We start from the raw sequence: 57,671 nt of genomic DNA, 5'->3' as shown, positions 1-57,671 counted from the left end.
TCCCCTAGCTTTCGTTACCAAGTAACTTTAGTTATTCAATTTCCTATTAAAGAACAGTTCAATATATTTCTTATACAGTTTAGCATATTTTATTTTTTGATTAGATAGATAAGAGTCATCCCCTTTATTAAGAGGCTTGGGGAGCCAACCGACTTAAGTCGGACTACGTTGGATTTTCAAATAAAATAGAGTCCAACAGCAAATACAACATAAAATAGTCCAAAATATGATAACCGAAGACCAGTTAAAGCGCTTTTTCGTAACAGGAGGTATAAACCTAAAATAGATACCATGGTTATGACTGCTCCCCATATTGAAGCATTATCAAGAATCCATGGAGTGAAAAAAATTCCTAACGCACTAGGTACAGTAGCTTGAATCATCATTGCCCCACTGATATTGGCAAGAGCCAGTATTTGTTTTCCCTGGCTAACCCATATTACAGCATTCATAATTTCAGGGAGTTCTGTTGCTATAGGGCTTAAAAGTAAGGCCACCATCTGAGGAGGCAACCCAAGACTGGGGCCAATGATTCCGAGCTGATGAACAAATATATGTGAACTAATAAAAATGACAATTAAGGAAAGTATAGTTTGTAACAATGCCCAGGTTTGTGAGGGATTGTTATCATGGGGTCTTATTTTTAGAGGCTCAATAAAATCCAAATGTTCGGGATCGTCTGTACCTTTCATTTCCTGCCTAACATAAAGTGCATAAGCTACCAGAAATCCTATTCCAAGCCATGGTTTGAATCCAAAAGCAAATAGCCCAATCGCTATTTTACAGATGAATATTTTCATAAACCACATTTGATCATATCCAAGGCGCAGTTCAGTAGTTTTTGATAAAATTCGTTTTTCATTATTGCTTTTTGTAGTAATAAAGGTCCATCCTACAACAGCATAGGCAATAGTTGCCAAAACTAATGGGCCACCAATCGCCGCACCTACACCAATTTCTTTTTGTGCAGGAGTAGTGCCAAAAACCACCGCTACAAAAGTCACTACACTCTCAGGAAGAGCCGTACCAAATGCGGCTAAAATGGTGCCGGTCGCGTTTTTAGTCACGTTAAATTTATGGCCGACCCATTCAATCCCATTAACAAAAAACTCACAGGATAAATAAATAAAAACAGATGAAATGAGTAACAACAGAACTGTAATAATCATTTATATTATCCTAAAATGGTAATTTCCTTAATGAAACTGCTAAATGTAGTTATTGTGCGTCTTTAAACCCAATTGGTACGCATCTAAATTTAAGGTACTTATATAAGGTTGGTTTCGAAATGCCTAATTGCAGAGCTATTTTTTCAGAAGTTAATTCGCCTTGTCGATAAAGTGCTTCAGCTGCACATGCTTTTTCAGTAGCTTGTTTGGTAAGTCCTTGAGGCCGACCACCTGTCCTACCTCTCGCTCGAGCAGAAGACAATCCGGCCATGGTACGTTCTCTAATCAAATCTTTTTCAAATTCAGCTAAGGATGCAAAAAGGTTAAACATCAGTCTGCCTTGTGCTGTTGTTGTATCAATGGGTGTTATTACAGGAACGGGGCAAATGCGACCAAGACCACCTATTTCTGTCATTAATTTAACCATTTCAGACTAAATCTAAAATTTTATCTACTGAAAAATTTTACTAGCTAACACCCAAAAACAAACTAAAACCCTATGCTACATAAGGGATTAGCCACTATAGCCTTCATTGCAATCTAATCGCATAACTTGGTCATATGCGCCTGTCATAAAGAGCCTTAAATATGCCAATGACTATGCCGATTTAAAATTAATTACATCATCCAATGAATAATCAGGGTCGTTAGCACTTAACAAATTACTGAAATCGTAAGTCCCGTGCAAGTTGACATGTCGCCAGGTTAATATCGATGCGCTGAGAATATTTTCAAGCAATAAAGCTCGTTCATCGACATCTGATCTCATAATGATTTTGGTTAATTCAATGTAATTCCACAGAATAATGATATTTTGGATAATTGTTCTGCACATTACTGAAATCTCTTGATCCTCACTGTGCGCCTCCAGTATATTTTGATCTGCAAATGAGATTGCTCCGGAAAATTTATTGGCCAGCTCACCCTTGTTTAGTTGTTTTTCGATTGTCTGCCGTAATTCTACGTCATCAAAATATTTCAGCATAAAAATTGACTTGATGACCCGGCCAAATTCTTTTAATGCCTCTTGTAGTGGGTGTTGATTGGAATACTCACCTAATCGTTTCAGTATCGTCGACGCACGGTGCTCACGAAGTTTTATCGTGGCAATCAGACGCAATATATTGTCCCAATTACGTCTGATCCGGTGTTCGTTGACATAATAAGTTGGTTTAATTGGATAGCCTTTAGTGGTTAACTCGGATTTTATTTTGCTGAAACTAACTAAAATTTGCGCGGAGGGATCTTTTATTCGCGGAGCAAACGTCACACCAATTAAATGGGATACAGCAAAAACCATTTCGGTATAACCATGTGTATCCGTTGAATGTATATTGCTAGCAACCGCATCGTTGTGGAGCAGTCCGTCAATGACGTAAGCCGCATCCCGTTCTGAGCTACTGAATACAGTAGAATAGAATAAAATCCCGCGTTCATCGATAAATCGATAAACACTCGAACCTTTGCCATTACCAAAATATTTGAACGATTCGTTAGCATTTAATGACTCAGCCGACACACATTGTTTTTTCCCATCGCTGGAGGTGTGCAGTAGATGTTTTTCGCGTTTAAATTTTTCAGGCAACCACAGCTTACCCATCAGATCAGTCAGGGACTGGTTTACAGCATGTAAATTTTCTAATGAAAAATACCAATTCACCGTGTTTGACAACGTGTTGTAGTTAATTCCAACTGCGGTGTTAGCCAATTTATGCAAGCCTATATTGCTCGCCAAACCAAACAGACCAGCATAAAAAATTTCGTTATTTGGCGCACCCGCCGCACCCTTAATTTTATGGTGCTTGAAATTAGATGTAAATGTTGTCAACGTATTCATTTCAGCCATCATTTGTAAAATTGGAATATATCTGTCGTTACCAATAATCAGTGAAATGGAATCATAGTCTGGCTTTTCAACTGCGGGTGTATGGACAGAAAAGCTACCGTCCTTCTGAATGGTAATGTATTTGTTCGCGCCATTGAGAATACCCTGATTTACATCTATAAATTGCTTGTCTAAAATACCACGAAATGCGGGCAACATTGCCTCAATGTCGCTAAATTGTTCCAATCCAAGCTTCTCTAACAAGTGCGCTTTATGCTCTTTCCAGTATCTCTCTGAGATCAAATAAGAATCAATTGAAAGGTATCGATAAGAATAAACCAGACTGATTTGGCCGCATTTAATTGCAGCAGCAATTTTGCAAAAAAGTACAGCTTTATAAAGTGACACATTGAATTTTTCATCTCGATGAATCGCGGTGTACTCAAGATCACTTAAAAATGAGTCGGGTGCCGTTGATGTGATTTTTTTCGCTGATTGGTAGTGCTCGATAGCAGAGTAAAGGTCTTCTGCGCCTTTGCACGCTTCAAATTTCAAGTGTTTCACAATATCAGACACGCGATTTTGCAGTTTTCTGGACAAACTACTCAACACATCAAATTCGTCGTTCTGCGTTTTTTCTGCTTCGAGTTGGCGTTTTAGCTTCTCTGAATCTTCGTCTGTTTTGCTCAAGGGCGCATCTTTTTCCTGACTGGGAACGATCTGGTATAGTTTTAAAATTTTGTCATCATTACTCAATGCAGGATCGTGCACAACGACTCGAACGGCATTAACGGTGCCTTGTGAGTCATCAAGCCCAGATAGAATAGAGGCGGTCAGTCGATTTTTTTCTGGCATGCGATCGATTAACATCTTACCGACAATGCGTTCAGCTTTATTTAATTGTTGCTGAACGCTTTTTAACAGCATATCAACCAACGTGTCTTGCCAAATTTTATAGCTGTGGTCAATGAAAGACATTAAGTATAAATGTCGCTTATGGGACTCGGTCATCTCTGCAATCTGTGTGGTTTTAGCCTTGATTACCCACTGTGCGTAATATTTGGTTGCCTCTGTTGATAAAGTCAATTTTTCAATAATAGGGATTATTTCTTCGTGAAGCTTTTTGATGATAAGAAAACTACGTATACCGCTTTTTATTTTGGCAGGCCTCAAGGATTGAGTGATAACTTTTAACCGAGTCAGCAACGATCTATCATAATGATTGTCAGTGGTCATCGTCAGTTGCTCTAATGCTTCTACTTGTGCCGGCGAGATCAGATCTGCCATCGTTTGTATGATATTTTTTTCAAAGTCATGAAATTTATCTGTGATTGTCCTGGTAATCCGGTCATAGCTTGGCAGTTCAATTTTTTTCTGACGCAGTTGCTCAACAAGCACATAAAACATTTTACGTGGGTGCATTTGCTTATCAACCATATCGGCTACTGATTCCTCAAAAAATTGAATAGCACTTCCAAAGTCAACATGTCCGGAAATATCAAGAATTAATAATCGATGCTTTTGGTGCATACGATCAGTGTATTTTTCTAGAAAATCCGTTGGAGGCGCTACACCGAGTATTTTTGATACAAATTTGATATCACTCGATTTAAATGACTTACTTGTGAAAAATTTTCCGCTGGCTTTAAAATAGCCGTACTGAAGCAATAGGCCAATTTGGCTATCGGTTTGCTTGGCATTATCAATGGATTCGCGAAGAGGCTCGTCTACCTTGAAATGATTTTTTCGGTCATCACCATTAAACGTTGGCGGTTGGCTAAAACGCTTGGCCTCTTTGCTGGGCAGTACATCCATCAAACGCATTAATCAAGTTCTCCGATTTTTTCAACAGCGTCGCTTAGATCAGCAAATGACGGTTGACAGTATAATTTTGTTGTATCTAATCGTTCATGCCCAGCCAACATAGCCACTTTTTCCAAACTGATCCCTGCATCAACCAAATTTTTACAAAACGTGTGTCTAAAGTGATGGGGCGAGATAACACCAAGCTCATCAGGAATACGTAGCCGATTTAGCATCAACTGCACACCTCGTGGACTAAGCGCGCCACGTTGACCTTTAAAAACAAAGGCGTCACTGCCAGCATGTATTGTATAATCCAAATTATATAAAGCAAGGCGTACATCCTTATTTAATGGGATCTCACGATACTTGCATCCTTTGCCAGCATTAACCTGCAACCTGCCTTTACGCTCACTCATGGTGATATGCGCCCATTGCATGTCGCACAATTCACTGACACGTAAGCCTGTATTCAACAATATTTTCACAATGGCAGCATCTCTTTTGTTGCCATACTGCTCTACGTGACGAAGTAATTGATTTTGCTGGGAACGGGTTAGCCACTTAGGCATCGACTGTGATTGTTTCACTGTCTTTGGCAGTGGGAATCGATATTTTATTTTCTTTGTTTCCCATCCCCACCCCAAAAAATATTTCAGTGATAACAACCGTCGATTAATAGTTGGCGGCCTGAGATTTGAATCAATCAAATGTTGCTTGTATTGGCGTGCATCAGTTGGCGTAATGTTAATCAATTTCATTTCGACACCATTGATTGATTCAAACCAAATAGCAAATTGGATTAGGTCGCTACGATAACTCGCCAACGTTGCTGGTGATTTATCAGTCGATTTTTGATAAGCGATGTAATTTTCAATATACGTGTTTTTGCTCATTAATAATTATGCGATTAGATTTTAATACGATAATCTACCACAATAAAACCAATTATGCGATGAGTCGAAGGGTAACTAATCGCATAATGATTATTATACGATTAGTTTCATAGGATTATTTATTCGAATCCCATCCTGCTATTAGTTTCTGATTATAAAAAGATCACAATTGTGGTATTATTACACCTCTTTAAAGGATTATTATGGACTAGCCTTTGGCTAGGTGGAACGGATGAATTATTAATAATGTTAGAGAGGTGTTATTATGAAGATTACTGGAGAGCAGCGTAATGCAGCGTCATTATATTGGAATCAGATTCTAACGGGTGAACTAAACCCTAAAGCGCTAATAGCTAGTAAATCGGGTTTACCTTCTTTTATGGCTTCAATGGAAGCGATGGATAGACGAGGCTATCTTGAGAAACTGGAAACAGAAAATCCTACCTGGTCATTAAAATTTATGAATATCCTAGACTCTTTACTCATTGATGCAGAGGATACTCTTTGTTTAAGATTAGAAGATCATCCTGAAGGTTTATTAAAACAAGCAGCAAACGAAGCTGGTATTCCTGAAGGATTATTTCCATCTGGAAAATTGAGCATGACTTTTGATAATGAGAATCATATTATAGCTGGAAATGAAAAAATCGACGCAGATGACTTTATTAAAGATGCCGCTCAGAAAATGACAGCATTTTTATAAATCAATTCTTAGGTCTGACATTCTAACATGATATTGAATTGTCCGACTATCATCCTCTTAAGTACCCAATCAAAATTACTTCCAAAACTCATTAAATTTTGTGCCTTCAAAAATATTATGATCTTCATTACCGAATATTCAAATGGAATGATCTGGCTGTTTTACTCACCCGGACCCCCAACTTACACGGGACTTACGATCTCAGCAATTTGTTAAGTGCTATTGACCCAGATTATTCATTAGAAGATGTAATTAATTTTAAATCGGCATAGTCATTAGTATATTTAAGGCTCTTTATGATAGGCGTGAACCAGTGAAGTTGTTCAGTAGATAAATTTTTAGATTTAGTTTGAAATGGTTAAATTGATGACAGAAACAGGTGGTCTTGGTCGCATTTGCCCCGTTCCTGTAAAAACACCCATAATTATCTAAAAAGTTGTGAGAAACAATTGAAAGAGCCTGAGTTACCTTTATCAGGCCGATTGGCACTCACTGTTTCGCCCGAACTTCATCGGGATGTATTCATGGCTGCAAAAAACTCAGGAGTGAGTTTGAATGTTTGGATTTGTAGTGCTTTAAGGCATGCCGTGTGTAGACATTAAAAATAAGAATCAAGAAAGTGTTAACAAAAGAGGCTATGTATTGAGAGGTGGTAGATGAATGGCATATTGCATTTCTTAGTAACCGAACCCTCTCTTGGCGCACGGATTATTATACGCGCTCATATAACTCAATTGGGGCATTGTGTCGATATGGCCTTAGATGTTGAATCCACCTTGGTTTTGGTGGAATTAAAAACCTATCATGTCATTTTGATTGATGCTGAGCTTAATAAAGAATGCGATTGTTTTGAACTGATTCATCTTATCCGGGAACAATCAATCTTAAATAAACTGACCCCCATTATATTACTGAGTACATCACCTCATAAAATTTTAAAACACAGTCTGTACCCTTGCTTTGCAAAGCCTATGAACATTAATGATGTCACTAAGATAATTAATTATTTGGAGGAATATAATAAAAATAAATGATGTAGTGTTGGAGTTGGAGTTGGGACATATTATCCTCAAATAGAAGAGGAATACATACTAATATTCAGTATGTTATGCTTAATAGGTATCGATTCAAAAGGAAATAAAAAATGACTATGGGATTTAAAAAAATTATTGTTTTGATAGGGGCATTCTTATTAGGTTGCAGTTTAATGTCCTGTGCAAAAAATAATCCTGATACAGCTCATCCTGAGGAAGGATATCAAGGAGGGTTTGGTGGTGATGGTGGACATCTGCATGAACCTAAAGAATAGCTCAGGTCTTTAATCAGTCAAGGAAAGATGATGGAACTTACTCCATGGTTTTTAGTCGCTCTGTGTGCGATAGTCATTGTGTTCTGCGGGCTTTTTCTTTTCATTTTTAAAAAAAGGAAAAGCTGGCAGTTCATTATTGTTCTCTTTATTGTTCTAATGTTTGCAGCTATTTTTTTACATGGGGTTTCCTTTAGAATGTTATAAAGGGTGCCAAGTGCCTTTAAGAGCTAATTGTTAGATGCATCGAGAGTGATGTGACACATCATTGTTAGGAAGACATTATGGACAAGAAGATTAAGCCCAATGTTCAAGGAGTTTCGAGAGAACAATCACTTTGGTGGGCTCTTTCATTAACAGGTGGTTTTTTGATTGCTGAGGTAATCGGCGGTATTCTAACCGGCAGCCTTGCATTAATCTCCGATGCTGCGCATATGTTAACCGATGTTACTGCGTTAATTATTGCACTAATTGCTATCCGTGTAAGTAAACGACCGGCTGATGCACGCCGTACCTTTGGTTATTATCGATTTGAAATTCTAGCTGCTGCATTTAATGCAGCTCTTCTTTTTGTAGTAGCGCTTTATATTATATATGAGGCATATCAACGGTTAAAACAACCTCCTGAAATTTATTCCACGGGTATGTTAATTATTGCCAGTCTCGGTCTGCTTATTAATTTAGCATCTATGTATTTATTATCCCGTGACCAAGATAAAAATTTAAATTTAAAAAGTGCTTATCTTGAGGTCTGGAGTGATATGTTAGGCTCTATAGGGGTGATTATTGCAGCGCTTTTGATTCGCTTCACAGATTGGAGCTGGGTGGACTCTGCTATCGCAGTTTTAATTGGATTGTGGGTATTGCCCCGCACGTGGATACTTTTAAAAGAGACTATCAACATCCTCTTAGAAGGCGTACCCGCAGGAATTGATTTTAACCAAATTAAGTCTCGAATAATGTCTATAAAAGGTATTTTAGACGTACATGATTTACATATTTGGGCTATTACTTCCGATAAGAGTAGCTTAACAGCTCACCTTGTCATTGATTCTCGTTTTAAGGAAGAAGTGGTCAGGGATGAAGTTCAGTTATTATTATTAAACCAATTTAAAATTTCCCATACGACCTTGCAAATAGAATGCGAAAAGACACTTTATCTATGCCGTAGGGTTAATAATATTGACTATTAAATGGCTATTAGAAGTGTAACGGAATCATAAACACAATATAGGGAGACTATTTAATTAATCTAATAAAGATTTAATTAGCTAGCGATTTTTGATATTTTCTTAGCCGCTTTATAGCCCATAATAACAAGAAACTAAATGTTTATGGATTTAGTGGTTATGAAAGAATTTATGGTGTTAGAATCAATAATTACTATTGAGATGACTCATAATTTATTCATCCATTAGAGTACATGGAATGGACTATATCATATGAAACAACATTGCCCCATTCGATGGGTTATTCTAATAATCTTTGTGACCATAAGTTTTCCTTCATTGGCCATAAACAAGGAAAAAAAGCTTACTTTATCTGAAGCAGAATCGTTAGCTCTTGCTACTTCGCCTGAATTACACCGCTTTCAAGCAGCGAGTGCGGCATTACAACAACAAGCTATTGCTGAGGGTCAATTAACTGATCCGCAATTGGTCGTTGGAGTTACTAATGTACCGACTAATTCTTTTAGTTTTACCCAAGATGAGATGACGATGGAGCAAGTAGGATTGCAACAAACTTTTGCTCGTGGTCGTTCCTTATCCATGAAATCAAAACAAAGCCGGGCGCTAGCACTTGCGGAGCATAGAAAAGCGCATGAAAAAGCCTTAACGTTAATTCGCAATGTACGAGAAACTTGGTTAGAACTTTATTACTGGACCGAAGCGCTGCGTATTTTACAAGCCAATCGTTTAGTGTATAAAAATTTATTTAAAGTGACCGCTTCACAATATCAAACGGGTAAAACAAATCAATCCGATGTTTTGCAAGTGCAGTTGGAAGTTTCAAAGTTTAATGATCAAGAGATTCAAATTCAGCAACAAATCCGTGTCTTGCGCGCTCAATTAGAACGATGGGTTGGAAGAGAGGCCTATCGTCCCTTAGCACTTTCCATCCCCTCATGGCCTTTACCTTCTCTTAAGCGAATACAAGGATGTCTACCACAACATCCTCTATTAAATATCGATGCTGCTGCAATCGCTGCGGCTCACAGTGAGGTGGCATTTGCAGCAGAGCAATATAAACCGGGATGGATGTTAAATATTGGCTATGCTAAGCGTCAAGGACGCATGCCGGATGGAATGCCGCGTTCTGATTTTGTTGGCGCACAGGTCACGGTTGATTTACCCTTTTTTCCAGCCAATCGACAAGACAGGCAAATGCGAGCAGCTTACAGCCGATTGGCTGCTGCAACCTTTGATCAGCAAATCCATTATCGTGATTTATTACAAGTACTCAACACGCAATATGCCGTTTGGAATCGTTTAGGGGCTCGAGAAACAGTGTACAAAAGACAGCTGATTCCAGAATCTCGGCAAAATGCGAAAGCCTCTTTAATCGCTTATCAAAATATCAGTGCTGACTTAAACAATGTATTAAGAGCCTATAGTAATGAACTGACAATTGAGTTGGAATCAATACAACTACACGTGGAGCGTGCTAAATCCCGCGCAATGCTCTTGTATTTAGAAGGGAAGGTTCAATGAAGAAATATTCCTTATTCACGGTGGGTTTTGCCTTGCTTCTTGGTGTGATAATAGGCTATTACTTAAGCCCTTTAGCGATAACAAATAAAGGCGCCAGCCCAACCACTACGGAAAAAAAACCGCTTTATTGGATTGATTCTATGGAGCCGACCATCCATTATTCAAAACCTGGAAAATCACGCATGGGAATGGAGTTGACACCGGTTTATGCAGAAGACACCCAAGAGCAAGGGTCCTTAACGATTCAGATTTCACCATCTCTAATCAATAACTTGGGTGTTCGAACAGCACCGGTGATTAAAGGCTCTTTAGCACGACAAATTGAAACAGTAGGCTATGTGAAGCCTAACGAAAATAACATCAGCCATATTCATGCTTATGCAAATGGTTGGGTGAAAAAGCTGTTGGTGAAAGCGGTGGGGGATGTGGTTAAAAAAGGTCAAATCGTGTTGCAATTGTATTCGCCAACATTAGTGAATGCTCAGGAAGAATATTTAATTGCTCTTGACAGCAAGAATCAAACATTAATTAATGCGTCTTACCAAAAACTACAAACATTTCATATTCCAGAACAGCAAATTGCACAATTAAAAAAAACACGTCATTCAAGTCATTTGATTGATATTTACCCACATCAAGGTGGTGTGGTGATCATGCTTAATGTGCGAGAAGGAATGTATGTGACTCCAGAGACAGAAATGATGAGTATTGTTGATTTATCCAACGTTTGGATGATTGCCGAGGTGTTTGAGGAAGAGGCCAATTGGGTTAAAACAGGAGAAAAAGCTCAAGCCCAATTAACGGCATTTCCGGGTAAGTTTTGGAAAGGAGAGGTCGATTACATTTATCCTGAAGTCGATCTTAAAACGCGAACTTTGAAGGTGCGGTTTTTGTTTGACAATCCCGAGGGTCTTTTAAAGCCTAATATGTATGCTAGCATCAGTTTAGTAGCAGAATTAAAACAAGATGTTCTTAGTATTCCACTCGAAGCACTCATTCGAAGTAGTGAAGGCGCGCGAGTTGTTGTCTCTTTAGGGAACAGTGGTTTTCAGGTGCGGTCAGTAACCACAGGAATCGAGTCAGGCGAGCGCATCGAAATTCTTTCAGGACTCAAAGTAGGTGAGAACGTGGTGACCTCAGGGCAGTTTCTGATTGATTCAGAAAGTAATTTGAAAGTCGGATTGGAACATCTTGAATCTTCTCAAAAATCTACTAATCAGCAATCACCTTCGCAAACCCCAGCGATCGTGGGTCGAGGCATCATCAAATCTATCAATGCAAAGACCTACGTGATAACCCTACAACATGATGCCATCCCAAAGTTAAATTGGCCTGCTATGACCATGGATTTTTTAGTGGTTAAAACCATTCCGATGAGTGAGTTTAAAGTGGGCGATGCGATTGAATTCTTTTTAAAAAAAGAAAATGACCAGTTTGTCATTATCGAGATGAAAAAGGACAAAGACAAATGATTCCTGCAATCATTCGCTGGTCATTACAAAATCGTTTTTTAATTTTATTAGCTACAGCACTTATTTTGTTGTCAGCGCCCTATTTTCTAAGCAATACCGCAGTGGATGCGATTCCTGATTTATCCGATGTGCAGGTTATTATTAAAGTAGATTACCCAGGACAGGCACCTCAAGTCGTGGAAGATCAGGTGACTTACCCGCTTACAACTGCCATGTTAGCGGTTCCAGGAGCCGTAACGGTTCGAGGCGAATCGGGTTTTGGGGTGGCTTATGTGTACATCATTTTCAAAGACGGTACCGATCTCTATTGGGCTCGTTCGCGCGTGTTGGAATATTTAAGTCAAATTACCAATCGTCTTCCAAGTGGTGCACAAGTGGCATTGGGTCCTGATGCTACTGGGGTGGGCTGGGTGTATGAATATGCTTTAGTGGATAAGACTGGACTTCATGATTTGGCGCAATTAACCAGTTTACAAAATTGGTTTCTTAAATACGAGCTGCAAAAAGTACCTGGGGTTGCCGAAGTGGCAACAGCTGGAGGAATGGTCAAACAATATCAAATTATTTTAGATCCCAATCGGCTGCGTGCTTATGGCTTGACTTTGGAGCAAGTTAAATCAGCCATTCAGAACGGCAATAGGGAAGCCGGGGGTTCTTCCATTGAAATGGGAGAAGCAGAATACATGGTGCGTGCTAAAGGATATATGAAGTCCATTCAAGATATGGAGCAGACACCCGTTGAATTGGGGAAAAATGGAGTTCCTATTTTATTAAAAGACATTGCTTATGTGCAATTAGGCCCACAAATGCGTCGCGGACTCACGGAATTAAATGGGGAAGGTGAAGTAGTTGGTGGCATTATTGTGATGCGTCATGGACAAAATGCCATGGAAACGATTGCTAATGTCAAAAACAAATTAGCTCAATTGAAATCGAGTTTGCCAAAAGGCGTGGAACTTATTACCACCTATGATCGTTCAAGCTTAATCCTGCGAGCAATCCATACACTTCGCGATAAATTAATTGAAGAGTTTATTGTGGTTTCCTTAATTTGTATTGTGTTTTTATTTCATTTTCGCTCAGCCCTCATTATTATCATTAGTTTGCCTTTGGGGATTCTTATTGCCCTCATGGTCATGTATGAGCAAGGTATTAATGCCAACATCATGTCATTAGGAGGCATTGCCATTGCCATAGGTGCTATGGTAGATGCGGCGATTGTCATGATTGAGAATGCGCATAAGCATCTTGAAAAAGAACCGGACTCTTCTAAAAACCGTTGGCCTATTATCCAGCAAGCAGCTCTTGAAGTGGGACCGCCTTTATTTTTCTCGCTATTGATTATCACCTTTAGTTTTTTACCGATTTTTACGCTGCAAGCTCAAGAGGGGCGATTATTTTCTCCCTTAGCCTACACCAAAACCTATGCGATGGCGGCCTCAGCTGTGCTTGCCATCACCTTGGTACCCGTGCTCATGGGCTATTTGATTCGCGGTAAAATAAGGCCTGAAGAAGAAAATCCCCTTAATCGCGCATTGAGAGCGATATACCGTCCAGCGATTGATGTGTTATTAAAAAGACCAAAAACTATCTTGCTCTTGGCATGTGTCATCTTGCTCATAGGGTTTTGGCCAATAACTCGGCTGGGTGGTGAATTTATGCCTGATTTAGATGAAGGAGATTTACTCTATATGCCCACCACTTTTCCAGGGGTATCTATTGGGGAAGCGCAGCGCATTTTACAACAGACAGATAAATTGATTCGCACGGTCCCTGAAGTCGATACAGTCTTTGGCAAAATAGGCAGAGCCGAAACAGCAACCGATCCCGCGCCATTGTCTATGGTGGAAACCACGATTCAATTTAAGCCACAGAGTGAATGGCGTCCTGGCATGACCCTGGAGAAAATTCGTGAAGAGCTCGCTTTACGGGTCAAATTACCCGGTTTATCCAATGCCTGGGTGATGCCCATTCGTACACGCATTGACATGTTAGCTACCGGCATTAAAACACCGGTTGGTATTAAGGTCGCTGGCCCCGATTTAAAAACCATTCAATCAATTGGTCAAGAAATTGAAACGATATTAAAACAAATCCCAGGTACGGCCTCAGTTTATGCAGAGCGTGTGGCTTCCAGTCGTTACGTGACCATTGATATTAATCGACTTAAAGCCGCTCGCTATGGTTTGTCGATTGGGACTATCCAGGAGCTGATTGAAACGGCAATCGGTGGGCAAAATGTGACTCAAACGGTAGAGGGGCGTGAGCGTTATCCTGTTAATTTGCGCTATCCACGCGAGATTCGCGACTCACTGCAGCGATTGAGGATGCTTCCCATTGTGACTGCAACAGGGGCTACGATTCCTTTGAGTGAAATTGCCCGTATTGATATTACCGAAGGTCCTGACATGATTCGCAGTGAGAATGCTCGGCTTAACGGTTGGATTTATGTGGATATCACCGGGCGTGATTTAGCGTCTTATGTTAATGAAGCACAAGAAGTACTTAGTAAAAAACTCAAATTACCCGCAGGTTATTCATTATCCTGGTCAGGGCAATATGAATATTTAGAACGTGCCAAAGAGCGCTTAAAAGTCGTTGCTCCTATTACTCTTTTTATCATTGCTTTTTTACTTTATTTAAACTTTAGGCGCATGGCAGAAGTAGTTATTATTTTAGCCACCTTGCCGTTTGCTCTAATCGGAGGTATCTGGCTCTTGTATGTATTAGGCTATCACTTATCGGTTGCTGTAGGGGTAGGGTTTATTGCGCTCGCAGGTGTGGCTGCCGAAACTGGAGTAGTCATGTTGGTGTTTCTTAATCATGCACTTGAACGTCGAGAGGCATTGGCGCAACAAGAAAAGCGACAACTGACTCAAGAAGACTTACACTTGGCAGTGATAGAAGGGGCATTGCTTCGTTTGCGACCAAAGCTTATGACCGTTGCTGCTATTATTGGTGGTTTGCTGCCAATTATGATGTTTGGAGGAACAGGCTCAGAGGTCATGCGACGCATTGCTACACCAATGGTTGGAGGAATGGTTAGTGCTACGGTGCTGACCTTAATTGTGATTCCCGCAGTTTATTTGTTGTGGCAAGAACGTCGAATTTCCAAGAAAAATAATTTAATGAATGACAGCGAAAATGGGTTAATTTCTTGAGTTTTATTGGATTAGGAAAGATAAAACGAATGATTGTCATAAACTCCAACTGACAGCAATAAAATAATGACTGCGCCTAACAAACCAAATAGAAAGTGATCCTCTACATCAATTCAAGCACAAAATTTACATTGAAATATACTTATTTATGATCATGTCGATGATGAACATCCGGATAATGAGGATGTGAATGCTTTATCGTTTTATGATAGTGATGATGAGTATGTGGCTCCTTGCCATCCCATGGAAAATCATGGGTATGTTGGTGGTGTTCATCATGAATATGCCCATGGCTGTGCTCAAGTAATTCATGAGCATGTTCATGCTCATGATGCTCTGTGAGATGCAGCCAGACACCCATCCCCATTAATAAAGATGCAATCCAAAATGATATAGAAGTTGTTTCATGAAAAAATAAAATTGCAATTGAGGCACCTATAAAAGGTGCTGTCGAAAAATACGCGCCTGTTCTTGCTGTTCCTAAGCCCCGTAAAGCGAGAACAAATAAAACAAGGCTTGCCCCATAACCAATAAATCCAACCAATAGTGCATATCCTGTTGTCAACCACGGAGGAAATGCTAATCCAAAGCAAAGAGCAAGACTTATACTAACCATGCCTGAAACAAGACCCTTGCTTCCTGCAATGAAAAAAGGGTCACCAGTGGACACTTTGCGAGTTAAATTATTGTCAATAGCCCAACATAGGCAAGCACCCGCGATGGCAACTGGACCCAGTAGATTTTGATCACGTGTTTGACCTTGGGGCCAGGACAATAAGATGCCTCCTGCAACAATCAATAACATACCAAACACAATTCGATGCGCCGTATTTTCTTTAAAAACAATCCATGCTAATACGGCAGTGAGTACTGCTTCTAGATTTAACAATAAGGACGTTGTTGCAGCACTTGTTTGTTGTAAGCCGAACATTAATAATATAGGTCCTAAAATTCCGCCAAAACCAATAGCACCAAAGAGCCAAGTCCAATCGCTTTGTACTAATCCCGAATGCTGCCAACCGCGGTCTTTAATTAAGCGAATTAAAATTAATCCTATCCCACTACCAGCATACAACAATCCAGCAAGTAGCAAAGGAGATATTTGCCCAACAAGTTGTTTGGCAAAAGGCGTGCTGCCACCAAAAAATACTGCGGCACCAAAAGCGGCAAATGTTGGAGAAATGATTCGTAAGTGCAACATTTAGATTCCCTTTGAAGATAAATAAATTATAGTATTCACATACTACCTTTTTGCATATTGATGGACGCTTTAAGAGATAAATTTTTTTGTAGCCTAAATTTATTGTACTAATTTTTTGGAGAGGAACTTATCTTATATAGCACTGATAGGTAAGAGTTAGCATAATATAGCTGGTCAACCGATGTTGGCCTTAAAAAAGCTTGAGCGGAGTACCAAGAAAGTCACACGAGCCGTCCTTTAGAGGAACTAAACAAGGTCAGCCTACTTGACAGAAACTCAATTTAATAAATGGGTATTACCCTTGCTGCTGTAGTTTCTAACAGTCAATGATTTTGAGTATTTTATCGGACGGTTTCTTGAGACACCACAGCTCAAAATAAAAACGCTCGATTTTGACCTGACTATATAATTTATGGGGTAGGATATTTTCTAATTAATCTTTTACTGCTGAGTAAAACATGTCCTCATTATCAAAAAAAGATATATCAAAATCTATAGCATTAAAATTCGTTATTCTTCTGGGCGTTGTCAGTCTATTTGCTGATATGACCTATGAGGGAGCTCGCAGTATCACAGGCCCTTATTTAGCATTATTAGGTGCCAACGCTGCTATAGTAGGATTCGTTGCAGGTTTTGGTGAGTTTGTTGGCTATGCGCTGCGCATTGTTTCAGGTTATCTTGCCGATAGAACCGGTAGGTATTGGGCAATTACAATTTTTGGTTACGCTTGCAATTTATTGGCTGTTCCTCTGTTAGCTTTAGCAGGGCATTGGTGGGTTGCAGCCTCCCTAATCATTGCTGAGCGCGCAGGAAGAGCAATTCGCATCCCTGCTCGTGATGCCATGCTATCTCATGCTGGACAAAAAATGGGGATGGGATGGGTATTTGGTTTGCATGAAGCTATTGATCAAATCGGAGCGATGTTAGGGCCTTTGATTGTTGCTGCCGTATTGTATTTTAAAGGGGGTTATCAAGAAAGTTTTGCAATCCTTTTGATTCCCGCATTGCTCGCATTAACGATACTAGTGTTTGCACGATGGCTTTATCCACGTCCACATGAATTAGAAGTACAGCAAGACAGCATAGAAACACGAGGGATGAATTCATCTTTTTGGATTTATCTTCTAGGAGCATCATTAATCGCTGCTGGTTTTGCCGATTTTCCTTTAATTGCTTATCATTTCCAGAAAACAGCCATTTTATCTCCCATTTGGATTCCTGTCTCCTATGCAATAGCGGTGGGTCTTAACTCATTGACAGCGCCGCTTTTTGGCCATTTTTATGATCGACGAGGTTTTTTAATTTTAATCATTGTTTCTATTTTTTCCTGTCTTTTTGCACCTCTAGTATTTTTAGGAAATTTTTATCAAGCTCTTATCGGTGTTGCGTTATGGAGTACTGGTGTTGGCGCTCATGAATCGTTAATGCGAGCTATTGTGGCGAATATGGTCCCCAAAGAAAAACGGGGTTCTGCTTATGGCGTTTTTAATACAGGGTTTGGATTGTTTTGGTTTTTAGGAAGTTTTTTAATGGGCATCCTTTACGATATTTCCATTCCAATTTTAGTCGCTTTTTCAGTTCTTATTCAATTATTAGCATTACCACTGTTGTGGTTAGTTATGAAAAAAGTTAAAACCATCGGCTCATGATGAAAGATGAAACATGAATTAATTATAGGAAATAAGACTATAAATACGCTTAAATGAGTTTTATTTCTTTTTTAAGATTAGGATCTCTAGCCAATAGATACAAATAAAGTTGTTATAAGTTAATATAGAGCCAGAGAATAATAAAAAGGACTTTATAATGTTCGAAATACTCCCTAATTGGCATCCGATTTTGGTACATTTTACCGTAGCTTTATTTACCGCATCGTTTGGTTTTTATTTACTTACGTATTTATCTAAAGCGACGCATCTTGTCTCGGATAAAATAACGGTGGAGTTTGAAATTGTTGGTCGTTGGTGTTTATGGTGCGCGGCTTTAGTTACAATATTGACTGTCATAGCAGGCCTTTATGCTTACAATACAGTCACACATGATGAACCGGCACACATCGCAATGAAGAATCATCGAAATTGGGCATTGTCCACTGCTGTTGCCATGTGGCTTGTTGCGATTTGGTCTTTATGGTGTTATTACAAACAAAAAACAATAACCCTCACTTTTCTAATAGGACTGCTTGTTGTCCAGGGATTATTGCTCTCTACCGCATGGCGTGGTGGCGAGCTGGTATATCGTCATGGATTGGGTGTTTTGTCTTTACCTAGTACAGGAGGTGAAACCCAGCATCACCATGAGGAAAGCCAATAAAAAACACTTAGATGTACTTCTAAAGTTTTCTTAGTAAATGTAATTGCTTCAATAATGAGGGAGAATGGATTTTCGTGAAAAAAATAATAGTATTTCTCACCTGTTTGTTGGTGATGACTAATGTATTTTCTGCAAAGCGTGTCGTCGATTTAGTTGTTGGGTACAAGACGGTTTACTTTGCTGGAAAACCTCGAGTAGCGATTGCGGTAAATAATCAAATTCCTGCTCCTACATTACATTTTAAAGAAGGCGATGAGGTCACCATCAATGTATCCAATCATTTGGATAAAGCGACATCAATCCATTGGCATGGTGTTTTAGTACCTTGGCAAATGGACGGGGTTGAACACGTAAGTCAGAAAGCAATTCCACCCGGCGGAGTTTTTCATTATCAATTTGTACTCAAACAATCAGGTACTTATTGGTATCATGCTCATGCTGAATTACAAGAACAACAAGGTCTATATGGTGCCTTCCTCATAGATCCCTCTAAAGCGCCTAAATATAAATACACTAAAGATTTTGTTGTGGTGCTTTCTGACTGGAGCAATACCAAACCAGAACAAATTTTATCCAATCTAAAAAAAGAAGGGGATTATTACTCACCTCGATTTCCGCTACAGCCTTCTTTAGTGAAATTTATTCATGATTATAACAAGGGCTCTGCGAATGAGCGTAAAAAATTGTTTGATGATTACAAAATGATGCAGCAAATGCGCATGAGTATTTATGATATTAGTGATGTGGCATATGATGCATTTTTACTCAATGGCCAACCCAAATTCAAGCCTTGGACTGCTTTGGTAAACCAAGGGGATGTTGTACGGTTACGCTTTATTGGGGCTGGCGGGAGTACCATTTTTCATGTGAAAATTCCAGACTCGGTGATGCAGATGGTACACGCCGAAGGTAATGATGTGATTCCCTATACCATTAAAGATTTTACCATTGCTCCCGGTGAAACCTATGACGTGCTCGTTAAAATTCAAAAAAATACACCCTATATTATTTACGCAGAATCCCTAGACACTGTAGGAGCTGCATACGGCGCCTTAATTACTTCTCGGCAACACGTTGTAGATTATCAAAAAGTCAAACCCTTTCCTGAACCATTGCCTGTTACACGAGACATGATGGCCATGATGATGGGTAAGATGAATCAAGGCACCTTACCCCAAACAATCAAGTCATCAACTAAGAAAAAAATGGCAGATCATTCTCATAAGATGAAAATGAACACAATGACCTATCAACCAAATCAAAAGAAATCGCAAGCTAAAGAGCAAAATACTGTATCTTCTATGTCCAACATGAAGATGGACTCCAACATGAAGATGGACTCCAACATGAAGATGGACTCTAATATGAAGATGGACTCTAATATGAAGATGGACTCTAATATGAAGATGGATTCCAGCATGAAGACGGACTCCAATATGAAGACGGACTCCAATATGAAGACGGACTCCAATATGAAGACGGACTCCAACATGAAGATGGACTCCAACATGAAGATGGACTCCAACATGAAGATGGACTCTAATATGAAGATGGATTCCAGCATGAAGACGGACTCCAACATGAAGATGGACTCCAACATGAAGATGGACTCCAACATGAAGATGGACTCCAACATGAAGATGGACTCCAACATGAAGACGGATTCCAATATGAAGATGGATTCCAATATGAAGATGGATTCCAACATGAAGATGGATTCCAATATGAAAATGGACTCCAGCATGAAGATGCCCACGGAGCCTACCATTATTGGAGATAAAATGGACCCACCCAGCTCTTCTTATAAAACCTCATTAGGTACAAAATACCAACCCATGATTGGAGCGGTGAGAACGAATGATCCGAATGTCCCGGTAGCTCATGTAATCAATATGGAATTGTTCGGATATATGGATCGATTTATTTGGTTTATCAATGGAGTTCCTGCCTATAAGGCTGCTCCCATACGTTTAGATCCTGGTAAGCGATATCGATTTGTTTTTACCAACACGTCAATGATGCATCATCCTATGCACATTCATGGCCATTGGTTTATTTTACGCAAGGGAAATGACGCCTACGATCCTTTATTGCATACTATTGATGTGCCGCCAGGAGCTACAATAACAGCGGATGTGGACACCGATGCAAGTGGCCAATGGTTTTTTCACTGTCATTTTCTTTATCACATGATGACCGGTATGTCGCGAGTGTTTCAGTATTCCACTTTAATAGAAATTACAAAAGGAGAAAGGAGACCGCAAGATATCATAAAACAAACTCCTTATTACAATCGTCCCATTGTGCGAGTGGATGAAAGCATGCCTATTGATTCTTCTTTGGTGAAACATCCTATGGTGCATCCCGCAGGCTTGTGGCGTGCGTCATTTATAGATGGTGGTGCCGATCCATTTCATAATGCACAACGCCTTAATTACAAGGGCTTATATGGTCCTGATTATAATAAGTTGGAATTGTTCGTAAATGATGCTGAACTGTTGAAAGGAAGGGTCGAAAGTGCCGACATTGATATTTTTTATTGGCATTTAATCAGCCAATTTTGGGCGATTAAAGCAGGTGCTAATTACACCAATCAACCTGCAAACACACCCTATTGGCAACCAGGTATTGGTATTGAAGGATTAATGCCCTATTTTATCGATACCAATCTTCGAGGTTATTACTATAACGGTAGTGCTAAATTAGATTTGGAATTATCTCGAGATACGCAAATTACTAATAATTTTTTTATTAGGGCAGGGGTACGTACCATTCTTGCTTCAAAGACAGTTATTCAAGCCAATATTGGTAATGGACTCAATCAAATGCGCTACATTGCCAGACCTTATTATCGCTTGATGCCTGGCCTAAATGTTTATGTTGAATATGAGCGTGAGCAAGATTACGGTGCTTTCAAAAACATACAACTAATTAAGGGGGAATCAGCCAATCAAGATACAGTCACATTTGGTCTTACAGTGTTACTGTAAGAAGAGGTGCTTCAACTTATTATCGAAGGTTAAGGAGTGTTTTTATTTAACTTCGTATATAAAATTCTGGGGAGGAAACTGGTATAGTGATGCATCATTTGGGGTGTATTAATAGCAAATTTCTAAAATAGAAATGAAATACTTATTTAAATAGGATTATAAAGGGCTTTAAATTTGATGACTTCACTATTAAGAATGGTTATTTTGACTGGTTTCCTGTCAGGGATTTGTATCAACTCATCCTTTTCTCACTCCAGTAATAAAATAAGTCCAGTAGGAATCTCAGTACAGGCAAAAAAAGCAAATAAAGTAATTAAAGTTATTGCTTTGGATACTATGCGATTTAGTTTTTCAGAAAAACCAAAGCCACATGATGGGGAAATCATAACCTTTGAAATCACCAATGCAGGAAAAGTAACTCATGAATTTTCGATTAGGGGTTCTTTGCAGGAAGGTACGAAATTTCCCAGAATACCCCTGCAACCCTTTGCCAGTCTAGGTTGTATCCATTAAATCAATTTTTTCTTTGGCTATCAAACTTTGTATAACTTCATGTAAATTATAGTATTTTTTGTTGTGATAAAATTCATATTTCCCTGCCGGGATAATTTGATTTAATATGACGCACAATGTACAATTAAATCCATTTTTTATTTAATATTTATAAGGCTATTAGGTTATGCAAGGTCGAAATGAGTTAATAAAAGACAGAAAATGGTCATATGTTCATAACACTCAATTTACAGAGAATTTAGAAGAATATGTTCAGAGAAAAGTTAAAAATGATTTTCTTGCACCTAATAATCGTGACCAAATTTTAAAGCCCGTTCTTCATCTTGGTTTTGTCACATCCAACATGGAAACAAGAACCTCAATTAATCTGAGGGTGAGTTGTTACCTGAATGATAATGGTGAGAAATCTTTTAAAATTTTTACATCTTATTCTACAAATAATAATAGTGCTTTTGAATATTTTAAAAGCAATCTTAACGAATCTTGGATCGAAATTTCAAATAATAATTATTTTACGTATGTTGAAACCAACGAATTATTTGAGCAAGAGGAAATTGGATATTTTATTGAGGAAGTTAACAAATATTACCATTTACCATCTGATTTATATCATGAATTACAAACTGCAGCTGGAATTTCAGATAGCTTACATTCATCTTCATCATTTGCTTCGCAACTAGCAAATAAGAAAAAAATTCAACAGGAAAAATATGAAGACATGGCTGATGCAAGATCAAATCATAATCAAAATGGATCATGTAATCTAATATTTACCGATTCACATTTTGATGCAACTGTTTGGAAAGTGATTAAAAAAATATCTCCAAAGCTAAAGTCTCTTGGCTACAATTGTTTTTTTATGGAAGCCCCAGAAGGCACAACTATGCATGATGATATTGATAACCATAGGATGTATATAGAGCAACGAATTGATAAAAATATTATCATTCTCAAATTAAAAGCTGACCTTGGTCAATTACCTAAAGAGTATTTTTATTCTAATGAAGAAAATATCTTAGCAACCAGAGCCTATTTTTCTAAAATATCAGCCATTGAATGTCTTCAAAATTTCACTAAAGAGAATCTGGAATATGCTGGTATTGATTGTAAAGAACTAATTAACCCTTCTACACATGACTATATGGCCTCAGAAGAAGGTATGGCAAAGAGAAATCATAAAATGGCTAGTGCTTATTTAGCTTCGTCTAATCCTGTCTTTGGATTGATAGGTTGGAAGCATGCTCTTGGTATGCAAAATGAAATCTTGTTGCAGTTATCATTACCTGAAGCACAAAAAAAGTTTTGCTTTATACATGTGTATTCTGAATCACCTCTTGATGAAGATGAAGCTAATTTTCTGGCCAGAAAGTTTGAATTTCCCTTGGGCGTAACACTTATTAACGCAAAAGAAATGAGTGAGGATAAGATTATTGAATTAATCCTTGAAAGCGCTTGTCCTAAAAATCCATCATGTGATTCAGCATTATCAGATTTTTCCATTTTCCGTAATCAAATATGCATCACTCCTTCAGCAACAGCTGATTGGCAAGTGAATACGGATACAACTACATGTAAGGAATTTCAGCCGGCTGGACCCGGGTAGGGATTTTAAGATATTTTAAATTAGAGGTCGGAGTGAATGGATAGCTATAGCACTCTGATCCATTCTACTTAAAAGCAGATTGTCGTAATTCTCGTTTTTTGATGTAAGTATTAAGACCGATATGATTTGTATACCCTAAAAAAATTGCAATTTTTCTAACGGATAAACCCAAAGTTAATAATTCGTTTATTTTATCGATATCCTTATCAAATTTGCTTTTTTGCACAGTGCCTTTAGGTTTACCTAACTGAATTCCTTGAGCTTTCTTATTCGCCAAAGCCTCTCTAGTTCGTAGACTAATTAGATCTCGTTCAAGTTCGGCAAATAGTGAAAACAATGTAATCATAACTTTTGATGTCATGTCATGTTGTTTCATATCCAAGTTCTGCTTAATGACAATCACACGCACTTGTTTTTTGATTAACTCATTAACTAAGCCTATGACCTCCCCTGTGCTTCGACCCAATCGACTTAGTTCGGTGACAATTAGTGTGTCGGCATCATCCAATACTGATAGCATTTCATCAATACGGCGTTCTTTGCTGGTTTTCCTACTTGAGATGGTCATCTCAATAAAATCATCAACCTCAAGTTTATTTTTTTTGGCAAACTCAAAAATCTCAAGCTTTTGATTGTTCAAATCTTGTTTATCGGTTGATGTACGAATGTAAGCGATTGTTTTGGCCATAATTTACTCTAAAAATAGTCCGTTAATGTTTAACCTCAAATAATACATTTAATTATACAGTTAACTATAAACATATGAAGTGTAAGGCGATAACAAAAATGATGTATAATAACGTCCGTTTTATGCTATACAAAAGGTAGCTTGTGGCTCGACTAAAAATACTCTCAAGTGATGACTTTAATAAATTATATAAATTACCCTCGCTTGGCGACAATGACCGACCTTTTGTGTTTGAACTGGATGAAGAGGATAAAGCATACCTTGGCTCTTTCAACGACGTCCCCAAAAAGATTGACTACATTCTGCAAGTTAGTTTTTTTAGAATCACGCAATTTTTTTATAAGTTTACGTTCCAAGGAATTAGGCAGGACACCTGGTATGTTATCAAAACATTTTTTCCAACAGAGAAATTTCCAAAAAAGCAGCTCAGCAAGCGATACCAATATGATAATCGCAATGCCATTTTAAAAAAATATAACATGTCGATTTATTCGAGTCAGAACAAAGCTAAAGCGGCTCGTTATGCTAAGGAATTGAGTAAGCAACACGCTACGCCCAAATACGTATTTGATTCGCTATTGGAATATTTCCATCAACACAAAATTGTTAGACCATCGTACACCACATTGCAAGAGATGGTCTCGGATGCGCTAAAGGACGAAAAAACCAGATTAAGCAATAAGATATACACTTTAATGGACAAGCCACTCAGGGAGTCATTAGCCAATTTCCTAGAAAAGGATGAACTGTTTTATCAATTGACGACCGTAAAAAAAGATCAAAAAGATTTCTCTACGGGCGAAATTAATACCTCAATCAAAAATCATCTGTTTCTATCATCGTTATATCAGCGATCCATAGAAATAATCAACGAGCTGGATATTTCAGAACAAAATATAATGCACTATGCAGATCTTGCTGTGTACCACACCGTTTACGGTCTGCGCGCTATGAAACAAAAGAACTTATCTAGACTATATCTTATGTGCTATGCACATTATCGTTATTTGAAAATTAGTGATCACGTGGTTAATAGTTTTTCTCACAAAGTGAACTACTACAAAGGCGAAGCTGAAACTTACCAAGCAAAAGCCATTTGTGATGTTAAGGACGAAGACAAGGATCATCGAAATGCTGCCGCTGCTATTTTATCGTTGGTAAACAATAAAAAGGTGGCTGACAACGAAATACGGAAAAAATCCTATGAAATTGTTCCACAGGAAAAATTCCAACAGTTCATTCAAAAAATTAAAAAGCCGAACTTTACGCCAGAGTTTTATCGGTGGCAATACTATGGCGAGAATGCGTCAACAATCAAGTTGAATACTCGCGCAGCATTCAAGGTATTGGATTTCCAAAGCAAAAATAAGGCGTTACAGACCGCAATCACCTTCATGAAAGATCACTATGCCCGCAATAAAGCATTTGGAACTTATCAATTCAAGGACGTTCCAATCGAGTTTATACCCAAGGGGCTACGACGCCATGTGATTAAAAAAACCAAGAACGAGAAAAACAAAAAAAAAATTAAAATCATTAATGCTGACAGGTATGAGTTCATGCTTTACCTTCACATCGAAGATGGTATAAAAAACGGTTCAGTCACCATTTATAATAGTCTGTCTTACCGATCGCTAAACGATGAACTGCATCCCAAACAAGACTGGGATAAAAACAAAAATTCAATCATTAAGCGCTTGGAAAACAAGCTACTTGCAACAAATATAAATGACTTCCTTAAAGATCTTGCTAGACTATTATCCCCACGCTACAAAGAAGTAAATGGTAAAATAACATCCGGGGAAAATAACAAAATAAAACTTAAGCAGAACAAAAAAGGCGAAGTCGTTCGCTGGCATTTGCCTTACAAAAAATCAGACGACGGGGTCAATAATCCATTTTATGAGAATATACCCCTAACCAGCGTTGGTGAAATTCTGCAATTTGCTAATACGCACACTGGATTGATGAAAAAATTTACTCATATACTGCCGATGAACAGTAAAAAACAAGCAGACGAGGCTGTCATTTCAGCCTGCCTTGTAGCGAAGGCAACCGGCATTGATATTGATAAAATGAAAGATATCAGCGATGTTAAAGAGCATGACCTAAAGTCAACTTATGCTGATTTTATTCGACACATGACTTTAACACAAGCAAGTGACGTGGTGATGAATCACTTGAAGAAACTGCCAATATTTGAAAAATATACTCTTGCTGACTACGGGATTCATGCAAGCATTGATGGCCAGAAATTAGAAACAAAATTCAATTCAATTATGGCAAGATTTTCAACAAAATACTTCGGATTTGGTCAGGGGGTATCGGCTTACACATTATGCGCGAACTGGTTGCCTCTGTGCACAAAAATCATTGGTACAAACGAACATGAAAGCCATTACCTGTTTGATATGCTAAACAGCAACACGAGTGATATTGAAATAGCCGCTGTATCTGGGGATATGCATAGCATAAATCGAGTGAATTTCATCATATTGCACCTTTTTGGTTACCGCTTCATGCCACGATTTACTCAGTTGGATAAAAAGGCGCAAGCGAACCTTGTCTGTTTTGATGATCCTAAACTGTATGACAAATTTTTGGTAAAGCCGAGTAAGCAGGTAAATGTAAAGTTGATTGTTAAAGAATGGGATAATATTTTAAGAATCATGGCGACGCTGGGACTTAAAAAGAGCAGTCAAAGCACTATTGTAAAAAAATTATCGTCCTACCAATCAAATGATACACTGCGGGCGTTGATTGAGCTTGATAAAATCATCATGAGCTTGTATATGCTTGACTATATTGATGACGAGGGAATGCGCAAGACTGTTCATCGCTCCTTGAACCGTGGTGAATCGTACCACCAGCTAAGATCGGCCATTGCCAGGATAAGTAGTAGAAAATTAGCTGGAAAAACTGAGATTGAACTCACCATCAACAATGAATGCGCACGCTTACTGGCCAACTGCATGATTTTCTATAATGCCTCGCTGCTATCGGGGCTCTATGAACACTATAAACTGAATAAAATGGAGGATGAATGGTTGAAAGTTATTCGACTATCGCCGGTTGCATGGCAGCACATTAATTTGATTGGAATATATGAATTTTATAACAAGAAGGAATGCCTTAATTTACATGATGTTATAGAAAAATTAGTGACTAACAAAAAAATCGATTTATTGGCTACAGCCTAGACTAGCAAAGGGTTGTAGGGGTGTTCTGGGAAATTCCGTACCTTCCTGCAAAGAACCCCGATTAGTGATGAAGAGGAGCAAAAGGCACACCAAGAGATGATGCGCGCCATGCCAAATATGGTCCATGAAGATGGTAATACAATCACCCTAAAACCTGGTGAAACTAAAACACTGACTTGGAAATTTAAATCCACTCCTGGTCATGAAATTGTCTTTTCTTGTAATATCCCAGGGCATTTTGAGGCAGGCATGTATCAAAAAGGTAAGGTGACTGCATCCTCAATCTGACCATTATTAAAACCTTTTTTAGGTATTTAAACATCTTATCAATTGCCTTTGATTAGGACTGGATTTTCATAAATAGAGTAATTTATGGCATTGAAGTGTTTAATTGATGGCATCATTTGAGAAGGACATCGATATGCGCTTCCTTCAATGGAGTCGATGCTGATGTCTGTATGTCGATTTGGGGCAAATGTCTGGTATCTTTTAATCAAAGTTTGATGTTTTTCAAACACGACGACATTGGCATTTAATTTTTTCCCCTCATTTTTAAGAAAATTCACATCATCTATTTTTAGATTTTTTTCTAATCCCCAGGTGAATTGAAGCTTCTTCCCATGTATATCTTTGCCAGATATTTTTCCAAGAAACTTACAACCTGTTAAAATCCGAGTATTTTGATCATAAATAATAGTGATATTTTTAGCACCTGGTGCTAATGATCTTGGCATACAGCCTACAATGCTACTCATTATAAAGAACATAATCATTGAAAGAATCATTTTATTCATAAGTAATCCTTTAAGCTCCAACTCCAGAACATGCGATTGCTGTACATCAATTTTTTATCACATAATATCAATTATTAGTAAAAATTAAGAATCTCTATTTATAATTCTATCTTTAATTATTCATTTTTAAATTCTCGAGGAACTGAATAATTTTTAATACGTCTTTTTTTGTAAAGGGTTTACGAAAGAAAAGTTCCTTCTTCTTTTCGGTTAAATCATAATCTTCGTGTGAAGACAAACAAATAATAGGCGCTCCCTTGCCAATAGGCGAATTTTTTTTAACGTGATCAATCAGATTTCTTTTTTGGTCAAACGCTTCGTCGATTAAAATAAGATCATATAGCTTAGATCCTGCTAGATCCACCGTTGATTCAAAATCCCAGGACAAATCTAAGTGGTGGCCAAGATCGGTAATCCCCCCATTTTTAACCGAAGTTAAAAGTAGAGGATTAGGCAACTAGTGCCAATTTTTGCCGTGGAGGAATTCCTCCGATAGCAGTATTTGGTCGTTCATTGTTGTACGTCCATAGCCATTGTGTCGCATGTAGTTGTACCTTGGCAATACTTTCAAATAAATATTGGCTTAACCAATCATACCGAACAGTGCGGTTATACCGTTCAATATAAGCATTTTGCTGTGGATTTCCTGGTTGAATAAAAACCAACTGTATCTGATTTTTATCAGCCCATTGTTCCAGCAGTTTACTAATATATTCCGGGCCATTGTCACAGCGTATCTGTCGGGGCTTGCCACGCCATTCGATGATTTGATTCAGAGCACGTATAACTCGCTCTGCCGGTAAAGATAAATCTACCTCAATAGCAAGGCCTTCACGGTTGAAATCATCGAGCACATTAAATAACCGATAACTACGACCATCCTCTAATTGATCGTGCATAAAGTCCATCGACCAGCATTCGTTGATTGCCGTTGGCACAGCCAATGCTTCCGGTTTTTCCCTTATTAACCGTTTTTTGGGCTTGATTCGCATGTTGAGTTCTAACTCCCGATAGATTCGATAAACTCGTTTGTGATTCCAGACAAATCCTTTCACATTGCGTAGGTATAAAAAACATAAACCAAAACCCCAATTACGCTGGTTCTGAGCCAATCGTAACAACCAATCAGCGATTGTTGCATTTTCATCATTTAATTTTGCTTGATATCGATAACAGGTTTCACTGATACCAAACAGCTCACACGACAATCGAATGGAAATTTCCTTATTAGTCACCGCCTTTTTCGCCAATTCTCTTCGGCGCGACGGTGTTACCACTTTTTTTCGATAGCCTCTTTGAGTATTTCAGCTTTAAGTCGCTCTTCTGCATACATCTTTTTAAGACGACTATTTTCAGCTTCCAGCTCTTTTAAACGGGACATCATCGATGCATCCATTCCACCAAATTTGGCGCGCCATTTGTAAAATGTTGCTGCACTAATGACGTGTTCACGGCAAAGCTCTGATACTGGGGTGCCACCCTCAGCTTGTTTCAGTATCGACAGTATTTGGCTGTCTGTAAATTTCGATTTTTTCATGAAGAATCTCCTCCGCTTAGGTTACGAGAAAATTCTACTTTTCGCATCAGTTATTTTTAGGGGGGATTACCTCTTAGAAACAAGAATTAATTTGTATTAAAAATATCCATACTTAATAAAGTATTTATTTGTTTTTTTTCTTGACTGAATATTTGAATTTTACAATAGCAAGATTAACTTCTATGCTTGCTTCCGTTTCAGATGTGTCGAGGTCATCAGGAACCACTAGATCTGAAATTAAATCACCTGTTTTTTGCATGAGCTCTTGGTACTTTGGTGAATTTTGTGGTGTTTGTGGTATTGCTTTAATAGTGCGTGATATTTCTCTTACCTTGGTGAAAGTTTCAATAATGGCTAAAGTGGTTTCCGTTGCCTTTGGGCTTTTTAATATAGTAGCCAGCATATAAAGGCCTTTTTCAGTGAACGCCTTAGGTAAATTGGGTGAAAACTTTAGAGAAGTTAGGTGGTCGCAATTTGCGACTACCTCCTGTTTTTCTTGTTCAGTAAGTTCAACCAAATAACCTTCAGGAAATTTTCCTGGATTTCTGCTTACGGCTTCGTTAATTCTTTTAGTTTCTACGCCATATAACTGAGCGATATCACTATCAATAATGACATGTTTGTTTCTGATTTCGATTATTTTATCTTCTACGTCTAATTGACTGATGTTCATTATTAAATCCGGGGTTATAGCCTGATGCGCTATTATAAAGTGAGCTGAGTTATTATCCCAGAACAATTTAAGAGGGCAGAGGGTATTTATGGTGTTGGGCAGATATGATAATGTTTGGGGTAGATAACGTACCTTATCTACCCCAAATGAAGTAAAATAAGAAAAACACTCATGGAGCGTACCTTGAATTTACTGGATGACCAAAATAGCAAAAATAGAAAGTTTGGGGTAGATAAGGTTTTTCATCCTTTAGATGTCCATTTTGATACCAATTCTTTATCTGCCTGGTTGTCATTTTATTTTCAGGTTCATGTCAAAGGCGCACCTGAAAAAACAGTCCAAGCTAAACAAAAAGATTTGGAAAAATTTTTAAAGTTTTTCCAGATAGAAGTAGGGCATGACCAGGTGGACAATTGGACTCCGGCAGTAAGCAAACAATTTCAACGCTCATTGTGTAATACCATTTCTGAGAAAACGGGGAAAGCATACAAGGCGACTTCTATTAATCGCACCATGGCGACTATTCGTCATGCAGGACGATGGCTATACCAACAAAGACTATTGATTGCAGGTGATCCCTTATCAGGAGTAAAAGATTTACAGACTGATGCTCCAGAATGGAATGGCTTAAATTCAAAACAACTCATGCGCTTAAAAGCAGCGTGTGAACAACGAGCAAAAATATGTACTCGAAAAAACCAAAATTCATTACTGGAAACAGCTGTCTTTTATATATTATTGGGAACGGGCTTGCGGGAATCTGAGCTGGTTTCATTAAATGTACACCAGTATCATTCAAAAGGGCTTCATACTGTAGTACGTCATAAAAGCAAACGGGTGACTACTAAAATTCCTTTACCCCAAGAAGCCAGAGAGCACTTGGATAATTATTTAAAGGGCCGAGTTGTTGAACCTGACGAACCTTTATTTATTAATAGGGTAGGGAATCGTATTAATACACGGAATATTTTTCGAATATGTCAGCGTGTCTTAAAGCAAGTATTAGCACTATTACCAGAGAATGAGCGATTTGAATTTACACCCCATAAACTTCGGCATACGTTCTTAAAGAAAGTAACCGACAAGCATGGGGTGCATTTTGCCCAAGAACTTAGCGGGAATGTTTCAATTAAAGAAATTTTTCGTTATGCGAAACCCAGTCAGGATGAAATGCAGGAAACAATAGAAGAATTATTTGAAAGTTAGGGATCTGAGATAGTCTATCAATAGGTTTTGGACTAGGTGAAAGGGTTCTATCAAATTAACAAAATTGGCATCTTTGATAGCTAAAAGTTGTAGAGGCTCCAAGATCACGACAGGCATCACAAGGGTGTACTCTAGTGATAGCTATGATTGATTTGAAATGTAAGCAAATGTCTTATATACTAAATGTAAGATATTTACTTACATTGCTGAGGTATTTATGGCTCGCACAATGACAGTGGATTTGGGCAGTGAACTTCGTGATTATGTTCAGTTTCTTGTGGATTCAGGAGATTATAGAAGTAATAGCGAAGTATTAAGAGAATCATTACGTCTTCTTCGTGAAAAACAAGCTGAATCAAAGCTTGAGCAGTTGCGTCATCTTATCGATGAAGGGGAGGGCAGCGGCGATCCATTAATGTGGAACGCGGAAGAATTTCTTGATCGCATGAAGAAAGTCCCTCATGCCAAATAAAACATATCGTCTTTATCCAAAGGCTATAGAGGATCTTGAGTCAATCTATTTATATAGTATGCGAGAATTTGGGATCAAAAGGACAGAAGATTATATTTTGACAATTGAAACAAGCTTCCAGTATCTTGCAGACGATCCACTTATTTCTCGAACATGTGATTATGTCCGTCAGGATTTGAGGGCTTTCAATGTAGGTTCTCATGTTATTTTTTTCAAAATGACTCATTATGGTATTGCAGTTATTCGGGTGTTGCATCAATCTATGGATTTTAATAGACACTTTTGATTACCCTTGTAGGGGTTTCGCCGAGAAAATTACCATTTCAGCCATCCTGATTTAAAATTAATTCTAGTGACATGCCCCCACCGTCATCTGGTGGGAGTACGCCACAAAGAGTTGATGTAAGCAGAAAAACTAGCCAAAAGCAGTATCCAAGGTTTTACAATCGCGCAGTTCTGATTGTATTTCACGAATTCTATCTAAATTGATAATTAAACTTTCATTTTTCTCTGGTGATAAAAAAACACCATTTGAATATTGTTGGTCATTATTTATATCAAACAACCTTAAATATTTGGCTAAGGCTGTTTTATTCATCCTGCATCTTGAGGCTACATCATCAGTAAGGGGCATGGAAGAGGTATATTTATCAGTCAAAGTTAAAATATTATGTATGACTGTACTATTTAAGCAATGATAAATATTGGGCTTATTGGTTCTATGGCTATCATTAACTGATATAGGGAAAATTTCAACATCATCTAAATCATCTACGCAAAAACTATTTGTTAGACGATTTTTATTAAATAGCTCTGCAAGATGTATACTACCATCCAGTATCATGTCGTGTTGTTGTGGTGTCACTAAATAGCCGCAAGGGAAGCTAATGATATTATTTTTTACCAGTACAAGAATCATTTTTACCAAGACAATAAAGTGGTGCCTGCACTTTTCATAATTAATGTTATCTGATTCAAATCGATGATACGTTTTGGTTTTTATTCCATTAATACATCGATTAGCTATTACAATTGGGGTAATATTTTCTAGTATCTCAGAGTTAATACCGGAGATGATGTTATCTATCACATTTTTATCGCAGCATAAAAAAGACAACTCAAAGGATTCTACCGTTTCGTCCAAATAAAAATTGATAATTAAGTCTCGAACAAATGGTTTTACATGTTTATACCAGCGATCTTGAAAATCAGGCCATTTGTAGGAAATAGACCGTTTATTATCCTGGAGCCACTCATAGCTGTAGCCAAATATTTGGCATGTTTTTAATTGAGCATTTTTATCAATTAAATTAACCAGTATTTCTTTGTTAGTAATATCGGCTCTATTGATTTTAATGCCTGTTATCCATTCCAGAAGCATGCACAAGTCGTTGTAATCTATTTTTTGATCGTCAATGATTTTAAAAAAACTGTTTATTTGGTAGTCATAAGTGTCATTGATGCTTGAGTATGATTTTTGATATTCACTAATCGTTTGGTCTTTTACCTTGCTTAATGTGCTGACAATGGCTGTATTAATAGAGGTCATTTCAGCCTCAGCAATACACTCATAAAATTCTTTTATCTCTCCTGGGATCCTTAAGCTTGTTGTAATTGATTTATCTCCCTCTTCTCCCTTATTTTTTTGTAAGAATGTTTTAACTGCCCTAAAAACAGTTGATTGAAAATTACTAAATAAGTTATGCGTCATTTCTTGGTTCATTTCGATCCTTAAATTTCTTATAGCACCAAAATGATACTACCAACTAACATGATATGACAATAGGTGTTTTATATTAAATAAGATGCCTAGTTTTTAGCCATAATGGGGGGCTTTGATTTTAACTTTTTAAATGTGTAGCTTTGTGTAGCAATTTAGTAGCATAAATTAAGCTACATAATTTTATATTAATTATAAGAATGCTATTCTGGATAACCCCTTGTGTACGTTGGATAAATATGACTGTAAAGCAAGAGAGTTAAGAGATTCAATTCAGCAATGTGCTGATGTAGCAAAAGTAGCAATGATTGAGATTCGATTCCGATTATTTACACCAGGGATTTATATCAATTTGAGTTTTATTCCCTGCTTTTACCAGGCGCAGGTACTGATGTTCCATCAGTTTTTCCAGTGCATTGTCTCTCTGTGTCTTGTTACGCAATGGACCAATTTGCAAAATGTCTCGGGGCGTTGTGGTTTGTGGCCTTTGCTCTAAGAGCCAAACCAGTAACTTTTTGGCCTCTTCAAGATTGGGTTGAGTTGACTGTGGTTCTAACAAGCGTCTTGCCTCAGATAAGTACCAGTTCATTAGCGTAATCGCTTGCTCGATGTGCTCCACACTTATGTCCCCGGTTTTTCCTGAAAAGAGATGGAAGAGGGCGGCAATACGCACTGCATTTTCAGCGGCTTTGCTTGCAAAGTCTTTAATTTCTATCCATTGTCCCTGGGCAGTCAATCCTGCTTCAATACTGTTAAAGAACCCAATCCATAAGTGCTTCGCTTGAGGGTTCATTTTTAGGATGGGCAGATTAATACACCCTGTCTGGTTTAAGCGTTGTGATTGATCCAGGCAGTCCGTAATGCGTTGCTCGTATTCTTTCAAACCGTCCAGTTGTTCTGGTGGCTCCTGATAAAATCGTGTTCCCATGGAGCTGTCTGGGTAGGCGAGAAGGCAGCGCGCCAGAAAACCACTTTGACGGCTGATTCCTGTGGCTTGACTAATCATCTGATCTAGTAATAATGGTTGCATCATCAGGTTTAAGGTAAGGCGCCTGTTCTCGATGATAAAGCTTTGAGAGGTCTTGCGATGTGCAGCAAAGGATTTTCCTTCCCATAAACGATTAAGTAATGCGACAAATCGCATGGGGTTGGATTGCATGCTGTGGCTGCCGAGGATAATGCCTGCCTCATCTGACCAAAGAGAGGCACTTGGCCAGCCGTGGGCGAGATGAATTGCCAACGCTTCTTGGGTTGCATCTTCAAAGTAAAGAGTGGGTTGAATAGGAATGTCTGGCTCCTGGTGAACCAGATCATCGAGTAAATCTTTGTAATAATCGCTGTCTTCACCGGAATAGACGGTACGTTTGATTTGGGTAAGCAGTCCATCTCGTTCCATCTGCCAGGCTTTATGTTGGGTTAATGCGCTCAACCGTTCAGGTTCTCGTTTTTTACGCACCGTTGCTTCCCATTGGCGGATGGCTTTAGAAAACACATTATCAGCAGCACTTTTGCGCTCACCAGAGCTTGCAATGACCAGAAAATACAGAGACACAGGGCTAACCAGGTAGTTGTCACGGGCAACATTGGCAAGGGTTTGGCAGGCCAGAGACAGATTGGCTAAAGCGCCACATGCTACTAAGGGCAATGGTTGTTGACCATAACATTGATAGGCATTGACCACTTGTTGCAGAATATTGGGTAACGCATCGAATGGGTATGGGGTTTCATTGTTTAACACATGGGTCAGAGGAATAGGTTGATTCCACGTGCTCGATTGATTTTTTTTCTGGGAGAGTAAGCCTGACTGTTCTAAGGTTGCATGAGACATCAAATGCCGATTGTTAAAGAGAAATAATAAGCTATTTTACGCGCAGACCCTAACCGTTGTAAAATCAGCTTTAGTTACAATTATTGTGATGAAGGTTTCATGGTTGTAGTTGACAAAACCTATAGCACTCATCAAATCACCTTTAGGTCGAACATGGAACTTTTAGATAAAATTAGCGCTCTGGAGGAAGAAGCCTCCCAATTCGGGTTCAAGTGGCAAAGTGCAGACCAAATCATGAATCAAATTCATAGTGAGTGTGATGAAATCAAAGAGCACCTAGACCATGACCCTTCTAAAGCTAATCAAACCGCTTTACAAGAAGAAATTGGCGATTTACTCCACGCCGTGTTTTCGCTGTGTATTTTTTGTAAGTTAAGTCCCAAAGTAACCCTTGGACAATCATTGACTAAATTTGAAAGGCGATTACGAGCGGTTAAACTGATTGCTGAGGAGCGTGAATTGATAAACCTCGAGGGTTTAGCCTTTGATGAGTTGATGCATATCTGGGATAAGGCTAAAGAGTTAGTTGGGTAGTATGGGATGTAATCGCATTATAAAAAATTAATGTGAATTATAGAGGTTTTTGTTTTGTGCCTGTGCGCAGCTGTAAATGCCATTGATTTGAGCTCATCCTTGAACTCGCTAGTGTCTCAACATCCTGTCAACATCCCAGCCGCGCCAAACAATTACAGTATAGCGTTTCTCCACTATTAAGGCATTGGCTAGTATGCTGTTTTTTTTGTAAGAGATTTCTTGACGTTGGGGTTATATCAATCTTCTAAAATAGTTTGAAATAAACACAATATGCCGTGCCTGTTATCTACTACAAGCTATATGGTCAAGTGATTTTGAATATTTTTTCATACAGTTAAATTCAAGGATAACAAAGATAATCCAGTTATTAAACCGCTCTGTTTGTTACCATCCTGTGTGGTATAACCATAACTGAGAAATAATTTCTATCGCTTCTTTATCAAGAACTGAGCGAGCCTGAACGAAATTAGGTGTTTGTGCTTTCTCTAATAATTTTTGGCCACATTCGGCATCAAAATAAGAGTACATTAGTCCTATAAGAACTTGTTTACCATGACTATAACCACCGATTGCGTTTTGAATGAACTCGTAATTAGGCTCTAATTGCCATTTCTTTTTAGCTGAATCCAGGGAAGATGCTTTTATATCAAAGCATTCTGCTCCAACTTTTTGGATCCCTTTTTTCCATGCTAATACGAATAAATCTTCGCTCATCATATAACTCCAGCGTTTGAATTTGTTAGGTGATCAAGTTTAACACTTTTAAATACTTTGATTTTATCGCAAGTACATTTAGAGCCGAAATTTTTAGGCTTGTAATTGCAATGTTAATCGCATATTCAGTGCATCAGCCACTTTGACCAATGTTTCCAGTGAAGGAATAAAGGCGCTGCTGCCACTTTCGAGCCGAGAGACAACGGACTGTTTGCTGCCAATTTTTTTTGCCAGTTCAGATTGAGTCATGTGACGCTCTTTACGTGCATTAGCGATCATCACTGCAATGTTGTTAATGATCTGCTCGCGCTCATAATGCTTTGCAAACTCATCATCCTGTTGAATTTTATTGTCAATGAACTCATTCAAGGTAAGTGCTTTCATTATCGTATACCTCCATCATGCGTTTTTCAGCAAGTTCAATCTCTTGCTTGGGTGCTTTTTGCGACTGTTTCTTGTATGCATGCAAAAGCACAATAATTTCTTTTTGAATGCAAACGTAAAAAAAACGATAGCCACTGCGAGATGTTTTGATTTTAATTTCCCAGAGTGAGCCTTTTATTTGTCTAAATTGCACTCGTGGGCTATCAAAGCCAAGTTCCTCTATGTTTTTCAAACAACCAGCAATACGTGCTATCTCATCTGACGGCAAATCATTTAGGAATTCCGCCACGGGATTTTTTCCCGATTGTTTTTGATAAAATTTTACTTTCATAGTTAATTATAGCATAAATGTGATAATTGCAAAATTTTCAATGCTAATTGTTCATTGAACCCAGTTTTTTTATTAAGGATTCACAATTTGTCAGTGATTCCAGCTTCTTGAATAATTCTTCTTTCGGTATATTATTTTTCAATAAGGGATTAGCCCATAAAAAAAGAATATCTTCATCAGACAATGATTTCTGTAATATATCCGGTTTTTCTTCCAGCAAAATCTCTATAGCACAAGTTACCAGCCATCGAGAGGTTGTTAGCTCGCCTTTGGCAATTTCTTCGATGGTCTTAGGAGCAATGCTTTTATCTTTGTTAAATAATGCTATAGCTTTCTGGTGCAGTTTCTCTGATTTATTATGGATGGATAGTAGCTCGGAGAAGACGGCTTGTATTTTCAGGGAAACATCAGGCTTGTTGTTTTCTGCCAAACCAATGTTATTAAGTACGGCTAGGGCACGTTGTTTTTTATCATCAGAAAGAGAAGACGTTTTGATTTTAAGTTGCTGAATTGCAGCACTTATCATCGCATCATAGACATCAAGATTAATGCCTTCTTCAAGGCAAATAACACTTAATTCAGAAATGGCCTGAATAAAACTTCCTGGCAATCGAATTCTGAAATCTTTTTGTTCCCCAAGAGACTGTGTTGAAAAGTAGTGCTCAATCGCTATCAGATTGTTCATGTATTGCTTTAATTCAATGGTTTCCTCAGGATTCAGCTTCTCCCAGCTATTAAATTCACTGCAATCATTGGCCTGAAATGCTCCATAGGTTGTTTTTTTATCCGATGACTGAACATGCACCCTGGGTGGTTTATTCATATTCGCTTTTACAGCAAATGATAGTTTTTTCATTAAATCCCCTCTGATGTTTGCCAACCTCCAGAACTATCTGGAGGTTGGAGGACTTCAATATTTATAATTTGGTATTTTTTCTATTCTATTATCAATAAATTCAACCAGTTGATCGCAATAAACTCCTTTCATCTGTTTATAGGGTATCACTGGCCACACCAGCATATCTTCAATACTTTTATTAAGGAAAAAGGAAATAGTGTATAAGTCTTGCCCCTCATCCAGTTCGATACAGACAAAACCATTTAAGTAACGCGCATGGACTCGCAATGCAAGAGTAGTCTCTGAAACTTCATACCATTTGGATACGCGCCAAGACCATACGATGGCTTTATTAGTATGGAGTAATTGCTGCTGGATAATTTTTGGAATAGTCATTGTGTTCTCCTATGTTTTTACACTTTGTCTTTAAGACAAGAAAGAGTATATCAAGGTACTTGCTAAATGTAAACAAATTTTATAACAATTAATTATAAACAAAGTTTATAAAATAAGTTGATAATTATTGATTAGTATGTGATAATGATCTTGTTCCTTGAGAACAAATAGAAAAAACATAGGAGAACAACATGCTACCAGTCTTATCAAAAGAAAAACTATTTAAATTGGCACCTTCCATTTTCACACAAGCCAGCTCTCATAAAACAAGCAATAAGTACGCACCCATCTCAACAGAGCAAATCATTGATAAATTAATGTCAGAAGGATTCTTCCCAACATGGGCAACTCAGACCATGAGCCAACGTCAAGAATCTAAAGCATTTGCAAAACATATGCTTCGTTTTCAACGTCATGACGCCTTACAAAATAATCAAGGGCTTTACCCAGAGCTTGTTCTTATCAACTCACATGATGGACTGTCTTCCTATCGTTTAATGGCGGGTCTTTTTCGGCTTGTGTGTGGCAATGGAATGATTGCTGGGCAAGCGTATAACGAGATCAGAATTAAACATCAGGGTGATGTTATTGGAAATGTTATTGAAGGCACTTACAAAGTGATTGAAACAGCGAATCAGATGCTGGATGTTTCTGATGATATGGCCTCAATTCATTTGAACGCTGATGAAAAAGGGATTTTTGCTGAAGCTGCCCATGCACTAAAGTTTTCTGATGAAGAGGGGGCAATGATGGTTAAACCTCAAAGCTTACTTCAACCAAGACGTTATGTTGATCAAAAAGATAGTGATCTGTTTACGGTGTTTAATGTCATACAAGAAAACTTGATTAAAGGTGGTATCCGTGCCTATCGTTTAAATAAATACGGTTATACCACTCGAACAAAAACGAGAGAAGTAAAAGCCATTGATCAAAATGTGAAATTAAATCGTGCCTTGTGGACATTGACTGAAAAAATGATGGAGATGAAAAGATAGTCTATGACTTCTAAGCGAGGTATCCCCTCGCTTAACATCAATGAATACAATTTTAAACTAAAAAACTGAAGTGGATAACCTTACTGGGGTTTTGCAACAGAGAAAAAATAGTCCTATCAAGTGTTGCACTGTTATTCGGATGCCTTACATTCACGCAGCCATAAATGTACTTCATGTTCATTCAAATTGTTATTTCTAATAATACGTTTAAGTTCTACATCACTGTATGCTCGTGATGAGTCCTTACTTAACCGGGCATATGTTTTTCGTGCAGTTAGAAACTGCGCATCACTCATAGACTCAAATTTTTTAACCATTCGATGGTATTCATTGGGTTTAAAATAAAAGTGAAAATATGCCAGCAATGGAGTTGATATAAACAAAATCAAAAGTGATAAACTATGTTCATTTAACAATGAACTTAAAAAGTTCATAATAGCTCCTTTTCGTTTAATGTATTTTTACGCAATTTATAGGATAGCGATACGTTAACAATAACAAATATATTGATTGCCAAGATGGCTGAAAAATACAGCATTTGATGATCCATATTTATTTTATCTAAACATTTATTGACAAATAAATTAAATGAAAATAAAAAATAAAAAATAAAAAATAAAAAATCAGTTTATAATTAAAAATCGCTAGCAAGAATACGATGAATAAGATCTTTTTTTAATTAACATAAAAATCAGACTTAAAGAATGCATTTTTATCTGTAAGGATCTAATATTCATTTGATTAAATAGTTTCTCTCTTTTTAACATTCTTACTGGGGCGTTGGTGATTTTTCCAATCCTTATCCTTAGAGAAAATTAATTGAGCCGCCTCTTCAAAGAAATAATCGATTTCGTTAATTCCTGCCCATGAACAATATTGTTGAATTTCAGAATAAATATCCTTGTCTATTTCTAATTTGATTTTTTCTTTATCTTTTATCTTTTTTGCTGCGATTAATGCCATATTTTTCTCTCCATTTACTATATTTTATAAGGTATCAAACTTGAGTGTTTTTTTCATTAAAAAGTAGCGCATAAAATTCAAAATATATTTACTAAAAAAATGTTTCATAATGATATCAATGTGTCAATCAATTTCATTGAAAATCAAGAGCTTTATTTTTATTGATTTAGTTAGATCACTACTCCATCATCATAGTATGCGAATCACGCACTTTTTTAATAACGATTAGTAAATGAATCATAGCTGCTAGTATAAGAAGAATTTTGACGATGATAATCATTGTTCCAATTATGGTTTCTGTCCGATGCACTTGAGCCAAAAGAGTTTCCCATACTGTCCAGATTACCAATCATTGGAAGGCCAGTAGAAGGATTGATTTTTGTTTCATTATTATTGTTTCTCTGGTTAATATTATTCTGATAATTGGGGTTAGGTACGGCAAGATTTTTAAAAAACCATATGATGGGTTTAAAGATTATTTTAATCCATTTCATAAGATATACTCCTGTAATAAAAATTTAATTAAGTGGCGAAGCCAAGCATAGCACCACCAATCACACACGCGCAATTGAACTGCGCTCAACAAAAAATCAAACAAAAACAACAAAAAAAATCATGGCAAATAAAAACACAATAATAGAACTTTCTAAAACAAGCACACCTTTCGCATTAGAATGCTTCGTGATAACTAATTGATTATTATATGTTTTTATTGGAAATGTGAAGATTTCCAAAATGAATTTTTATGTAGGTTAATAATTTAACGAATTGAATCACGAACACACTTTTTTATGACTAATACTCAAGCATATGCATGCATCATAAATGCATCTCTTGTGAAGAATTGTGCGTCAAACACAGAAGTGATATAGTATTTTAAAGGGTTCCAAGTGCATCGATTATGCATCACCCAGTTCATAACAAATGCATCACATAAAATAAAGAAAAACAAAAAATAAGGAGATTTTAATGCCTCGTGTCACCGTATCACTTCCTAAAGATCTTTATGAACGACTTATAAATTATGCAGGAGATAATGACGATTCTTTGTCTTATACCGTGGCAAAAATGACTGAAATTGGTTTAATGGTCACTGAAAATAAGAATGAAATAAAAAACCCAGAAGATCGGTTTAGCAAGATAGAACAACATTGTTTTAAATTAGCAATTCAAATGAATGCGCTATTAAAAAACATAGCCACATCCCAGCTTCAATATGGTCAGGATGAGTTTAAGAAACTTCAGGACTTAACTAATGATAAATATCAGGAGTTAATGGGTATAAAACAGGAAGAGCTTTAATTAATTAAAGCTCTAAATCCAACGCTTTTTGATTCCTTTCTATTTTGGAAGAAGTGGGGTTAATTTCATGTGATTTAATTTTATTATAATTTTCTATAGTCGAATAATTAGTATGAGATTTCCGTTGTTCCATTCGATTCAAAAGCGTATTTTCTTTATTTACTTGACCAATCGACCGGTCATAAATGGCCGTATAATTTTCTTTAAGGTTTGATTTTTCTTGAAATAAATTTTTGGCTATATCATGAATTTTTATATCTTTATTAACAATTCCAATTTGTTCTTTAATGGCAGATAACCCATAACTTTTATGCACATCATTCCAGTCCGTTTTTTCCATTCCAGGCAATGATTTTGGTATGATAATGCGTGTATCGATACCATTAACTTTATAATGATTTTGTGCTTCATAAGTTATATTTAATGCTTTATTTTTTGATAAAGTATCGTTGTCACCTGCAATAATTACTTCTTTAGGGTGAAATCTTTTGATAAGCAAGCTTAAATTTTTTAAATTGGAAAGACCTAAAGAAGACAATACTGTTGACTTTGGATCGGCCATGGCAATTGATGCACCCGTTTCTGGACCTTCGGTCAAATAAAGTCTTCCAAATTTCTCTCCCCTTTGAAGTATTCCTGCGCTATTTTCTATTTTCCCTTGGGATAGTTTTGCCGTTTCAAGAAATGTATTTTTCTTTCCAGTTTTTGGATCTAAATATATTCTTTGAACACCAGTTAGTTCATTTTTTTCATTGTATGCAGGGATTAATAAGGCAGGGATTTTATTTATTCTCTCATAGAGATTTCCATTATCATCTATGCCTTTCCATGCAGAACCTTTAGGCCAAAATAAAACATTAAGGCGATCAGGATTTTCAATACCACGATGTTGTTTTAAGTAGCGTTCACCCAAAGTATTTTTTATAGATATACCCCCTTTCACGATGCTTTTTGCAGAACGTATTTTGTTTTTTTCCTCATTTATATCGATTTGATTTTTCTCGGATTTTAATTGACGAATTGCATTAGAATTATTAAAACTGTAATTCCCAGAAATGCTTGATCCTTCCTTTAACGCCTCATTAAAATCCATTCCACGTTCGCGCATAATAGCCTGTAATGGGCTGCCACCAACCCCTTCAGAAAAATCATACCAACATCCAGATTTATTCCCTTTTAAAGAAATAACTAGCCCTCCAGAGTAGCGCATTTCCCTTGAAGTTATTTTCTTAGGTTCTCCAAATATGGCACGATAGGTTTCTTCTGGTTTAGCGAGCAATGAATTATTGATTGTTTTAGCATCAAAGAATTCATTTACTTTAATAATGCGGTTATTTGTTTTATTAGGAATTGAATTAACACGATTATTTTGTGTTACCCCATAGCCTAATTCATATTTATTTAACAAGGCTTTTTGCTCTTCTGTAATGCTTAGAGGGTTATTTTTTTTTGAAGTAATAACCTGCTCATAAAGAGTGAATTGGTTTGTGATTTTTCCCACTTGGCGTGTGAACTCATCCCATGATTTATGCCAAGAACGTGCTTCATATTGATTCATTTGAGGCACACGATGTTTTAATTGATTCAAGAAGTTTTCTTTGGACAAATTCATTTGTTTTACATGTTCTAAACGAGACTTGTGTTGTTTTGAGTGAGTTTCTATTTTTGTTACATCCACCCTTTCTTGTTCAAAAATCGTTTTTAATTCAGTTTTATCATGAAGAAAATACGCAAGACTATTTCGTTTTGCCGTTAATTGTTGAGCACGGTTCAACTGTTCTTGGGAAATAAATTTACCTTGTTCTTTATCTTGAAATAGATCATTCCAGGTAGCCCCAGCCTTTCGGCTGGTAATCTTATAATCAATGAGTTTTAGGTAATTTATTTTTTGCGCGTCAGATAATTCGTTAATGAATGACTTTCTTTCCTCAACTCTAATAAAGGTATTTAATCTTTTTGTATTAATATCAAATTCTTTAATTAAAGGATAATATGCTTTAATGTCACTTGCGATTTTTAATGCGGCTTCTTGACGCTCCTTAAAGTTAGAATGATTTTCTTTAAACGATAATACTGTTTCGCGTTTATTATGGGTGTTGGCTTGCTTTGTGAGCTTTTCTTCATCAAGTTTAAAAAAGTCCAATACTTTATTAACATGCGCCCCATTTTGAATTTTTTCTGCTATTTGATTTCTTAATAGAGTGCTTTTTATTTGCTGTTCCTCTAAGTTTGCAGGGATTTCAATCCCCTTTTCAAGGCAATAGAGTTTGCTCGAAAAATGAGTAGCTAATTCACGATTAAGCGATTTATACTCTTTCACCAGGTTAAAAAATGCTTTTTCTTGAAGGTTTAGTTGCGTACAAAATTGTTTTTCCTCATGATTTTTTGCATGATGATTAATTTCAGTCCATAGCGCAATCAAGGGTTTATTCGTTTCATGGCTCAATCTAATTAAATGTGGATGAATTTTTTTGGATTGTTCTTTTAGCGTAACCGCTAAGGATTCTTTATTTTCAAGGTGTTGTTCTTTAAAAAAATGCCCTAACTCAACAACAATCTGATGTTTTTCTGCATGAACCCCCAATTTTTCAAGTTGCTTTATTGCATGTTCATCTTCTTTTTCTATGCGATACTGGGATAAGCCAAGCCTGTTTGTTTTACCAACAGAGAAATGTTCCAGGTAAGGCTTATACTCTTCTATGTTCTCTGCGATTTTGTAAGCAAGTTCATTTCTTTTTGTAGCAGTATTAAAATATATTTTTTCCTGGAGTGTATTGTTCTTGTTTTGAGAAACGGACTTCCATTCTTTAGATGCTTTATGAGATAAGTTAATGTACGACTTAACAGTCCGTAATTTACCCTGCTCATCATGATTAAGTTCTTTTAATAGCCTAAGCGTTTGTACTTTCAGGGCTTCTTTTTTGAGTGTAGCTTCTGAAACACCCAACTGTACTCGCGCCAGTTTACCTAAATTAGGATTGGTACAAATCTCCCAAGACAATTTAGAGCACAAGTGTTTTTTATCCTCTTTTTTAACGACAAGATATTGATCTAGAATCGAGCGTTCGTTTAAGCGCAACTGTTCATAATGAAGCTTTTGGTTCTTTATGTCTCCAATGGGTATTGAATTAGGGTGGTGTTCAAAACGTTGCTCATGTTGTTCTACTTTTTGGCCAGAAACATAATCCAAAGCAGTTTTTTTAGTGTCCTCGTTGAATTCCAATGCTTTGGTTAACCGAGTCTTATCATCGGTAATCAAGGTCATGTTGACCACAGCACGTGAAATTTGTACGTAATAATTTCTCAGTGTGGCTGAAAATTTATTGTATGATTCAATAAGCCCAATGGCATAGGTTTTATCTTTCCCTTGCACTTTCATATTCGTTAACACATAACCATGATCCAGATGTTTTAGTTCAGGTGCATTAAAAGGAAATGTTTTTTCTCGTCCATCGCTCTCAAAAGTTAAAGTGATATTCTGTTCATCGATTGCTTTTACACAAGCCAGCTCTGAGTTGACCAATCCTGATTGACGATTATTTCGAGTAATCAGTACCTTGTCGTTGGTACAAAGAGCCAGCTCCTGTTGCTCATAACACTCAATAATCCGATTTAGTCCTGCACGGCTTGGGTTGTATTTAGGAAGCTCATTTAATCGTAATAACGTCTGTGTTCCATCTCCTTTGATTAACGGAATTTTATTAGTGTTCCGATGTTTATCATTAATGGCACCTACAGTTAAATAATCCCCTGATTTAATCTTGCTTTTAGGCAATGTTACATTGAAACGAAGCACATCACCGGTTTGATAATATTGAGTATGATGAAATTCTACTTCCTCTATGGGTTTAGATTTTAATGTGCTAAAAATGAACTCTTTATTATTTAAAGTACCTTCTTTTTTTAATCCTTCGCGTATTATTGCTGTTATTTTTTGGCGATTTGAATGGGTTGGCGCAAAAACCAGGGTTCTATCTCGAACCGATTGGGATAGGGAAAGCCAACGATGCGCCACTTCTGAGATTCGTTCTTCATGAGTTTTCAGCTCTTTCACTTCGTTAATTTTTTGTATGGAGTTGTACAGTTCGCGCTCAATGGAATATTTAACAGAAGCCTTAGCGTTTTCATTGGTTTGTCGAATGATGTCAGTAAGCTTGCTGGTTTGAATTCCATATTCTTGGGCTTGCCCAAAAATTCGGCCACATTTCACACTGGATAATTGAGCATCATCTCCAGACAAAATCTGTCTTCCTCCCTTTTGTTCAATGAGCTTCACTAATTCATGACCTTGAATTGTAGAGAGCATGGAGGCTTCATCAAGGATAAAAATTGTTTTTTGTAGTGAATTTTTTTTAGCGTTAAGTAATTCTTGATGCACGATGGGAAACACATCAGCGTTAATACCTGCTTTGTTTCTTAACTCATTCACCGCAGAGCTTGTGACCGCGATTCCTCGAAGTTCAAATCCTTTTTCTTCTGCTAATTGCTTCGTTAACTGAAGCATGGTTGTTTTTCCTGTTCCTGCATATCCTTGAATTGCCTGAAAACGATCGTTGGAAGTAAATGTTTGTAACAAAGCATTTTTTTGTGAAGGAGTTAACCCATACTTCGAGTTTGCCTCAAATTCATTGATTAACCGTGTCACCGATGCATTGCTTGCTATAGGCTTTACTACCCCTTGATTAGCGTTAATTCGTGCTAATGTTTCAGTTTCCAGAGTTAATGCCCAAGGTGTAGTCAGCATGTTTCTTTGAGTTAGAGGGTCGATTGCTTCATATAACGTTTGGTTATTAATATGGTGCTCAATACATTGTTCAATTGCATGGATAGAAACAATAGTTTTTCCTATAAGTGTATGTCGCAATGCAGCTTCTTTTAAATCACGTACAGCAAACACACTTTCTTTCTGTGCTATAGATTCAATCGCTACAAATACTGCTTCTTTTGCCTCCAAAGCAATCAAATCTTTTTTTTCATAAAATCGAGAAAAAATTTTGGATTTTAACGATTCAAAAAGACTTGGTGTTTCAAGTTTGATAGTTCCTTCTTTATGTGTTGTAACAAAATCATGAGCATCAAATCCCAATTTATCTGCACGCTCCCTCCAATCAGCCCTTAAAATGTTAATGTCATGCTCTTCTTTAGATGGGCGCGTCAAAAGGGTTGCTTTACTCGCCATGCGAGATCCTTCCCATCCTTCCTCTTGCATTTTCTCTTCAATGTCTACACGTCTTGTGGAAAACTCACGTAATACTTCTTTGGAAAACCCCTCGATTTCAAACATTCCTTTACCAACGTCTTCTAATCGGTAGTTATCTTCTTTCATGAGATTGGCAAGCTCAGTACGATAAGCTAGCCCACCATAAGTCACATATTGTTGTAATTGCTCTACAACTCCTTGATTTCCATGAATATCAGAAGCTAATGAACGTGCTTTACCGTCTTCATCAGTAACCGTGATGTTCATCGTTACCCCATGCGTATGCGTAGCAGGATCGTTTGCACGAGAAGAAGGTTGTCTAAACGCAGCAACAATAAGCTTTCCCGTGTCAACATAGTGGACTTTACCATCAATAACGACACGTGCTTGGGCAAATTCCTTTTCAATACGGCTTATAGCGCGTTCTACAGCCAAATCATGAAGTTGTTCTAATTTAGAATCTGCTTGTAAACCAATTAAAATAGAGACACTTTTCGGAGCTGAAAAAGTCATGTCAAATCCAGGTCGGTGTTCTCCTTTTTTATTTTGCAGCACTTGTCCATTTGGTACTTTTCCTTCAAGCAATTGAAGCATTTGCTCTTTTTCCACTACACCAGATAAACCAAAATATTCAGCCCCTTTTCCAAGCCATCTTAAAGCTTGCGCGTCACCTGCATAATAATTAAATGCTGCTGCATAATAGTCAGCAGCTCCCTGAGCTGATTTCAATGGTTGAACACTAAGCATAATTAATTCCGTCTTTAATAACCGTAACAAATGCGACACAAATATTCGCCATCGCCTACCTGAAGCGATTCACCTGAGTCATTTCTATTCAATACGTTGTTGCAGGCACGACATGGTGCAAAAGAAATGGATTTTCTTATAGGCTCAATCAATTTGTGATACATCAAAATAAATTTTTGAGGCAATCCATCCAGATTTTTTCTTTTGATTAATCGAACTAAAATGTTTGCACGAAGATCGCTATCTAAGTGAGACATAAATAATATATATTCAAGTTGATTTATAAAGTATAAATCCTTTGATTGTTTATTAGTGAGAAGCTTTGGCATACCACTAGCATCTGGAGCGTTAAAGGAACAATGATGATTGGAGCAACGCCACCAATATTTTTTATCCCATTTGTACCTTAACATGTATTTTTTACATTTAGGACAATCATGCCTATTTAACTTAAGTCGATATTTTTTAATCGAATAGGGATGTAAGTAAGCAATTGAATGAATACGGCGATAATTATTATGCTTCATAAGCCCTCCCCTTATCCGATATTGGTTAAATGATTTTTAATTTGAACAATGAATTGGCTCATCTTGAAACTAAGGCGGTCATCTTTCTCGGCACCATAGGCATCGAAAGATAAAACCGTCCCTAATTGTCCCATTTTTTGATGTACTCGTTGTTTTCGTTGAAGATACTCCGGCTCATGTGAGCCATTGACCTCAATAATGAGTTGTTTCGTAGGCGTCCTTAAAATAAAGTCTGGTAAAACACCTTCCCTTTCAGATTCACAGTCATCAACCTTGATTTCAATATCAAACAACGGTTTTATGATCTCCAAATGCCAACCTTTTTGTGTCCATTCAAATTGAAGGGCAAATAATCGCCTTAATACTTCACGCTCGTAATAACTATCCACGGGAATAAATGTCTTTTCTGAATAGCAAGGGACAATAAACGCATTAAATGGTTGATAATAATTGGAGGATTCTGTTGAATCAGTAATTAAGATCAAGGCCATAAAGGGCGGTGTGCGTGGACTAAATCGCCCTGATGAACAGTAAATTCGGTTACTAATTTCTATTTTTTGAGTAGCCCCATCAGGTAGGAATACTTCCATAACTCGTTCATGAAATTCTTTTACCTTAACCAACATTAATGCATGCTTTCTAATCTCTTTTGACCAATAAGTTTGATCTGCTTTAAGCATATAAGCTGCTTTATAAAAAGAGGAAGGATTAATATATAGGTAATCGCGCAGCTTTTTTTTAGGTTGAATCTCAATGCTTAAAGCAGCCTGCTCAATCGCTTTAAATGGACTTACTTTGTTCGTTGGACTAATCACATTAACCCCTGCATCATCAATAAGCCTGTACAGTGCCTGGCATAATGGAGAGCGCCTACTTGCTGATGATAATGTATTTTTCTGGGATTTTTCTTCCTTTTTCAGTGCTAATATCCCTATTGATTTTTTAGGGACTAAATTGAGTGGAGTTAGTTTTTTAGTATGCTGGGCTGTCTTGGTTATTTTTTTTTCTTGAGCAGTCCAAATCCGTTCTTTAAACACACACTGCTGGGAATGCTCTGCACGGGAGGTAATATGATGCAAATAAAGTGACCCGCTTGATGCCCTATTAAAACGAAAAACAGGCTGGAGTCTCCCATTAAGACAATCACATTGAATCCATAGATCACGCTCATGGATCGTTCTGCAAAGATGTAAAATTTCTTTTTTCTCATCAGAAGTCAACAAACCATCCAATATAAAAAAATCGATGAGCAGTGCGCGTTCTCGTTCTGTTAATTGAGAATACACTTGCGGTACAGGATGTCTTCCTGATTTATCTAATTTATATTTTTGAATCAAATAAAGTGCCATGAACATTCCTTAGTTTAAATCAAATTCAACACGTGCATTCTTGTTCAAGCAATCAGTTTTCTTTTCCTTTTCATCGTGTTTAGAAGCTTCTTCCAAGGCCGTATCATGTGATGAGGCAAGAATAGGATCGGTATAGGTATCGACTAATTGCTCTACTTCCTGGCGAAGTGGATCACTATCTATTTTTCGCGCAATAAATTCGGGATGTTTCACTGGATACTCTACGTAATTTAAATTGATTTTTGCGGCTGGAAAATTTCCTTTAACACGTAAATAGCCCTCTAAATCATCAAGCACCTGAATTTCGGTAGGCATCACCAACCGTTTTTCTCTAGTTTGCCGTGACACAGAGACCCCGTCACGCATGGTATTTGCCCCATAACTTATAGATTCATTAACTTCTTCAATCTCGTAAGAACATAAATTACGAGAAGCAGGTTCTGCATCACCGTCTTCAGGAAGGCGCAAATAAATACGCGTTGAACATAATCCTGAAATAGACGTTGCTCCATCATTTCCATAAATTGTTCTCAATTGCGATGCCCCATGATGTCCAAGAACAAAGCAACCACCAAATTTACGACTTTCTGATTTAACCGATCCTAAAAAGGGCAAAGCATGCATGGTGGTAAGCTCATCCAAGATAAACCAAACTCGCCGATGATCATTAGGTGGCAAACTCAGTAATTCTTTAGTCGCTGTGTTAATCCATGCAGAGATAAGTGGTCTTATGGTTGGGTGTTTTCGTCCGTCTGAACTAACAAACAAACACGAATTGCCTTGATCATTTAAAATCCAATCGCGAATTGAAAAAATATCGCCATCATCTTTTAAATAAAGCAATGATTTTAAATAAGTTGCCATAACCGTTTTAACGTTTAAAGCAGTTTTTTGTACTTTTTCTGACACCAAAGAGCCAGCCTCCGTATGACGCAATAAATGATGGATTTTTTCCAGATCTGTGGTGAGCAAATATTGCAACAACATAAGATTAGAGCGATGAGGATGATTTTTTAATTCATTCGCAGTGGAGACAAAAATCATCCTAGCTGCATGAATCCAAAAGGGATCCATCGTGTTATTAATAGGCATCGGCATAATAGCCTCAGCTAAGGCTTCTAAATCCGCTTTATCTTCACATTCCGCCCATACATTCCATGAGTGGCCGCGCTCATCTAACGGATTTAATAAAACATCCTGATCTTCTCGAAAAAAACGTGATAAGTAAGTGCCTCCTTTATCATAGATAATGGCACGCTCACCTCGTTCACGAATCGTCATTAACAAATCACGAATCGCTACTGTTTTACCACTTCCTGTGGTTCCTACAATTTGTATGTGCTGTGTTTCTGAACCAAAAGGCAAATAAACCGAACCAATACGATAAGGTGATGTTTTACCTGTTTTCTTAATACACTTCTTTAATTCATTTTCGGCCACCAGATTACTACCACGAACTATTTTAGATTGACTCTGACGCTCTCCTTTCTTTTGAAGCCAATGCACGATGAAAATCAATGAAAGAAGAGCAAGTACACAAGCTTCTATCACGCTTATGAATAATTTGGTTTTTAATTGATTCACATGATTCAGCACCATTGGCGCTTTAATCACTTGCTCTGAATACACAGGATAAGATTCACCCGTTGGCATCTTAACGATTTGTTTGGATCTATTTTGGATCAGAAGTAATGCATGAGCTTTTACCCACTCTTTACCAATATACCGTTGATAATTCGAAGTATTTAAATAAAAAGTAACAACGATCATGCCTAGTGCAATAATCAGCATCGCTAGAGAAACCTTTTTACCTACCTGCGTAAACATACGCACGTTGTGCAAAAATGTTTGTCCGCCTCTTATAAATAATTTAGTAGGATTTACTGCCATTTTTCACTCCCTATTGATATCAAATATCTAAAAATCGCGCTAAAATAAGTAAAAAAGGAGGATTTTTTATGGCGAAAAGAGAATTAATTTATTCTGTAGACGAAATACGCCCTTCATTACGCATAAAAGTACAACGAGCTGCTCATTTAGTGGGTTTTCTTGTTGCCTTAGCCGTAGTGTTGACCTTTTTAGCTTTTGATTTCTTTCCCAGACAAAATCATCGGTTCTTTCTATATATCGATTGGGTACTGGAGATCTGCACCCCTCTTGCAGCTTATGTTGTGGGATATCTCTTTGGCTTGAATATTGCTCTATGGGATAAAGGCTATGTATTGGCTCAAGGATATCCAATAGGGGATAGCTCATCATTATCTCAAATAAATCATTCCAATGGTTCATCCAGTGCGTATCGCGGTTACAGCTATGGTTCATCTGTGAGTATAAATCCAAGCTCAGGACGCCCCATGTCAGGAAGCAGTGGCGTAGATACCTATGGCAATCCCTACGGGACAAACTCTTGGTAATCATGATTTAATATCCTTATTTGATTGTGCAACAATGACATCTTGCATCACTTGAGATCCTTGCTCCACAATTGGCTCGACTCGTTCCAGCATTTCTTTGTGAACCTGTTTGCTGTCTTGTTTGACCTGGGCTTTTACAGAATTCGATACGTGTCCTACATTTGTATTTTTAATGCGCTGTTCTAAAGAATTTGTATATCCAGATAGCGCCTCATCAACCCGATTTCCTCCTGGAACCTGCTGCCTAAATTGCTCATTCTTTTGCCCTATATGATGAGAGTTTATCGCATGACTCTTTTGAAATTGATTCACGGATTGACTGGTTTTGTCAGCCACAAATTCACGCGCATAGGATTGTGCTAACTCAGGGTCGTGCCTAATCATCCATTCGGCTTGCTGGAGTCCAATCATTCCCTGACTATTGGGTGCTTTATGATGTGATAACCAATCAATAAACCCTGTTTGCGCATCCAAGTTAATTGAGGAAACTTGTTCATTAGACATAGAAGCCTGCCGATGATAGCTTTCTGATTCCGAAAAATTAGCGATTGCTTCATCCCGATAGTTCATGGATTTATCAAATCCTGACGAAAAATTATTAGCCAATCGTCCGCTATGCTCATCGGATGTTCTAAAATGATTGTCTTTAGTCGCCTGACGTGCTTCATTAACCACATCCGTGAAATGATTCTCTTCAGAAAAACGTCGCGCTTCATTCATTAAGTGCGCATCTTGATGCGATGTAGACCCATCTCGTTCATGGCGAATATTTCCTCCCAACTCAATATTCCCTTTTGGACCAGGAACTCCTGAACCTGTTCCGAAACCTCCAGATAATCCGAAATTAACACTCGCCGCAGTTAAAACCTTCGTTGCCTCATCGCGAGAAATATTATGATCTCGTGCAAAATTATCAATCAAGTTTGATACTTTAGATGCTGCCGTATTAAATCCCGAAGAATTAGAAATTTGATATCCTTGCCCACTTTGAGCGCTATGAGACTGAGTATCCCCAAGCTCAGACAAACTTCGAAGTGAAGAGGCATACTGTTCAGACGATGCAACAGACTTTTGAAATCCTGCTGTTTGTGCACTGTCCGCTAATTGGGAAAAGGCCAAACGATTACTTTCTCCTAACTGAATATTTAATGGAGTATGAGACGTTGCTGTTGCCATGGTCAGCGATTCACTTCCATCACGAGCAATCCGCGCTATAGATCCACCCTCAAGACTGGTTTCAACACCTCCTAAAGACACCCTGGCATTTCGGTCAGTATGAAACGCATTACTGTTAAAACTATTCTGATTTGCAAAGCTGGTATTTCCATAACTGTAATTCCCCATTTGTGCCTCTTCGGCAGCAGAGGAAGCTGCATTTTGAACAACCCCTCCTGATTGCTGTGCCAAAGAGACAAAACCTCCAATTCTTCGATTAATAAGGGTATAACTTAATCCGACAGTCGCCATCATCAAATAGCCGCCTAACGCCGCCATATTCTCATACATTTCGTTAATCCCTGATTGATAGGACATCGTTGTAGCATTAATTGAGACAAATGATAAAGAATACTGAGATAAGATGGTCATAATGTAATTAATTACCGTAAATATCGGCGCCCATAATGCCAACCAAATATAAAGAGTCCCGTAAAATTGTAAAAATGAGATTCCTACAGGAAAGGGAAGGAAAAATAAGAGAAAAACAGAACAACCGATGACGACACAAAATATAAGACTATGAAGAATTGGCAGCCAATAAGCGGACATTAAACCAATATTACTTAACGCAGCAGGTATTTTCTCAAATGCTCTACTGGCTGAAAAACTCTCAATTGCCGCTTTAGAATTCACCCGAGCACCCATAGAGAAAACGCCATCTCGAATCGCATTAGCCATCATATTTTGACGGATAAGCGCACTTGCATCTCCTGACATGGCTGTTAAGTGATTGAAGGTTTGAGGTAAATATTTTTCAAAATTGGCCAGTGCTTCCGTGTGATTACCAAAAGCAAATCCGGCATATTTTGATTTAGCATCCGCAATGACACTTTCCCATGAGTTATCTAAAAGTGCGGCTGCTTCAAGGCAAGATTTATACGAACCATCATAGATAAAGCCACGTGCTATTGAAGAGTTCGTTTTAACTAAATCCCAGATATCTTTGGATTGATTCAGATCTTTTAAAGTATATCGGCCATACATCACATCATAAAAGACACACTGCTGCATAAATTTCTGCATGTTGGAATTGAACAAAGGATCTGTAATTTTGATATGGGATGCGGATAAAAAGAGCTTTGCCCCCATAATCATACCCGTTTGACTGTAATCCATGTCATTGGGAGAATGGAAAAAAAACTCAAACATTTGAGTGATTTTATCGCTTAACTTGCTGCTTAGTCCGCCAACAACCCCAAGAACAAGCGGTACGTTATCTACAGTTAAATCCGCACGCAAAGGATCAGTTCTGTCATGAATAAACACCGTACAGGTAGGAGTTAGGATAAACGCAATGGCAAATGCATATTTAAGAACGAATAAAAACATCGTCCTCGGATCTCGCTTTACTATGAATTGACCTACAGTACACACCCCACCAATAATAATAGCTGTTCTAAAAATCCCAAGAATGCCGTCATAAATAAACATTGCAGCCGTTGCTGTATAAAATGCTTTAAGCAGCTCACCGCCTGTAATGGTATAAATATCCATAACTGCCATTTCAATCACCTTATTTGATTAGCCCAACTTAAAGACTGTGTAAGCTCTGAGGAAAACTCACCAACCAACATTTGCTCAATGGTTTGAGTTTCTTGAATCATTTGCATCGCCATGCTCATTCGTTGATGTGCCGTACTTTCCATTTGGGTCAGCTCAAGACGAGCTTGCGATAAATCCGTTTGAAATTCTTTCATCATGGACGCTGGATAATTCACTACTCCAGATGCTTGTTTTACAAGCTGTAAACTGTCGCTTAAATAACGAAATAAAATATCTATGGCGATTGGTTCTGAATAGCGGGTGGTATCCATGACCGCACTGTCTTTGATTAAAGCCATTTGTACGCTCACCATTTTCATGATGGGATATTGTGTGGATTCAATAAGCCCGATAACCTCAGGGGTTTGTTCTTCATTGGATTTAATTTTCAAAGCCATGTCCAAAATCAAATCACGTACCTTTGAAGCCAAACCATGATCCGTATCAATATTGGTTGTAGTTAATGTTGGATTTAAGCAATTAACCAATTCATCACATTTATAAATTGAAACATTCCCACCTCTTAACAGACCACTAATCAAATTATTGTTGCTCACTAGAGAGGCCAAACGTTGTACATGAACCCCATCTTTATCACGGGTAACAATAACCGTTCCAGATAAAGTCATCATCAATTGCGCAAGTTCTTGATCATTGGCGAATAACCCGTTCTTATGTAATGCATTCCAAACGAGATTTGTATTATCGATGACCTCATCATTTGATTTATTCTCGTCAATGACACGATCATAATCATAATTACCAGAACCTTTTCCACAGCCCTGACGTGCTTCAGCCCAGTCTGAAAAAATATTTTTGGAATGTCCAATCGCTTGGCAAGCGTGTTGTTGTGCCATACGAGTGCGTGGAGCTAACCCCAAAACAGCACTTTCTGCCACTGCACAGGAATTTTGGTTTGTTTGGTTCACCCAGGTAGCAATATTTTGTAATTTTGTCCCCACATTTCCTAATAGAGGTGTTGCTTGCTCTAAAGCTAATTGAAATGCCAGGCCTTGAGAGTTATTTAATACATTTTTTGTGAAATCTACGAATTCTTTACCTTTAATGTGTGAAAATCCGCCCATAGTAATGTCAATGCCACCGCATCCTGCAGAAACTTTAGGCCAATTAACTCGCATGATTTGTAAATTTTTGATGCCACTACGAACGTATAAATTCCCACCGGTATAATAGCCTGCTTTTTGCGATTGATAAGCACGAGGATTTGTCACATTAACCCCCATATTCAGTGACTTAAAATAACTCATTAAATCATTACCAATCGCGCCTTCTGTTTCTGCATAAGCCTTCCCCAAAAGTGCAGCTCCGACCAACACCCCAATAGAGATAATTCGTTTCATAACACCACCTGCGTGCCATTAGATTGATTTATTTTGAGAAGCCTGTTGGTTAATTCCATCTCATCAATAGCCCCTTCAGTCACAAGATGCGCCTGTTCATTTTGAGGATCAACTAAAAATAAAGAAGGAAAAACCGTCACTTGGAATAATTTAGATTGCCCCTCATCCAATACCGCATAAGGAAAATCGGGCAAATACCCTCCATCCATTGAAATGGCAACTACATTAAATCCATAGCTTTGACTCCAATGTTTTAGAACAGGAGCAAATCGTTGACAATGAGGACAGCTTGAACTAAAGAAAAAGAAAAACCCTTTCTTTTGGGACAATGCATGAAGCGAATTCTCATTCGTCAAAGCATAGGATGAGAAACAAAACAAACTCATCACCAACAATAGTGTCCATTTAGCGCGCATTATAATCTCCAAATTGAAAGGTCTTGATTGCCATTAAAATGTGTTCTTTAAGTTCTGAATGGCTTATTAATCCGTAGGCAATAGGCATTGGTTTATGAGAGATAGGATTTAAAGCAAACACAGCAGGAATGTGTTTCACACCCATTTGGGACGCCTCACCTGAATCCATGCGTGAATTAGGCAACACAGGGGAAACACTTTGTGTCATTGCAACTGGAGTTAACGGCAACTGATAACTCATCGAAAAATCACGAATCACCTGAGCCATGCGCTCGCTGTATGGCTCTCCTGCTTGATAAAAATAGATTAATCCCGAACTTTGGCGTATTAATGTAATTGCCTTTTCCTTTTCAAGGTTACTTTGATTGTTATATAAATCACGCGCAGCACCATTACTCGGATTAACTAAGCTCTCATCCTGATCCGGATTTAATAATAAATCGAGCATCCATTTCTCAGAAAACAGATTGGCCTGCGCCACCACTAAACGCTGCATTCGTCTTGCTTGAGCAATATTTTGAGGTGTTGGATTCAAAATAGCCTTGGCACGAGCTTGCTGAACACGTTTTCCAATCAATTTCCATGTTCTATCGGGATCAGCAACACCATTAATAGGAGGAGCAACAGATTGTTGTTTCTTGGTTCTTTTTTTAACC

49 protein-coding genes and 1 pseudogene (1 of these 50 cut by a window edge) are annotated in these 57,671 nt (G+C 37.7%); 22 read left to right on the top strand and 28 right to left on the bottom strand.

The window, feature by feature from the left end; genetic code table 11:
* Positions 1 to 176: 176 nt before the first annotated feature.
* The 4 genes and pseudogenes from LFA_RS18220 to LFA_RS18205 all read right to left on the bottom strand — a co-directional run bounded on the left by LFA_RS18220 (position 177) and on the right by LFA_RS18205 (position 5,693).
* Positions 177 to 1,169 (bottom strand): sodium:calcium antiporter, encoded by a 993-nt coding sequence (locus LFA_RS18220; protein ID WP_045097859.1) that lies wholly within the window; start codon positions 1,167 to 1,169, stop codon positions 177 to 179.
* 67 nt (positions 1,170 to 1,236) lie between these two features.
* A pseudogene (locus tag LFA_RS18215) lies at positions 1,237 to 1,584 on the bottom strand (recombinase family protein); the annotation flags it as partial.
* A 183-nt stretch (positions 1,585 to 1,767) separates the two neighbouring features.
* Positions 1,768 to 4,818 carry a Tn3 family transposase gene (locus LFA_RS19125; RefSeq protein WP_052674069.1) on the bottom strand — a complete coding sequence of 1,017 codons (3,051 nt, stop codon included), beginning with the start codon at positions 4,816 to 4,818 and terminating at the stop codon, positions 1,768 to 1,770.
* Positions 4,818 to 5,693: a tyrosine-type recombinase/integrase gene (locus LFA_RS18205; protein WP_045097791.1), complete on the bottom strand. Its 876-nt coding sequence runs from the start codon at positions 5,691 to 5,693 to the stop codon at positions 4,818 to 4,820. The genes LFA_RS19125 and LFA_RS18205 overlap by 1 nt, the downstream gene beginning before the upstream one ends.
* A gap of 265 nt (positions 5,694 to 5,958) precedes the next feature.
* On the opposite strand from LFA_RS18205, the gene LFA_RS18200 reads away from it, so the two are divergent.
* The 8 genes from LFA_RS18200 (at position 5,959) to LFA_RS18175 (ending at position 15,046) form a co-directional block, all read left to right on the top strand.
* Positions 5,959 to 6,396, top strand: coding sequence for a hypothetical protein (locus tag LFA_RS18200; protein WP_045097790.1), 438 nt, complete (start codon positions 5,959 to 5,961; stop codon positions 6,394 to 6,396).
* 395 nt (positions 6,397 to 6,791) lie between these two features.
* A complete protein-coding gene (locus LFA_RS20690) occupies positions 6,792 to 6,998 on the top strand; it encodes a toxin-antitoxin system HicB family antitoxin (protein ID WP_407927643.1) in 207 nt (68 codons plus the stop codon).
* A 54-nt stretch (positions 6,999 to 7,052) separates the two neighbouring features.
* The gene (locus LFA_RS18195; protein ID WP_052674075.1) at positions 7,053 to 7,430 is read left to right on the top strand and encodes a response regulator; all 378 of its coding nucleotides are present in this window, start codon (positions 7,053 to 7,055) and stop codon (positions 7,428 to 7,430) included.
* A gap of 110 nt (positions 7,431 to 7,540) precedes the next feature.
* The gene (locus tag LFA_RS20090) at positions 7,541 to 7,705 is read left to right on the top strand and encodes a hypothetical protein (protein WP_172653506.1); all 165 of its coding nucleotides are present in this window, start codon (positions 7,541 to 7,543) and stop codon (positions 7,703 to 7,705) included.
* 281 nt (positions 7,706 to 7,986) lie between these two features.
* Positions 7,987 to 8,895 (top strand): cation diffusion facilitator family transporter, encoded by a 909-nt coding sequence (locus LFA_RS18190; protein WP_045097857.1) that lies wholly within the window; start codon positions 7,987 to 7,989, stop codon positions 8,893 to 8,895.
* Positions 8,896 to 9,144: 249 nt separating this feature from the next.
* The gene (locus LFA_RS18185; protein ID WP_045097856.1) at positions 9,145 to 10,413 is read left to right on the top strand and encodes a TolC family protein; all 1,269 of its coding nucleotides are present in this window, start codon (positions 9,145 to 9,147) and stop codon (positions 10,411 to 10,413) included.
* Entirely contained in the window at positions 10,410 to 11,885 is a 1,476-nt protein-coding gene (locus LFA_RS18180; RefSeq protein ID WP_045097855.1) for an efflux RND transporter periplasmic adaptor subunit, read from the top strand. Before LFA_RS18185 ends, LFA_RS18180 begins: the two co-directional genes overlap by 4 nt.
* A complete protein-coding gene (locus tag LFA_RS18175; RefSeq protein ID WP_045097854.1) occupies positions 11,882 to 15,046 on the top strand; it encodes an efflux RND transporter permease subunit in 3,165 nt (1,054 codons plus the stop codon). Before LFA_RS18180 ends, LFA_RS18175 begins: the two co-directional genes overlap by 4 nt.
* Positions 15,047 to 15,188: 142 nt before the next feature.
* Here the strand turns inward: LFA_RS18175 and LFA_RS18170 are convergent, their stop codons facing one another.
* The gene (locus LFA_RS18170; protein WP_045097853.1) at positions 15,189 to 16,247 is read right to left on the bottom strand and encodes a DMT family transporter; all 1,059 of its coding nucleotides are present in this window, start codon (positions 16,245 to 16,247) and stop codon (positions 15,189 to 15,191) included.
* 458 nt (positions 16,248 to 16,705) lie between these two features.
* Here LFA_RS18170 and LFA_RS18165 point away from each other — a divergent pair, with 458 nt between their 5' ends.
* From LFA_RS18165 to LFA_RS18145, 5 genes are all read left to right on the top strand, one after another.
* Complete coding sequence (locus LFA_RS18165; RefSeq protein WP_045097852.1) at positions 16,706 to 17,896, top strand: MFS transporter; 1,191 nt, start codon at positions 16,706 to 16,708, stop codon at positions 17,894 to 17,896.
* 157 nt (positions 17,897 to 18,053) lie between these two features.
* Entirely contained in the window at positions 18,054 to 18,560 is a 507-nt protein-coding gene (locus LFA_RS18160; RefSeq protein WP_045097851.1) for a DUF2231 domain-containing protein, read from the top strand.
* Between the two features lie 113 nt (positions 18,561 to 18,673).
* Entirely contained in the window at positions 18,674 to 21,550 is a 2,877-nt protein-coding gene (locus LFA_RS18155; protein WP_084602265.1) for a multicopper oxidase domain-containing protein, read from the top strand.
* 177 nt (positions 21,551 to 21,727) lie between these two features.
* Positions 21,728 to 22,063: a cupredoxin domain-containing protein gene (locus tag LFA_RS18150; RefSeq protein WP_052674073.1), complete on the top strand. Its 336-nt coding sequence runs from the start codon at positions 21,728 to 21,730 to the stop codon at positions 22,061 to 22,063.
* Positions 22,064 to 22,229: 166 nt separating this feature from the next.
* Positions 22,230 to 23,666 (top strand): hypothetical protein, encoded by a 1,437-nt coding sequence (locus LFA_RS18145; protein ID WP_045097849.1) that lies wholly within the window; start codon positions 22,230 to 22,232, stop codon positions 23,664 to 23,666.
* 64 nt (positions 23,667 to 23,730) lie between these two features.
* Here the strand turns inward: LFA_RS18145 and LFA_RS18140 are convergent, their stop codons facing one another.
* Positions 23,731 to 24,354 (bottom strand): recombinase family protein, encoded by a 624-nt coding sequence (locus LFA_RS18140; protein WP_045097848.1) that lies wholly within the window; start codon positions 24,352 to 24,354, stop codon positions 23,731 to 23,733.
* A gap of 143 nt (positions 24,355 to 24,497) precedes the next feature.
* Between LFA_RS18140 and LFA_RS18135 the strand changes: the two genes are divergently transcribed.
* Positions 24,498 to 27,554, top strand: a complete 3,057-nt coding sequence (locus tag LFA_RS18135; protein WP_045097847.1) for a Tn3 family transposase — start codon at positions 24,498 to 24,500, stop codon at positions 27,552 to 27,554.
* 108 nt (positions 27,555 to 27,662) lie between these two features.
* A complete protein-coding gene (locus LFA_RS18130; RefSeq protein ID WP_231865948.1) occupies positions 27,663 to 27,842 on the top strand; it encodes a cupredoxin domain-containing protein in 180 nt (59 codons plus the stop codon).
* 38 nt (positions 27,843 to 27,880) lie between these two features.
* Here LFA_RS18130 and LFA_RS19120 read toward each other — a convergent pair whose 3' ends face one another.
* The 4 genes from LFA_RS19120 to LFA_RS18105 all read right to left on the bottom strand — a co-directional run bounded on the left by LFA_RS19120 (position 27,881) and on the right by LFA_RS18105 (position 30,558).
* A complete protein-coding gene (locus tag LFA_RS19120; RefSeq protein ID WP_052674072.1) occupies positions 27,881 to 28,348 on the bottom strand; it encodes a DUF4156 domain-containing protein in 468 nt (155 codons plus the stop codon).
* Between the two features lie 112 nt (positions 28,349 to 28,460).
* Positions 28,461 to 28,805 carry a hypothetical protein gene (locus tag LFA_RS18120; RefSeq protein WP_045097846.1) on the bottom strand — a complete coding sequence of 115 codons (345 nt, stop codon included), beginning with the start codon at positions 28,803 to 28,805 and terminating at the stop codon, positions 28,461 to 28,463.
* Positions 28,798 to 29,885, bottom strand: a protein-coding gene (locus LFA_RS18115) for an IS3 family transposase (RefSeq protein ID WP_157010461.1) whose coding sequence is annotated in 2 segments (ribosomal slippage) — positions 28,798 to 29,624 and positions 29,624 to 29,885 — 1,089 coding nt in all. Because the reading frame shifts where the segments join, the coding sequence is not laid out codon by codon here. Before LFA_RS18115 ends, LFA_RS18120 begins: the two co-directional genes overlap by 8 nt.
* A gap of 124 nt (positions 29,886 to 30,009) precedes the next feature.
* On the bottom strand, positions 30,010 to 30,558 hold the full coding sequence (locus LFA_RS18105; RefSeq protein ID WP_045097844.1) for an ORF6N domain-containing protein: 549 nt from the start codon (positions 30,556 to 30,558) through the stop codon (positions 30,010 to 30,012).
* 183 nt (positions 30,559 to 30,741) lie between these two features.
* Here LFA_RS18105 and LFA_RS18100 point away from each other — a divergent pair, with 183 nt between their 5' ends.
* The 3 genes from LFA_RS18100 (at position 30,742) to LFA_RS18090 (ending at position 32,522) form a co-directional block, all read left to right on the top strand.
* On the top strand, positions 30,742 to 31,764 hold the full coding sequence (locus LFA_RS18100) for a tyrosine-type recombinase/integrase (protein ID WP_157010460.1): 1,023 nt from the start codon (positions 30,742 to 30,744) through the stop codon (positions 31,762 to 31,764).
* 217 nt (positions 31,765 to 31,981) lie between these two features.
* Positions 31,982 to 32,236, top strand: coding sequence for a type II toxin-antitoxin system ParD family antitoxin (locus tag LFA_RS18095; protein WP_045097842.1), 255 nt, complete (start codon positions 31,982 to 31,984; stop codon positions 32,234 to 32,236).
* Positions 32,226 to 32,522, top strand: a complete 297-nt coding sequence (locus LFA_RS18090) for a type II toxin-antitoxin system RelE/ParE family toxin (RefSeq protein WP_045097841.1) — start codon at positions 32,226 to 32,228, stop codon at positions 32,520 to 32,522. Before LFA_RS18095 ends, LFA_RS18090 begins: the two co-directional genes overlap by 11 nt.
* A gap of 129 nt (positions 32,523 to 32,651) precedes the next feature.
* On the opposite strand, the gene LFA_RS18085 is transcribed toward LFA_RS18090, so the two are convergent.
* Both LFA_RS18085 and LFA_RS18080 read right to left on the bottom strand, forming a co-directional pair.
* On the bottom strand, positions 32,652 to 33,959 hold the full coding sequence (locus LFA_RS18085; protein ID WP_045097840.1) for a hypothetical protein: 1,308 nt from the start codon (positions 33,957 to 33,959) through the stop codon (positions 32,652 to 32,654).
* A gap of 322 nt (positions 33,960 to 34,281) precedes the next feature.
* Positions 34,282 to 35,784 (bottom strand): YfjI family protein, encoded by a 1,503-nt coding sequence (locus LFA_RS18080; RefSeq protein ID WP_045097839.1) that lies wholly within the window; start codon positions 35,782 to 35,784, stop codon positions 34,282 to 34,284.
* A gap of 153 nt (positions 35,785 to 35,937) precedes the next feature.
* On the opposite strand from LFA_RS18080, the gene LFA_RS18075 reads away from it, so the two are divergent.
* The gene (locus LFA_RS18075; protein ID WP_045097951.1) at positions 35,938 to 36,318 is read left to right on the top strand and encodes a MazG nucleotide pyrophosphohydrolase domain-containing protein; all 381 of its coding nucleotides are present in this window, start codon (positions 35,938 to 35,940) and stop codon (positions 36,316 to 36,318) included.
* 384 nt (positions 36,319 to 36,702) lie between these two features.
* On the opposite strand, the gene LFA_RS18070 is transcribed toward LFA_RS18075, so the two are convergent.
* The 5 genes from LFA_RS18070 to LFA_RS18050 all read right to left on the bottom strand — a co-directional run bounded on the left by LFA_RS18070 (position 36,703) and on the right by LFA_RS18050 (position 38,981).
* The gene (locus LFA_RS18070) at positions 36,703 to 37,035 is read right to left on the bottom strand and encodes a hypothetical protein (RefSeq protein WP_226905524.1); all 333 of its coding nucleotides are present in this window, start codon (positions 37,033 to 37,035) and stop codon (positions 36,703 to 36,705) included.
* A 90-nt stretch (positions 37,036 to 37,125) separates the two neighbouring features.
* Positions 37,126 to 37,416: a helix-turn-helix domain-containing protein gene (locus LFA_RS18065; protein ID WP_045097837.1), complete on the bottom strand. Its 291-nt coding sequence runs from the start codon at positions 37,414 to 37,416 to the stop codon at positions 37,126 to 37,128.
* Entirely contained in the window at positions 37,394 to 37,747 is a 354-nt protein-coding gene (locus LFA_RS18060; protein ID WP_045097836.1) for a type II toxin-antitoxin system RelE/ParE family toxin, read from the bottom strand. Before LFA_RS18060 ends, LFA_RS18065 begins: the two co-directional genes overlap by 23 nt.
* A gap of 43 nt (positions 37,748 to 37,790) precedes the next feature.
* A complete protein-coding gene (locus tag LFA_RS18055; RefSeq protein ID WP_045097835.1) occupies positions 37,791 to 38,603 on the bottom strand; it encodes a hypothetical protein in 813 nt (270 codons plus the stop codon).
* 54 nt (positions 38,604 to 38,657) lie between these two features.
* On the bottom strand, positions 38,658 to 38,981 hold the full coding sequence (locus LFA_RS18050) for a hypothetical protein (protein WP_045097834.1): 324 nt from the start codon (positions 38,979 to 38,981) through the stop codon (positions 38,658 to 38,660).
* 191 nt (positions 38,982 to 39,172) lie between these two features.
* On the opposite strand from LFA_RS18050, the gene LFA_RS18045 reads away from it, so the two are divergent.
* Positions 39,173 to 39,976 carry a DUF932 domain-containing protein gene (locus tag LFA_RS18045; protein ID WP_045097833.1) on the top strand — a complete coding sequence of 268 codons (804 nt, stop codon included), beginning with the start codon at positions 39,173 to 39,175 and terminating at the stop codon, positions 39,974 to 39,976.
* 131 nt (positions 39,977 to 40,107) lie between these two features.
* On the opposite strand, the gene LFA_RS18040 is transcribed toward LFA_RS18045, so the two are convergent.
* The 3 genes from LFA_RS18040 to LFA_RS18030 all read right to left on the bottom strand — a co-directional run bounded on the left by LFA_RS18040 (position 40,108) and on the right by LFA_RS18030 (position 41,433).
* Positions 40,108 to 40,410 carry a hypothetical protein gene (locus LFA_RS18040; protein ID WP_045097832.1) on the bottom strand — a complete coding sequence of 101 codons (303 nt, stop codon included), beginning with the start codon at positions 40,408 to 40,410 and terminating at the stop codon, positions 40,108 to 40,110.
* Between the two features lie 307 nt (positions 40,411 to 40,717).
* Entirely contained in the window at positions 40,718 to 40,939 is a 222-nt protein-coding gene (locus LFA_RS18035; RefSeq protein ID WP_045097831.1) for a hypothetical protein, read from the bottom strand.
* A 215-nt stretch (positions 40,940 to 41,154) separates the two neighbouring features.
* The gene (locus tag LFA_RS18030) at positions 41,155 to 41,433 is read right to left on the bottom strand and encodes a hypothetical protein (protein WP_045097830.1); all 279 of its coding nucleotides are present in this window, start codon (positions 41,431 to 41,433) and stop codon (positions 41,155 to 41,157) included.
* A 475-nt stretch (positions 41,434 to 41,908) separates the two neighbouring features.
* Between LFA_RS18030 and LFA_RS18025 the strand changes: the two genes are divergently transcribed.
* A complete protein-coding gene (locus tag LFA_RS18025) occupies positions 41,909 to 42,241 on the top strand; it encodes a hypothetical protein (RefSeq protein WP_045097829.1) in 333 nt (110 codons plus the stop codon).
* Positions 42,242 to 42,245: 4 nt separating this feature from the next.
* Here LFA_RS18025 and mobF read toward each other — a convergent pair whose 3' ends face one another.
* Genes mobF through traD form a run of 4 tightly spaced genes read right to left on the bottom strand, consistent with a single transcriptional unit; the run spans position 42,246 to position 51,954 of the window.
* Positions 42,246 to 48,188: a MobF family relaxase gene (gene mobF, locus LFA_RS19115; RefSeq protein WP_052674071.1), complete on the bottom strand. Its 5,943-nt coding sequence runs from the start codon at positions 48,186 to 48,188 to the stop codon at positions 42,246 to 42,248.
* A 14-nt stretch (positions 48,189 to 48,202) separates the two neighbouring features.
* Positions 48,203 to 48,715, bottom strand: a complete 513-nt coding sequence (locus LFA_RS18015; RefSeq protein WP_045097828.1) for a hypothetical protein — start codon at positions 48,713 to 48,715, stop codon at positions 48,203 to 48,205.
* 11 nt (positions 48,716 to 48,726) lie between these two features.
* Positions 48,727 to 50,064 carry a hypothetical protein gene (locus LFA_RS18010; protein WP_045097827.1) on the bottom strand — a complete coding sequence of 446 codons (1,338 nt, stop codon included), beginning with the start codon at positions 50,062 to 50,064 and terminating at the stop codon, positions 48,727 to 48,729.
* A gap of 9 nt (positions 50,065 to 50,073) precedes the next feature.
* Positions 50,074 to 51,954 carry a type IV conjugative transfer system coupling protein TraD gene (gene traD, locus LFA_RS18005; RefSeq protein ID WP_084602258.1) on the bottom strand — a complete coding sequence of 627 codons (1,881 nt, stop codon included), beginning with the start codon at positions 51,952 to 51,954 and terminating at the stop codon, positions 50,074 to 50,076.
* A 68-nt stretch (positions 51,955 to 52,022) separates the two neighbouring features.
* Between traD and LFA_RS18000 the strand changes: the two genes are divergently transcribed.
* Positions 52,023 to 52,478 carry a hypothetical protein gene (locus LFA_RS18000; RefSeq protein WP_045097826.1) on the top strand — a complete coding sequence of 152 codons (456 nt, stop codon included), beginning with the start codon at positions 52,023 to 52,025 and terminating at the stop codon, positions 52,476 to 52,478.
* Here LFA_RS18000 and LFA_RS17995 read toward each other — a convergent pair whose 3' ends face one another.
* The 4 genes in view from LFA_RS17995 to traF (LFA_RS17980) are tightly spaced (at most 5 nt apart) and all read right to left on the bottom strand, a layout consistent with a single transcriptional unit that may run on beyond the window.
* Entirely contained in the window at positions 52,479 to 55,199 is a 2,721-nt protein-coding gene (locus LFA_RS17995) for a conjugal transfer protein TraG N-terminal domain-containing protein (RefSeq protein ID WP_045097825.1), read from the bottom strand.
* 5 nt (positions 55,200 to 55,204) lie between these two features.
* On the bottom strand, positions 55,205 to 56,599 hold the full coding sequence (locus tag LFA_RS17990; RefSeq protein WP_045097824.1) for a conjugal transfer protein TraH: 1,395 nt from the start codon (positions 56,597 to 56,599) through the stop codon (positions 55,205 to 55,207).
* On the bottom strand, positions 56,596 to 57,015 hold the full coding sequence (gene traF / locus LFA_RS17985) for a conjugal transfer protein TraF (protein WP_045097823.1): 420 nt from the start codon (positions 57,013 to 57,015) through the stop codon (positions 56,596 to 56,598). Before traF (LFA_RS17985) ends, LFA_RS17990 begins: the two co-directional genes overlap by 4 nt.
* Positions 57,005 to 57,671, bottom strand: the 3' portion of a protein-coding gene (gene traF / locus LFA_RS17980; protein ID WP_045097822.1) for a type-F conjugative transfer system pilin assembly protein TraF. The gene runs 119 nt beyond the window's last position; 667 of the gene's 786 nt are visible here — the last part of the coding sequence; its start codon lies off the right edge, out of view; it ends in the stop codon at positions 57,005 to 57,007. The genes traF (LFA_RS17985) and traF (LFA_RS17980) overlap by 11 nt, the downstream gene beginning before the upstream one ends.

This window comes from Legionella fallonii LLAP-10 (assembly GCF_000953135.1).
GTDB classification, from domain to species: Bacteria; Pseudomonadota; Gammaproteobacteria; order Legionellales; family Legionellaceae; genus Legionella; species Legionella fallonii.
The sequence above is the reverse complement of the archived record's forward strand: the minus strand, read 5'-3'. Positions and strand labels throughout refer to the sequence as shown.

Bases quoted from the DNA above. Each gene is read 5' to 3' on its own strand.
- LFA_RS18065 (WP_045097837.1), bottom strand. From the start codon at position 37,416: ATGAAAGCACTTACCTTGAATGAGTTCATTGACAATAAAATTCAACAG.
- LFA_RS18105 (WP_045097844.1), bottom strand. From the start codon at position 30,558: ATGAACATCAGTCAATTAGACGTAGAAGATAAAATAATCGAAATCAGA.
- LFA_RS18160 (WP_045097851.1), top strand. From the start codon at position 18,054: ATGTTCGAAATACTCCCTAATTGGCATCCGATTTTGGTACATTTTACC.
- traD (WP_084602258.1), bottom strand. From the start codon at position 51,954: ATGGCAGTAAATCCTACTAAATTATTTATAAGAGGCGGACAAACATTT.
- LFA_RS18060 (WP_045097836.1), bottom strand. From the start codon at position 37,747: ATGAAAGTAAAATTTTATCAAAAACAATCGGGAAAAAATCCCGTGGCG.
- LFA_RS19125 (WP_052674069.1), bottom strand. From the start codon at position 4,818: ATGCGTTTGATGGATGTACTGCCCAGCAAAGAGGCCAAGCGTTTTAGC.
- LFA_RS18070 (WP_226905524.1), bottom strand. From the start codon at position 37,035: ATGATGAGCGAAGATTTATTCGTATTAGCATGGAAAAAAGGGATCCAA.
- LFA_RS19120 (WP_052674072.1), bottom strand. From the start codon at position 28,348: ATGAATAAAATGATTCTTTCAATGATTATGTTCTTTATAATGAGTAGC.
- LFA_RS18150 (WP_052674073.1), top strand. From the start codon at position 21,728: ATGACTTCACTATTAAGAATGGTTATTTTGACTGGTTTCCTGTCAGGG.
- LFA_RS18075 (WP_045097951.1), top strand. From the start codon at position 35,938: ATGGAACTTTTAGATAAAATTAGCGCTCTGGAGGAAGAAGCCTCCCAA.
- LFA_RS18155 (WP_084602265.1), top strand. From the start codon at position 18,674: ATGACTAATGTATTTTCTGCAAAGCGTGTCGTCGATTTAGTTGTTGGG.
- LFA_RS18055 (WP_045097835.1), bottom strand. From the start codon at position 38,603: ATGAAAAAACTATCATTTGCTGTAAAAGCGAATATGAATAAACCACCC.
- LFA_RS18045 (WP_045097833.1), top strand. From the start codon at position 39,173: ATGCTACCAGTCTTATCAAAAGAAAAACTATTTAAATTGGCACCTTCC.
- LFA_RS18220 (WP_045097859.1), bottom strand. From the start codon at position 1,169: ATGATTATTACAGTTCTGTTGTTACTCATTTCATCTGTTTTTATTTAT.
- LFA_RS18175 (WP_045097854.1), top strand. From the start codon at position 11,882: ATGATTCCTGCAATCATTCGCTGGTCATTACAAAATCGTTTTTTAATT.
- LFA_RS20090 (WP_172653506.1), top strand. From the start codon at position 7,541: ATGACTATGGGATTTAAAAAAATTATTGTTTTGATAGGGGCATTCTTA.
- LFA_RS18000 (WP_045097826.1), top strand. From the start codon at position 52,023: ATGGCGAAAAGAGAATTAATTTATTCTGTAGACGAAATACGCCCTTCA.
- LFA_RS18205 (WP_045097791.1), bottom strand. From the start codon at position 5,693: ATGAGCAAAAACACGTATATTGAAAATTACATCGCTTATCAAAAATCG.
- LFA_RS18080 (WP_045097839.1), bottom strand. From the start codon at position 35,784: ATGTCTCATGCAACCTTAGAACAGTCAGGCTTACTCTCCCAGAAAAAA.
- LFA_RS18040 (WP_045097832.1), bottom strand. From the start codon at position 40,410: ATGAACTTTTTAAGTTCATTGTTAAATGAACATAGTTTATCACTTTTG.
- LFA_RS18050 (WP_045097834.1), bottom strand. From the start codon at position 38,981: ATGACTATTCCAAAAATTATCCAGCAGCAATTACTCCATACTAATAAA.
- LFA_RS18030 (WP_045097830.1), bottom strand. From the start codon at position 41,433: ATGAAATGGATTAAAATAATCTTTAAACCCATCATATGGTTTTTTAAA.
- LFA_RS18025 (WP_045097829.1), top strand. From the start codon at position 41,909: ATGCCTCGTGTCACCGTATCACTTCCTAAAGATCTTTATGAACGACTT.
- LFA_RS18010 (WP_045097827.1), bottom strand. From the start codon at position 50,064: ATGGCACTTTATTTGATTCAAAAATATAAATTAGATAAATCAGGAAGA.
- LFA_RS17990 (WP_045097824.1), bottom strand. From the start codon at position 56,599: ATGAAACGAATTATCTCTATTGGGGTGTTGGTCGGAGCTGCACTTTTG.
- LFA_RS18185 (WP_045097856.1), top strand. From the start codon at position 9,145: ATGAAACAACATTGCCCCATTCGATGGGTTATTCTAATAATCTTTGTG.
- LFA_RS18145 (WP_045097849.1), top strand. From the start codon at position 22,230: ATGCAAGGTCGAAATGAGTTAATAAAAGACAGAAAATGGTCATATGTT.
- LFA_RS18180 (WP_045097855.1), top strand. From the start codon at position 10,410: ATGAAGAAATATTCCTTATTCACGGTGGGTTTTGCCTTGCTTCTTGGT.
- LFA_RS18195 (WP_052674075.1), top strand. From the start codon at position 7,053: ATGAATGGCATATTGCATTTCTTAGTAACCGAACCCTCTCTTGGCGCA.
- traF (WP_045097823.1), bottom strand. From the start codon at position 57,015: ATGCGCGCTAAATGGACACTATTGTTGGTGATGAGTTTGTTTTGTTTC.
- LFA_RS17995 (WP_045097825.1), bottom strand. From the start codon at position 55,199: ATGGCAGTTATGGATATTTATACCATTACAGGCGGTGAGCTGCTTAAA.
- LFA_RS18200 (WP_045097790.1), top strand. From the start codon at position 5,959: ATGAAGATTACTGGAGAGCAGCGTAATGCAGCGTCATTATATTGGAAT.
- LFA_RS18035 (WP_045097831.1), bottom strand. From the start codon at position 40,939: ATGGCATTAATCGCAGCAAAAAAGATAAAAGATAAAGAAAAAATCAAA.
- LFA_RS18170 (WP_045097853.1), bottom strand. From the start codon at position 16,247: ATGTTGCACTTACGAATCATTTCTCCAACATTTGCCGCTTTTGGTGCC.
- LFA_RS18095 (WP_045097842.1), top strand. From the start codon at position 31,982: ATGGCTCGCACAATGACAGTGGATTTGGGCAGTGAACTTCGTGATTAT.
- LFA_RS18190 (WP_045097857.1), top strand. From the start codon at position 7,987: ATGGACAAGAAGATTAAGCCCAATGTTCAAGGAGTTTCGAGAGAACAA.
- LFA_RS18085 (WP_045097840.1), bottom strand. From the start codon at position 33,959: ATGAACCAAGAAATGACGCATAACTTATTTAGTAATTTTCAATCAACT.
- LFA_RS18140 (WP_045097848.1), bottom strand. From the start codon at position 24,354: ATGGCCAAAACAATCGCTTACATTCGTACATCAACCGATAAACAAGAT.
- LFA_RS18130 (WP_231865948.1), top strand. From the start codon at position 27,663: ATGCCAAATATGGTCCATGAAGATGGTAATACAATCACCCTAAAACCT.
- LFA_RS18015 (WP_045097828.1), bottom strand. From the start codon at position 48,715: ATGAAGCATAATAATTATCGCCGTATTCATTCAATTGCTTACTTACAT.
- LFA_RS18090 (WP_045097841.1), top strand. From the start codon at position 32,226: ATGCCAAATAAAACATATCGTCTTTATCCAAAGGCTATAGAGGATCTT.
- LFA_RS18165 (WP_045097852.1), top strand. From the start codon at position 16,706: ATGTCCTCATTATCAAAAAAAGATATATCAAAATCTATAGCATTAAAA.
- mobF (WP_052674071.1), bottom strand. From the start codon at position 48,188: ATGCTTAGTGTTCAACCATTGAAATCAGCTCAGGGAGCTGCTGACTAT.